This window comes from Ensifer adhaerens (assembly GCF_002007205.1).
Taxonomy (GTDB): Bacteria; Pseudomonadota; Alphaproteobacteria; order Rhizobiales; family Rhizobiaceae; genus Ensifer; species Ensifer adhaerens_D.
Genome location: NZ_LAZS01000014.1, coordinates 57,672 through 113,247, shown reverse-complemented (window position 1 = coordinate 113,247; position 55,576 = coordinate 57,672). Strand labels below are relative to the sequence as shown.

The window sequence follows — 55,576 nt, the reverse complement described above, 5'->3', positions numbered from 1 at the left end:
TCCACGCTTCCGGCGGCCTGCCGGACCGGGCGCGCGATCTCGCCCACACCATTCCCGTCCAGCGACCCGGCTCTGCCGAGGAGGTTGCTGACGCGGTTCTCTATCTCCTGTCGGATAAGGCGACTTATGTGACGGGGGCAATTCTCAATGTCAGCGGCGGACGGTAACCGTCCTGAAGGAAGGATATACTAATGGCTTATGATCTCATCGTTATCGGCAGCGGCCCCGGCGGCTATGTCTGCGCCATCAAGGCGGCTCAGCTCGGCCTGAAGGTGGCCGTCGTCGAGAAGCGCGCCACCTATGGCGGCACCTGCCTCAACATCGGCTGCATCCCGTCGAAGGCGCTGCTGCATGCTTCCGAGGTGTTCCATCAGGTCGCCCACGGTGTTGACGCGCTCGGCGTCGAAGTCGCGGCGCCGAAGCTGAACCTCGAAAAGATGATGGCCCACAAGGACGCGACGGTTAAGGCCAACGTCGACGGCGTTTCGTTCCTGTTCAAGAAGAACAAGATCGACGGCATCCAGGGCACCGGCAAGGTGCTCGGCCAGGGCAAGGTCTCCGTCACCAACGACAAGGGCGAGGAACAGATCCTCGAAACCAAGAACATCGTGATCGCCACCGGCTCCGACGTCGCCGGCATCCCGGGCGTTCAGGTCGATATCGACGAGAAGGTGATCATCTCGTCGACGGGCGGCATCGCGCTCGAAAAGGTTCCGGCCAACATGATCGTCGTCGGCGGCGGTGTCATCGGCCTCGAGCTCGGCTCGGTCTGGGCGCGCCTCGGCGCCAAGGTGACGGTCGTTGAATATCTCGACACGATCCTCGGCGGCATGGACGGCGAAGTCGCCAAGCAGTTCCAGCGCATGCTCGCCAAGCAGAACATGGACTTCAAGCTCGGCGCCAAGGTGACCGGTGTGGTCAAGGACGGCAAGGGTGCCAAGGTGACCTTCGAGCCGGTCAAGGGCGGTGACGCCCAGACGCTCGATGCCGACGTGGTGCTGATCGCCACTGGCCGCCGGCCCTACACCGACGGCCTCGGTCTGGACAAGGCCGGCGTCGTCATGGACCAGCGCGGCCGGGTCGAGATCGATCATCACTACCAGACGAGCGTTGCCGGCATCTACGCGATCGGCGACGTCGTGCGTGGCCCGATGCTCGCCCACAAGGCCGAGGACGAAGGTGTCGCCGTTGCGGAAATCCTCGCCGGCCAGGCCGGTCACGTGAACTACGACGTGATCCCGAGCGTGGTCTACACCCAGCCGGAAGTCGCCTCCGTCGGCAAGACCGAGGAAGAGCTGAAGGCTGCGGGCGTTGCCTACAAGGTCGGCAAGTTCCCATTCACCGCCAACGGCCGTGCGCGCGCCATGCTCGCCACCGACGGTTTCGTCAAGATCCTCGCCGACAAGGAAACGGACCGGGTGCTCGGCGGCCATATCGTCGGCTTCGGTGCCGGCGAGATGATCCACGAGATCGCCGTGCTGATGGAATTCGGCGGTTCCTCGGAAGACCTGGGCCGCACCTGCCACGCGCACCCGACCATGTCGGAAGCGGTCAAGGAAGCAGCACTTTCGACCTTCTTCAAGCCGATCCATATGTAAGGATCCTGCAGGGGGCTGCGATCAAGCGGCCCCCCTGTTCCCGGCCGCGTTTCTTGCGCGCCGGCTGCCGATTGTGGCCATTACCACCTCGGCGGCGTCAGCGTCCGCTGACATTGCCGCCATCGGCATTTCTGGTCGCCAAGCGACCGTATCACTCCTCGGAAGCGGACCTGAGGGCGTGGAAACGCTCCTCGAACTCGCGCCTCAGGCTGCGCCGTGCCTCGGCAGCGCGCTGCCGGCGTTTGCGGTCGGCTGTGTCGGTGACAAGGGCCGGAACCGGGGTCGGGCTGCCGTCGGCATCGACGGCAACCATGGTGAAGTAGCAGGAATTGGTGTGGCGGCGCTCGCCGCTCCTGATGTTCTCGGCCTCGACCCGGATACCGATTTCCATCGAGGTGCGGCCGGCATTGTTGACAGCGGCGCGGAAGGTGACGAGCTCGCCGACATGGATCGGCTGGCGGAAGGTGACCTGGTCGACCGAGAGCGTCACGGCATATTGCTGCGAGTAGCGCGAGGCGCAGGAGAACGCCACGCGGTCGAGAAGATTGAGCAGCGCGCCGCCGTGGACCTTGCCGCTGAAGTTCGCCATGTCCGGCGTCATCAGCACGACCATTTCGAGTTCGCGCGGGTCATGGCTGGTTTCCATCTTTATCTCCTCAGTGGATGCGATTGCGGCGTCTGACCCGAGTTATGCGGGCTTGCTGCCGTGAAGGGAAGGGTGGTCTTGCTGGCGGGAGGCGTCAGGTGTGACGATTGGCCCGGGGGCTGCGACAAGCGGCGGCCTGTGCAGCAGGGGAAAGGGGCGCAATCATGCTTCATCACGCATGATGCGTCAGGAGGAACCATGAAACCGAGAGCCGTGGCCGCGTCCTTGCCGAACCGGCATCTTCCAAATGCCGACTGGGCGGATCGCTTCGAGCTCGCCCTCGACGGCAAGGGAATGACCGCTGCGCAAGCCGCGGAGCTGTCGCTGGGCCGTTCGCCCCGCTGGGTCCGCGACCTGCTGCGTCTGCGCAACCGCGCCGTCTCGCTTATTGGCCTGAAGTCCGCGGCGCCGAAGCCGGGGCGTCTTGGGTTGGTGGGCGCGTTCCCGGTGCTGTCGAGGACCGACGACGAGGTGGTGCTGGGGTTCGACGACAAACATCTCGATTTTCGCATCGTCGTCGATGTCAGGGCAGGATCCGCGGTCAACCAGATCGTCGGCGTCACGACGCTGATCCGCCGCCACAACACGCTGGGGCGCATCTACCTGGCGGCAGTGATGCCGTTTCACAAGATGATCGTGCCGACGCTTCTTGAAGGTGTGGGCCGGCCGGGTTTCTAACTGCTCGTCGCCGTCCGCACGCTGTTTTTCAACCCGGATAGCAGCACGTCCAGATTGTCGACCGCCTTGCCAAGTCGCGGCTGAGGATCATCCGCCTCGGCAATCCAGAGCGCCGCATCGGCAAGCGCGCCATTGATCATCCGCGCCAAGGTCTCGGCATCCGCTTGCCGCACGATGCCCGCGGCCATCATCGCCGAGAGCTTGGCGGCAAGCGAAGCGAGGCATTGGCGTCTGCTCGGCTCCAGCACGCTTGCTCCGAGAAATGCCGGCGCATCCTTCAATACGATCTGCCGGATCTCCGGTTCGAGCGCCATCTCCAGATAGAGCCTGCAGCGTCGCACGAAACCATCCCATGGGTGCGGCGTTTCGGAGGCGGCGTCGAGCCGTGCATCCATCTCGCCGTCCAGGGTCTCCACGACCGCACGCAGCAGCCCCTTCTTGTCGCCGAAATGATGGTAGAGCGCGCCGCGCGTGAGGCCGGCCGACGCGGTGAAATCGTCCATGGAGGTCTCGGCGTAGCCGTTGCGGCTGAAGGCATCCCTCGCGGCGGCAATCAGCTTGCCCCGCGTTTCGGCAATCATGTCGCTGCGCGCGCGCCTCGTCATTTGCAATTCCTTCCGCATACGTTTCGTATATTAATTGACATGCGAAGCGTATGTCAATATCACTCCCATACGCGGCGTATGCGAATGACGCGACGCTCAGGCATGTATTACAGGAGTTTTCATGGCCAATCCCTATGCACAGATCTTCGCCGCAAGAGGCACGGTCGGCTTTGCCCTGGCGGGACTGGTGTCGCGCCTGCCGCTGTCGATGATGGGCATTGGCATCATCACCATGCTGGCCCAGTCGCGCGGCAGTTACGGACTTGCCGGCGGCGTCGCTGCCGCCTTCACGCTTGCCTCAGCGCTTCTGGCGCCACAGGTATCGCGGCTCGTCGATCGGTTCGGCCAAAGCCGCGTCCTGCCGGTTGCCGCCGCGCTCAGCGCTCTCGGCACGTCTGCGCTCCTCATCTCGACCCATTGGCAGGCGCCGGACTGGACGCTTTTCGTCTTTGCAATCCTTGCTGGGTGCACGCCGAGCATGTCGGCGATGACCCGGGCGCGCTGGACAGAACTCTATCGGGGTCGCCCCGAACTCAAGACCGCCTTCTCGCTCGAATCGGTCTTCGACGAGATCTGCTTCATCGTCGGACCGCCGATCGCCGTCGGCCTCAGTGTCGGCCTGTTTCCCGAAGCCGGACCGCTGGCGGCCGCCCTCTGCCTCGCCGTCGGCGTCACCGCCTTCGTGTTGCAGAAGGGCACCGAGCCGCCCGTCAAACCGGCAGAAACGATCGCGCCGGGGTCGGTTCTTCGCTACCCCACGCTGCGCGTGCTGATCGTGGCGCTTGCCGGCATGGGCATCATCGTCGGCACGATCGACGTGGTCAGCGTCGCCTTTGCGGAAGCCGAGGGACGACCGGCGGCTGCAAGCCTGGTGCTTTCGCTCTATGCGCTCGGTTCCTGCATCGCCGGCCTGGCGTTCGGCGCGGTCAGGGTCGGCCTGCCGCTGCCGAAGCTGTTCCTGATCGGTGCGGGCATGACGGCCGCCAGCACTTTGCCGCTGCTGTTTGCCGGCGGCATCGGCAGTCTGGCGGTCATGATGTTCATATCGGGCGTATTCTTCGCGCCGACGATGATCGTTGCCTTGAGCATCGGCGAAACCGCCGTGCCGCCGTCGAAACTGACGGAGGGACTGACCTGGCTGACGACCGGCCTCGGGATCGGGGTTGCTGCGGGTGCTGCGGTGTCAGGGGGCGTGGTCGCGCGCTTCGGCGTGTCTGCCGGCTTCACCATCGCGCTGGCCGCCGGTGCCTTGATCCTTGGCGCTGCGTTCTGGGGCTATCGCCGCCTGTCGCGGATTGAGGGTGATGATGACATCGCAAGTGCGTCCGAGGTCGTTTCGCGCGCAGGTGCGCAAAGCTGAGAAGGGACGGCGTTCCGGAGGGCACCCGCGGGCTGCCGGTCTCGTCAGTTGGCGCGCGTGACTGTGAAGCCCTGGGCGCGCAGCAGCTCGAGCAGGCCTTCCTTGCCGGGCAGGTGCAGCGCGCCGACGGCCATGAAGGCGCCGCCGTCCTTCAGGATCGGCGCGGCGCGCGTCGCCATGGTCTTGTTGCGATCGACAATGATGCGCTGCTCGAAATCGGCATAGCCGAAATCCTCGGCACTCTTGTCCGACACGGCTTTCATCATCGGCATGATCATGCCGGTGTCGCCGGCGAGGTAGAGATCGGTCATCGTCGCGAAGACGTCGTCGATCGTCTTGCCGAGCGCCAGCGTCTCGATGAGCGCGCGCAGATGCAGCTCGGTCGGCAGCGAGTCCATGGCGGCGAGTTGCTCGACCAGCGTTTCCAGGCCCTTCAGCGTCTTGCCCTGACTGACGGCATCCTCGGCGATCTTCTTGTCGAGGAAGGAGGCGCCCGCCGCCTTGCGGGTCATTTCGCAGGCGGGAAGCGCGACGAAGCTCGCGATCATCCAGGGCTTCATGCGGGAAACCAGCGTCAGCGGAATGCCGCGTGCCTTGAGGCCCGCTTCGAGCTGTTCGCGCTCGCCCGGCTTCAGGAAGTCGGCGATCGTTTTGTTGTCCGGAAGCATGGTGAGATCGGGTCGCATCAGGATCGCGGCGGCCGACTTCTTCTCGTCGATGATCTCGTCCGATTCGACGATGACGGTCGAGGCTGCCTCGAAGGCGGCGGGCGCCTCAAGCGGCAGGGCCAGCACACGCGGATCGGTGACGTGCATCGTGCCGAGCAGCCAGGACGGCGGGACACCGTCCTTCTCGATCTTCCAGAAGATGCCCTTGCTGTTCGGGACGGCAGCGGCTTCCGCTTCGAGCGCGGCCAGTTTCGTCGGGTCGGATTTTGCAAGCGCGGTCAGAACATTCGCGCCACCACATTCGACCTCCGTGGCATCGGCCTTAGAAACGAAGACGAGAGCGACGACGAGGCAGGCGGCGAGCAGGACATGCAGCAGGGCGACCAGCCAGAGAGCGCCGTCGGCGAGCCGCACAAGCAGGTGTCGCGGCAGGTTTCGCTCAGGTCTCGCAAAGGCGGTCATCGTTTTCCTCGACAGTCGCATGGTCAATGGTCGACCCTAGGCCCGGGCCGGTCACGGCTTCCTTAACGGGCATGGTTAATCCACCTCTCCGCCGAAAATCAGGCGCGCGGATGGGCACGGTCGTAGATCTCCAGAAGCCGGGCCGAATCGACGCCGGTATAGACCTGGGTGGTCGACAGGCTGGCATGGCCGAGCAGTTCCTGAATGGTCCTGAGATCGCCGCCGCCGGCAAGCAGATGGGTGGCGAAGGAATGGCGCAAGGCGTGCGGCGTCGCGGTCTCGGGCAGGCCGAGCGCGCCGCGCAGCTTCTGCATCTCGCGCTGGATGATCGCCGGCTGCAGCTTGGCGCCGCGCGCACCGCGAAACAATGGCTCGTCTGCCGTGGGATGATAGGGGCAGAGCTTGAGGTAGGTGGCGACGGCCTGACGTGCGGCCTCGATCAGCGGCACGATGCGGGTCTTGTCGCCCTTGCCGATGATGCGCAGCGACGATGGCGCGCCGGCAAATTCCGACGGCGTGAGGCCGAGCGCTTCGGAAATGCGCAGGCCGCAGCCATAGAGCAGGGTCAGCACCGCTGCGTTGCGTGCGGCGATCCAGGGTTCCTCGGCAAGCTGCGCCTCCGATGTTACCACATTCAGCGCGTCGCGGTCTGTGAGCGGCTTCGGTAGCGATTTCGGTTGCTTGGGCGAACGCACCGCAGCCGCACCGGCCGCATTGGCAAGGCCGTTGCGTTCGAGGTAGCGCAGGAAGGAGCGAAGCCCGGCGAGCCCGCGGCCGAGCGTGCGCGCGCCGGCACCGCCCTTGCGACGCTGGGCAAGGAAGCCGCGCAGATCCGCCGGCCTCAGCGTCCGGATATCGGAAAGCCGCGGCGGCCCGGCGAGATGGCCGGTGAGAAACGTCAGGAACTGTCGCGTGTCGCGCTCATAGGCCTCGACGGTGTTGTCGGAGAGACGGCGCTCCCGCATGAGCCCGTCCAGCCAGCGCTGGCGCTCGGCGAGTAGCTCCGGATGGCCGATGACGAGAAGCTCGTTCATTGTCGCTTTCCATTGATGGTCCGCCCGCGACAATGCCCTGACGCATCTTATGTTTTTGCTAATGCACCCTTGGAATTTGTCATCCTTCGATCATATAGAATTGCGATGGTCAGCCGCAAACAAACGGATCGGACTATGGCGGGACGGGATTCGGTGAACGGGATCGCGCATTTTGCTGAAGTAATCGCCCTGGTTTCCCAGGGGCAGCCCGGCCACATCGTCGACACCCTGATCGCAGAGCGCGGGCAGCGGATCGTCAAGAGCCCGCTATGGCCGTTGATGCGACCTTTTCTCTATGCATTGCTGAACTATCGCAAGGCGCACGAGTTCGCCGATGCGGTCGGGAACATGCCTGGTTTCCAGGCCTTCGAGCATCTGAGTTCGCTGCTCTCGCTGGAGGTGCGCGTCGACCGGGCCGAGCGCATACCGCAGAAGGGCGGCTTCCTGCTCGTCAGCAACCACCCGACCGGTATTGCCGACGGCATCGCCGTCTTCGACCTTCTGAAGTCGCGGCGACCGGACATGATGTTCTTCGCCAATCGCGATGCCATTCGCGTCAACCCGCGTTTCGTCGAAATGGTCATTCCGGTCGAATGGCGCGAGGAACACAAGAGCAAGCTGAAGGCGCGCGAGACGCTGCAGGTCACCAACCGGGCGATCGGCGAGGGCAAGGCGACGGTGCTCTTCCCCTCCGGCCGCATCGCCTATTGGGCGGATGGCTGCCTCAACGAGCGGCCGTGGAAGACGTCGGCGGTGGGCTTTGCGCGCAAATACGGCTTGCCGATCCTGCCTGTGCATATGAGCGCCCGAAATTCCGGCCTGTTCTACTGGTTCGCCAAGTGGTCGACCGAGCTGCGCGACATGACCGTGTTCCACGAGCTGCTGAACAAGAAGGGCGACCTCTTCGACTTCCGTATCGGCAATCTGATCCCGCCGGAGGCGCTGGACGGTGAGGCTGGCGAGGTGACGAAGGCGCTGGAAAGGCACACGGTCTTCGATCTGGCGATCGATGCCGACGCGGCGTTCCAGCCCAAACTGCAGGTAGCAGCAGCGCTCTAGCACATGCCGCGCCATCCCGGCCGGGCTTCACGCCGGATGGCGGATCGGCTAGGTCTTGCACCATGCAGCTTCAATCCATGTTCGCCGAAAACTACCGTTCGTTGAAGTCGATCCGCATGGATCTGACCGGGGTCAACCTGTTCATCGGTGAGAACGGCGTCGGCAAGTCCAATCTCTACCGCGCGCTTCAGCTGGTGCAATCGGCAACGCGCGGCACGCTTGCGCGCGAGATTGCCGAGGAGGGCGGCATGTCCTCGGCGCTCTGGAGCGGCCGCCGACGCGCCGACAAGCCGGTGCGCATCCGGCTGGAAACCGAGCTTCTGGACGAAGAACGCGCGATCACCTTCCGTTACCGCATCGAGGCTGGACTGCGCCCACCTCCGCCTGCCGCCGGGTTCGCCTACGAGCCACAGGTCAAGGAAGAGGAGCTGACGGTCGAAACCGGCCGCCGGCCGGTGACCATGATGAAGCGCTCCGGGCCCGGCATCTTCGTGCGCGGCGAACGCGGACGGATGGAGGACTATCCGGAGCAGGCGCTGACATCAGAAACGGCGATCTCGCTGCTCGGTGATGCCGGTCACTATCCGGAGGTCGGCACCTTCCGCCGCGCCGTCGATCAGTGGCGGTTCTTCCACGGCTTCCGCACCGACCGCGAATCGCCCCTGCGGCTGCCTTGTCTCGCCGTCACCGCCCCGATGCTGGATGAGACAGGCGTCAACATGGCGGCGGTTTTTGCCACTCTCCGGCACACGCGCGAGGACACGGTCGATCTCGACCGGGCCATCGCCGATGCGTTCGGCGGCGCTTACCTCGATGTTCCCGAACCTGGCCAGTTCGCCGAATTTTCGCTGGTCTTTCCGGATTTTCCCAGCCGGCCGTTTTCGCCGCGCGAGCTTTCCGACGGGCAGATGCGTTTCCTGGCGCTGGCGGCGGCGTTGCTGTCCTACCGCCGTCCCCGCTTCATCGCGCTCAACGAGCCGGAGACCAGCCTGCACCCGGACATGCTGCCGGCGCTTGCCGACATGATCGCCAGCGCGTCGCGCGAAAGCCAGATCTGGATCGTCACCCATTCGGAGCGGCTGGCGCAGGAAGTGCGTCAACGCTCGGGCATTCGTCCGCGGCGAGTGATCCGCAAGGACAGCGCCACCTGGATCGACGGCATGCGGCTGACAGGGCTGATGGACGATGACGAGTAGGCAACAAAAAAGCCCGGCGCGGTGGCCGGGCTCTTTCTGAACTTTCCTGAAAGTATCAGGCGATCTTCTGGCCGGTCTTGGCCCAGTCGGCCAGGAACAGTTCCAGGCCCTTGTCGGTCAGCGGGTGCTTGACCAGCGCCTTCAGGGTTGCCGGCGGTGCAGTGACGACGTCGGCGCCGATGAGGGCGGCTTCCTTGACGTGGTTGACCGTGCGGATCGAGGCGGCGAGGATCTCGGTCTCGTAGCCGTAGTTGTCGAAGATGTGGCGAATTTCGCGGATCAGGTCCATGCCGTCAAACGCGATGTCGTCGAGGCGGCCGACGAAGGGCGAAACGAAGGTCGCGCCGGCCTTGGCGGCGAGCAGCGCCTGGTTGGCCGAGAAGCACAGCGTTACGTTGGTCTGGTGACCGTCCGAGGTCAGTGCCTTGCAGGCCTTGAGGCCGTCGAGCGTCAGCGGCAGCTTGATGCAGATGTTGTCGGCGATCTTCGAGAGAACGGCCGCTTCCTTCATCATCTCGGCATATTCGGTCGCGGTCACTTCAGCCGAAACCGGGCCCTCGACGATGCCGCAGATTTCCTTGGTGACTTCCGTGATGTCGCGGCCCGACTTCAGGATCAGCGACGGGTTGGTGGTGACGCCATCGAGAAGGCCGAGATCGTTCAGCTCGCGGATTTCCTTGACGTCGGCGGTATCAACGAAAAATTTCATGGGGTCACTCCCTTGGGGCACGATTGCCGTTCGGGCGCATATCTACCGGGGAGGAATTCCGTTGGCAGAGATCGCGCGCGTTGAAACTCTGGTGGAACCGTGACAAACCCTGCGGCCTGCAAGGCTGCGGTTCGCAGCGCAGTTTTCTTTAACCGAAACACGTGGCAAGGTCACGGCAAAATGACTCGCGATTCAACCGATTTATTCGGCGATTTGCTCGGGCCTGTTTCGGCCCGTCGCGTCGTGCCGGTCCTGGTGCCCATGCCGGCACCGAAAGCCTATTCCTATGCGGTTCCCGACACGATGGCGGTCGAGCCGGGTTCGATCGTGCAGGTGCCGCTCGGGCCCCGTCTCGTCGTCGGCGTGGTCTGGGATGGCGAGGATGACGGGACGGTCGATGCCAAGAAACTCAAATCGATCGAGAAGGTATTCGACTGCCCACCGCTGACGCGCGACATGCGTACCTTTCTCGATTGGGTGTCGACCTATACGGTCACGCCACCGGGGCTGGTCGCGCGGATGGCGCTTCGCGCCCCCGCGGCCTTTGATCCGGAGCCTATGGTCGAGGCGCTGCGCCTCACCGAGATGCGGCCGGAGCGCATGACGGCGGCGCGCGAGCGCGTGATTGCCGCTGCCGGCGACGGCTTCTCCTGGACACGCTCGGGGCTTGCGCATGCGGCGGGCACCTCGTCGAGCGTGATCGACGGGCTGACGCAGCAGGGTGTGTTTGAAACTGTCTTCATGGCACCGCCGCCGGTCGTCGCCTTGCCCGATCCCGATTTTGTCGCGCCCCGGCTCGAAGGTCCGCAGAAGGATGCGGCAGCCGATCTGCTGGCGGCGGTCGAAGCGGGCGGCTTTTCTGTATCACTGATCGACGGCATCACCGGCTCGGGCAAGACCGAGGTCTATTTCGAGGCGATCGCCGCGACGCTGCGCGCCGGCAAGCAGGTGCTGATCCTGCTTCCCGAAATCGCGCTGACGTCGAGTTTTCTCGAGCGCTTTCAGGATCGCTTCGGCTCGAAACCGGCCGAGTGGCACTCGGACCTCGCGCCGCGCACCCGCGAAAAGGTCTGGCGTCAGGTGACGACGGGAACGGTGCGGGTCGTTGCCGGTGCGCGCTCGGCGCTGTTTCTGCCGTTCGAGGAACTGGGCCTGATCATCGTCGATGAAGAACATGATCCGGCCTACAAGCAGGAAGACCGGGTCTTCTACAATGCACGCGACATGGCCGTCGTGCGCGGCCGTATCACCGGCTTTCCCGTCGTGCTCGTGTCGGCGACGCCGTCGGTCGAAAGCCGGGTCAATGGCGAAGTCGGCCGCTACAAGCCGATCCACCTGCCGACCCGTTTTGGTGATGCGGCGCTGCCGCGGCTCGGCGTGGTCGACATGCGCCAGCATCCGCCGGCACGCGGCGGCTTTCTGTCGCCGGTGCTCTTGAACCAGGTCGGCAAGGCTGTCGAGCGCGGTGAACAAGCGCTGCTCTTCCTCAACCGACGCGGTTACGCGCCCCTGACGCTCTGCCGCGTCTGCGGTCACCGCTTCCAGTGCCCGGATTGTTCCAGCTGGCTCGTCGAACATCGCTTCCGCGGGCAGATCCAGTGCCACCATTGCGGCTATTCCGAGCGCACGCCGGAGGCTTGCCCCGAGTGCGGCACGCTGGACCATCTCGTTGCCTGCGGTCCCGGGGTCGAGCGCATCGCCGAGGAGGTGGAACGGCATTTCCCCGAGGCGCGCACCATCGTGCTGTCTTCCGACCTGATGGGCGTCAAGCGTCTGCGGCTGGAACTCGACGCCATTGCCCGCGGCGAGGCCGACATCGTCATCGGCACGCAGCTCGTCGCCAAGGGGCACAATTTTCCGCTGATGACGCTGGTCGGCATCGTCGATGCCGACCTTGGCCTTGCCAATGGCGATCCGCGCGCGGCGGAGAGGACCTTCCAGCTGCTCTCGCAAGTAACGGGGCGTGCGGGGCGAACGGGCCTCAAGAGCCTCGGCCTCCTGCAGACCTACCAGCCTCAGCATCCGGTGATGCAGGCGATCGTTTCCGGCGATGCGGATGCGTTTTACGACCGCGAGATCGCCGAGCGCGAGAAGGCGCTGCTGCCGCCCTTCGGCCGCCTTGCCTCGCTGATCGTTTCGGCCGACACGCGCCAGGATGCCGAGGGCCACGCGCGGGGTTTGCGCATGGCAGCGCCCCGCACGGACGGCATCTCGATCCTCGGCCCAGCAGAAGCCCCGTTGGCACTGGTGCGCGGGAGGCACCGCTTCCGGCTGCTGGTGCATGGCCGGCGCAACAGCGACATGCAGGCCTTCGTCAAGGCGATGATCGCTGCCGGCCCGAAGGAACGCGGCTCGATCAGCGTCCAGCTCGACATCGATCCCCAAAGCTTCCTGTAATTCAAGTTTCCTGTGATCGTTGCATTGAAGAGCCCGCGGGCGATTCACAACCGGGGCGACATGCGCTAGAGGTCAGGGACGCATCGCTTCGGCCGAAGACGGGGCGGAGTGACAACGGGCGCATCGGCGGGACGAGGCATGGAGTTCTACATTCCGACGGAAACCGGCGAGTTCCTCGCCTTCTGCGCGGCGGCGGCAGCGGTGCTGATCGGCGTCGTCATGCTGTTTGCCCCGCGGCTGACCTTTCGCGCAGCCGGCATCGGCATTGCGGAGGGGCGGCGCGGTGGTTTTGCCGAGGCGCGCTCGACCATGGGCGGCATGCATGTCGGCCTCGGGCTTGCCGCCATCCTGCTGGCGCAGCCGATGGTGTATCTTGCTGTCGGTGCCGCCTTTGCGCTTGCCGCCTTCGGTCGAATTCTCTCCATGATGAGCGACAACGGCGCAACGCTCTACAACTGGACGGCGCTCCTCGTGCAGGCCGCACTCGCCATCCTTCCGCTCGCCTATGTCTTCGGCATGATCTGATCGCCGATCTCGCGTTTTCGCGATTCACATCCTCGGAAACCGATTTACGGCAAAATTCGGCCAAAGGTGGCCGACTTATGCCGCATTCCTGCCCTTCGCGTGTTGCGAGTCCAAACATCCTATGCTAGACGAACCGCGAATTGCGGGGGAAGTGGGTCGCCAGGCCTCGATATCCTGCAAATTATTGCAGCAAATTCAAGATCTTAAGTTGACGGCCCACCGCCAGCACGGTTCTTGGATGAAATTGAGAGAAGCTTGTGCCCGTGGCAGACACATCCCAGCTTATTTCCGGTGTTGCAGAAAGATATGCGTCCTCGCTTTTTGAGCTCGCGCTCGGCGCCAATTCCGTCGAGGCAGTGGGTGCGGATCTTAACCGCGTCCAGGCTCTGATCGACGGCAGCGACGACCTGAAGCGGCTGATCGTAAGCCCCGTCTTTTCTGCAGACGACCAGTTCAAGGCCATTTCGGCAGTTTCCGAAAAGGCTGGCATCTCCGGGCTCGTCGGTAACTTCCTCAAGGTTGTTGCGCGCAATCGCCGCCTCTTCGCGCTGCCGGGCATGATCAAGGCGTTTCGCCTGATCGCCGCGCGCCACCGGGGTGAAATCACTGCCGACGTAACGTCGGCCCATGCGCTCACAGCGGCGCAGCAAAACGAATTGAAGGCGACGCTCAAGGGCGTCACCGGCAAAGACGTGGCGGTCAGCGTCACCGTCGACCCGTCTATTCTTGGAGGTCTGATCGTCAAGGTCGGGTCCCGCCAGATTGACACTTCCCTTCGCACCAAACTCTCTACCCTTAAGCTTGCACTGAAAGAGGTCGGCTGATGGATATCCGCGCCGCGGAAATTTCCGCAATTCTCAAAGATCAGATCAAAAATTTCGGCCAGGAAGCAGAAGTCTCCGAAGTCGGTCAGGTGCTTTCCGTCGGTGACGGTATTGCCCGCGTCTACGGTCTCGACAATGTTCAGGCAGGCGAAATGGTCGAATTCCCGGGTGGAATTCGTGGCATGGCGCTGAACCTCGAAGCCGACAACGTCGGTGTCGTTATCTTCGGTTCGGACCGTGACATCAAGGAAGGCGACACCGTCAAGCGGACTGGCGCCATCGTGGACGTCCCGGTTGGTCCGGAACTGCTTGGCCGCGTCGTCGACGCGCTCGGCAACCCGATCGACGGCAAGGGCCCGATCAACGCCAAGCAGCGCTCGCGCGTCGACGTCAAGGCTCCGGGCATCATTCCGCGCAAGTCGGTGCATGAGCCGATGTCGACCGGCCTCAAGGCCATCGACGCCCTCATCCCGGTCGGCCGCGGCCAGCGCGAGCTCGTCATCGGCGACCGCCAGACCGGCAAGACCGCGATCATCCTCGACACGATCCTCAACCAGAAGGCCATTCACGACAATGGTCCGGAAGGTGACAAGCTGTATTGCGTCTACGTCGCAATCGGCCAGAAGCGTTCGACGGTTGCCCAGTTCGTGAAGGTTCTGGAAGAGCGTGGCGCTCTGCAGTACTCGATCATCGTTGCTGCGACGGCTTCCGACCCGGCTCCGATGCAGTATCTCGCACCGTTCGCCGGTTGCGCGATGGGCGAATACTTCCGTGACAACGGCAAGCACGCTCTCATCGGCTACGACGACCTGTCGAAGCAGGCCGTTTCCTACCGTCAGATGTCGCTGCTGCTGCGCCGCCCGCCGGGCCGCGAAGCTTACCCGGGCGACGTTTTCTACCTGCACTCCCGTCTGCTCGAGCGCGCTGCAAAGCTGAACGACGACATGGGCGCTGGCTCGCTGACGGCTCTGCCGGTCATCGAAACGCAGGGCAACGACGTTTCGGCGTTCATTCCGACCAACGTGATCTCGATCACCGACGGCCAGATCTTCCTTGAAACCGACCTGTTCTACCAGGGCATCCGTCCGGCCGTTAACGTCGGTCTGTCGGTTTCGCGCGTCGGTTCCGCCGCGCAGATCAAGGCGATGAAGCAGGTTGCCGGCTCGATCAAGGGCGAACTCGCCCAGTATCGCGAAATGGCCGCCTTCGCTCAGTTCGGTTCGGACCTCGACGCCGCTACGCAGCGCCTGCTGAACCGCGGTGCCCGCCTGACCGAACTCCTGAAGCAGCCGCAGTTCTCGCCGCTGAAGACGGAAGAGCAGGTCGCTGTCATCTTCGCAGGCGTCAACGGTTACCTCGACAAGCTGCCGGTCAACCAGGTCGGCAAGTTCGAGCAGGGCCTGCTTTCGTACATGCGTTCGGAAGGCAAGGACATCCTGGAAACCATCCGCAAGGACAAGGCGATCTCCGACGACGTCAAGGGCAAGCTGAAGGCTGCAATCGACAGCTTCGCCAAGTCTTTCGCCTGAGCGGATTTCATTTAGGACGGATAACGGATGCCTTCACTTAAGGATCTGAAGAACCGGATCGCCTCCGTCAAGGCGACGCAGAAGATCACCAAGGCGATGAAAATGGTCGCCGCGGCGAAGCTTCGGCGTGCGCAGGAGGCGGCCGAGGCCGCCCGGCCTTACTCGCAGCGCATGGCTGCCGTTCTCGCCAATATCGCCCAGGCGGTTGGCGCGGACGACAGCGCGCCTGCTCTGATGACCGGAACCGGCAAGGACGATACGCACCTTCTGGTCGTCTGCACGGCTGAACGCGGCCTTTGCGGCGGCTTCAACTCGCAGATCGCCCGTCACGCCCGCGACCACGTTCGCAAGCTGCTTGCAGCCGGCAAGACGGTCAAGATCATCTGCGTCGGCAAGAAGGGCTTCGATATTCTGCGCCGCGAATACGCGTCGCTGATCATCGATCGTGTCGACCTGCGTGAGGTCAAGAAGATCGGCTTTGAAAACGCCGACCAGATTGGCCACAAGGTCATCGCGCTCTTTGAAAAGGGCGAGTTCGATGTCTGCACGCTGTTCTATTCTGAGTTCAAGTCCGTTATCGCCCAGATTCCGACGGCTCAGCAACTGATCCCCGCTTCGGCCGGCCCGGTCGCAGCGGAAGCATCGGATGCTTCGGCCGTCTACGAGTATGAGCCGGACGCGGGCGCGATCCTCACCGATCTCATTCCGCGCAACATTTCCGTGCAGATCTTCCGGGCCCTGCTCGAGAACGTCGCCGGCGAAATGGGCGCGAAGATGAGCGCGATGGATAATGCGACGCGCAATGCTGGTGACATGATCAACAAGCTGACGCTGAACTACAACCGTCAGCGCCAGGCTCAGATCACCAAGGAACTCATTGAAATCATCTCGGGCGCGGAAGCGCTCTAAGGTTACGGAAAGAGGGTAAGGATTATGGCTAAGGCAGCTACCCCGAAAGAAACCGCAGCGGAGAAGAAGCCCGCTGCACCGAGGAAGGCAGCTTCCGCCAAGACCGCAGCTGTTGCCGCAACCGGCGCTGTCGGTCGCGTAACGCAGGTCATCGGCGCCGTCGTCGACGTCGCGTTCGAAGAAGGCCAGCTTCCGCAGATCCTGAACGCGCTGGAGACCGACAACAACGGTAACCGCCTCGTTCTCGAAGTCGCGCAGCACCTCGGCGAAAACTCCGTCCGCACGATCGCCATGGACTCGACCGAAGGTCTCGTCCGCGGCCAGTCGGTCACCGACACCGGCGCACCGATCACGGTTCCGGTCGGCGACGAAACGCTCGGCCGCATCATGAACGTCATCGGCGAGCCGGTTGACGAAGCGGGCCCGCTCGTCACCTCCGGCAGGCGCGCCATCCACCAGGAAGCGCCGTCCTACGTCGAGCAGTCGACGGAAGCGCAGATCCTCGTCACCGGCATCAAGGTCGTCGACCTTCTCGCTCCTTACGCAAAGGGCGGCAAGATCGGCCTCTTCGGCGGCGCAGGCGTCGGCAAGACCGTTCTCATCATGGAACTGATCAACAACGTCGCCAAGGCGCACGGTGGTTACTCGGTGTTCGCAGGCGTGGGTGAACGTACCCGCGAAGGCAACGACCTCTACCACGAAATGATCGAGTCCGGCGTTAACAAGCACGGCGGCGGCGAAGGCTCCAAGGCTGCGCTCGTTTACGGCCAGATGAACGAACCGCCGGGCGCCCGCGCTCGCGTCGCTCTGACCGGTCTGACGATCGCTGAAGACTTCCGCGACAAGGGCCAGGACGTTCTGTTCTTCGTCGACAACATCTTCCGCTTCACCCAGGCAGGTTCCGAAGTGTCGGCTCTGCTCGGCCGTATTCCTTCGGCCGTGGGTTACCAGCCGACGCTGGCGACCGACATGGGTCAGATGCAGGAACGCATCACCACCACGACCAAGGGCTCGATCACCTCGGTTCAGGCCATCTACGTTCCGGCCGACGACTTGACCGACCCGGCGCCGGCAACCTCGTTCGCCCACCTGGACGCAACGACCGTTCTGTCGCGCTCGATCGCCGAAAAGGGTATCTACCCGGCCGTTGACCCGCTCGACTCGACCTCGCGCATGCTCGACCCGATGATCGTCGGCGAAGAGCACTACGAAGTGTCGCGTAAGGTCCAGACGACCCTGCAGCGCTACAAGGCTCTCCAGGACATCATCGCCATCCTCGGCATGGACGAACTGTCTGAAGAAGACAAGCTGGCCGTTGCCCGCGCTCGTAAGATCGAACGCTTCCTGTCGCAGCCGTTCTTCGTCGCCGAAGTCTTCACCGGTTCGCCGGGCAAGCTCGTCGCACTCGAAGACACGATCAAGGGCTTCAAGGGCCTGGTCAACGGCGAGTACGACCACCTGCCGGAAGCTGCCTTCTACATGGTCGGCTCGATCGAAGAAGCGGTGGAAAAGGCCAAGAAGCTGGCTGCAGAAGCCGCTTGATTTGACTGTTAAGCCTCGGCGCCCTGGCGCCGAGGCTTTCGTCCTGCCTTCGATAATGGCAGGGAAGACATGCACAGCCGCCTTTTTGGGTGGCGCGCCCACAAGAAGTGAATGGTCATGGCCGATTTCAACTTTGAGCTTGTTTCCCCCGAGCGCCTGCTCCTCTCCGAAAAGGTGACGGAAGTCGTCATTCCGGCGACCGAGGGCGAGATGACCGTGATGGCCAATCACGCGCCGACGATGACGACGATCAAGCCTGGCGTGGTCTCGGTGAAGACGGCCGATGGCAAGACGGAGCGCTTCGTGGTGTTCGGCGGTTTCGCCGATATCCTGCCGACCGGCTGCACGCTGCTTGCCGAATCCGCCGTCCATGTCGATGAACTCGACCGCACGGTGCTCGAGAACCGCATCGACGCGGTTCGTGCCGAGCTGGAAGGAGCCGGCGACGAGAAGAAGACCCGTCTGGAGCAGTTCGTCGCCGAACTGACGAAGCTCGGCGAGATCGTGATCCCGGCCTGAAAGGGACACCCGGAAGGGTGAAGCGAATGAGAAAGCCCCGCCTTCGAGCGGGGTTTTTTGTTGCCTGTTTCGCCTGATCTTGTAACCAATAGCAGCCGGACCGGCCGTTTTGGCCATTCTTCGTCACGGCTACTGTATTGAGCCCGCATCGTTCAGCCCAGGAAGAGAGACCGCTGGCATGACGTCGAAGATTGTTCCTGTCATCATGGCCGGTGGAAAAGGCACCCGGCTGTGGCCGCTCTCGCGCTCCGCTGCGCCGAAGCAGTTCCTGCAGATCCTCTCCGAACACTCGCTGTTCCAGCAGACGCTCGAACGGGTGAGCGACCCGGCGCGATACGAGCCGGCCATCGTCGTCACCAACAGCGACTTCCGCTTCATCGTCGCCGAGCAGGCGCGTGCGCTCCAGGCTCATCTCGGTGAGATCCTGCTGGAGCCGGTGGCGCGCAATACCGCACCGGCTCTCGCCGCTGCCGCGTTTGCGGTCCTTAGCCGCTACGGCGAAGGGGCGATCATGCAGGTGCTCGCCTCCGATCACGAGATCGATGCCGGCGCCATCTACCGGGATTGCATTCTAAGGGCGCATGCCGCCGCCGTGCGGGGAGAGCTGGTGACGTTCGGCATCACGCCAACCGAGCCGGCTACCGGCTACGGCTACATCGAGTGCGGCGACGAACTGGCCGAAGGTACGAACCGGGTGGCGCGCTTCGTCGAGAAGCCGGATCGCGCCAAGGCCGCGGCGATGATCGCTTCCGGGCGCTACCTCTGGAATTCCGGTCTGTTCATGCTGCCGGTGACGCCCTTTCTCGACGAGTTGAAGCGTTTCACGCCGCAGGTGTGGGAGGCCGCGCAGAGCGCCGTGGAAAGCGCTTACAAGGATTTGGACTTCACCCGCCTTCATGGGGAGAGCTTTGCGGCCGCGCCCGATATCTCGGTCGACTACGCCGTGTTCGAAAAGACCGAGCGCGCTGCCGTCGTTCCGTCTTCCTTCCTGTGGTCCGATCTCGGAAGCTGGGACGCGGTCTGGAAGACAGGCCGCAAGGATGCCGACGGCAATGTCGTCACGGACAGGGCGACGGTATCGAACACCCGCAATTCGCTGGTTCTGTCGCGCGACATTCACCTGGCCGTCCAGGGGCTTGAGGATGTGGCCGTCATCGCCGGGGAGGACGCCGTCTATGTCGGGCGGCTGGACGACAGCCAGAGCGTCGGCAACATCGTCAAGGTTCTCGCCCGCTCGCCGCAAACCGCGGCGCTGACGGAAGTGCACCCGACCTCCTACCGTCCCTGGGGCGCCGTTGCAGCGCTTTCCGACGGCGAGCGCTTCTCGGTCAAGCGGTTGCGCGTGATGCCCGGCAAGAAGATCTCCTTGCAGAGGCATCACCATCGCGCCGAGCACTGGATCGTCGTGCGCGGTACGGCGGAGATCACGATGGGTGAAGAGACGCGGCTCCTGCACGAGAACGAGTCGGTGTTCATTCCGCTGGGCATGGTGCACCGGCTGCACAATCCCGGCAAGATTCCGCTGGAGCTGATCGAGGTGCAGACCGGGTCCTATCTCGGGGACGACGACACCGTCCGCATCGAGGACGAATTCGGCCGCAACTGAAGCGCGTCCTGCCCTGTCATATCATCAAACGAAAAATGCCCGGGCTGAACCCGGGCATTGAAGTCGGCGCATCAGGACTGATTGGCTCAGCCGGCGACGCGCTCGCTCTCGCCCTTCTGGGCGTAGTAGTGACCGAAGCGGTTTGCGAGGAAGGTGTCGAGGCCGATGTCTTCCTGGCGAACGAAGCCCTTCGAGGCGATCTTGCCTTCGGCGAGCAGATCGAGCACGGCGCAGATGCTGCCGGCCGTGGTGATCTGGATGCCGCTCTGCATGCGACCGGCAACGACGCCGCTATAGACCTTGTTGGCGTAGGTTTCCTGGATCAGACGACCGTCACGGAAGCCCGAAACGGTGACGAAGATCACCACGACGTCCTGGGTGGTGGTCGGCAGCGAATTTTCGAAGATGTCCTTGAGGACTTCGCGGCGATGACGCAGGCCGAGGTCGTTCAACAGCGCCTTCATGATCGCGGCATGGCCCGGATAGCGGATCGTCTTGTAGTTCAGCGTACGGACCTTGCCCTTCAGCGTTTCGCAGAGCGTGCCGAGGCCGCCGGACGTGTTGAAGGCTTCGTAGGTGACGCCGTCGAGCGAGAATTCTTCACGCTCTTCCATGGCCGGAACTTCGATCAGATTGTTCTCAACGATCGCCTCGCAGGGCTCGATGTACTCGTTGATGACGCCGTCGGTGCTCCAGGTGAGGTTGTAGTTCAGAGCGTTCGACGGGTACTGCGGCAGGGCGCCGACGCGCATGCGCACGCTTTCGAGCGTCTGGAAGCGGCTGGCGAGGTCGTTGGCGACGATCGAGATGAAGCCCGGTGCGAGGCCGCACTGCGGAATGAAGGCGGTGTTCGCCTTGGCGGCGATCGCCTTGACCTGGCGGGTGGATTCGACGTCTTCGGTGAGGTCGAGGTAGTGGATGCCGGCTTCAGCAGCGGCTTCGGCGATTGCCACCGTCAGGTGGAACGGAGCGGCGCTGAGGACCGCGAACTTGCCGGTAAGAAGGGCGACGAGCGCCTTCTTGTCGCCGATGTCGACGGTTGCCGTCGTGATCGCGGCATGCTTCTCGATCTGCTCCAGCTGCTCGGCGCTGCGGTCGGCGACGCAGACGCTGTAGTCGCCGGTGTGGGCGAGCATGCGAGCGATGGTGGAGCCGATCTTGCCTGCTCCGATGACGACGATATTCTTCATTCTTTCCCCCAGGGCATGAGAACTGTTTCTGCCCATATTGTCGGCGCGGGGGCTGTTGATTTGAAGCTGTGATATGACTAAATCGCCTATCGAAACTCGGCAGATTGCCCAATCGGATCGACGAAATGCAGATCACGGACAAGGATCGCGAGCTTCTCGCCATCTTAAGCGAAAACGCCCGCATGCCGACGGCGACGATCGCGCGCAGGCTTGGCCTGTCGCGCACGACGGTGCAGGCTCGCATCGAGCGGCTGGAGCGCGAGGGCATCATTGCAGGCTATGGCGTGCGGCTATCCGAGAGCTACGAGAAGGGACTGGTGAAAGCGCATGTGCTGATCACCATTGCGCCGCGGGCGCTTCCCCGCGTGACGCCGGAGCTGAGCGCGATCCGAGAGATCCAGACGCTGCATTCGGTCAGCGGCAGCTTCGACCTGATCGCCGTGGTCGCGGCGACCTCAATCAGTGAACTCGATCTCCTGATCGATCGGATCGGCGAAATCGACGGCGTCGACCGGACGCTGTCGTCGATCATTCTCTCGACCCGGATCGACCGCTAAAGCAGGTCGCGCAAAAGCGCGTAGCGGTTTTGTGACAACGACCTGCAAAGGATCAAAAACCAAAAGCGCAAGGAGCAAATCTGAAAGATCGCGACGCGCTTTAGGCCGTCCTTCGGCTTAAGTGATATGCGGAGGCGGTCGTCAGGGCGCGTTGCCGGAAGGCACGGATGCTTCCTTGCCGCTGCCCATTCCGTCCGGCACCTGCGCCGGAGCGTTCCAGGCACTCGGTCCCCGAACGAAACTGCGCAGGCTGCCATCGCCATAGGCGAGCCACTTGCTTCGGTCGAAATATTGTTCGGCAATGCTCTTCGGGCGGGCGCGGGCGGGCTGGTTGGCGAGGAAATTGTAGCGCTGCGTCTCCTCGTCGGATTCGCGCTTGAGCTGGATGCGGCTGCCGAAATGCTTGAGGTCGAATTCCTTCAGAGCCTGGATCTGAAGCGTGACGCTGGCCCCGTCCGCCCAGCGCACGTGGTCAAGGAACACGGACGCGGCGCGTGCCGCCGCCGTCGTCACGGCCTGGCTGTCTTCCCGGCGTTCGATGTTGAGCTTGACGCGGAACGATGAGATCTCTTCCTCGCCGCTGCCCTTGACGAAGATGAAGATCGACGACGGCTTGTCCTCGCCCGGCCGCGGATAGGAAACGAGCGACGAGCATTCCCATTGGGCCCGCTCGCCGGCACTCGATTTCCATTCAAGCTCGCGGAAGCCGGCTTCGCGCAATTCGTCGCAAAGTGCCTTGGGGTCGCTGCGGATGACACGCAGGAACTGCTGCTCGGGTGTCTGCAGATCCTGGAAGGTCCAGGCGGGCAGGGCGATGCGCGGCGGTTGGCGCCTTGCCGCCCTCGGAATCTCCTGCTCAGCAGGTTTCGCCCTTTCGAGAAAGGTCGTCGGAAGGCCGAAGGCCAGCAGAACCTTCCTGAGATTGCGCTGTTCATTGGCGAGCAGGGCGGTCGCGAGAATGGCCGTGGCGATCAACAGCAACACCACGAGGAAAAAGCGCAGACCCGTGCGGCGGGGCTTTGTGGCCGGCGTCTTGCCCTTGGTCGTGCTCATGCCGCCTCGCCCGCCCGGTGACGGGCGATGAGTTGCGGAGCCTCCAGCGAAGGGCGATCGGTCTGCCGGGTTTCCATGATCTCAGGCTAGCAAGATGTCCAAGCCTTCTTCATCCTCGAAATCGGCCGCGGCGGCAATATGCAACCGCCGATAACGGCGCGGCGACTGCATCACGGCACAACGCGCCGGTGAAAGGCGCCCGGCGTGAACTGAAAAGTTGAAATCCGGGGGCGAATGCATAGGTTTGGGCGACAGAGATTGAAACGGGACGCACGTTCGCCATGACAGAGCCGACATCCGCAGCTCCTTCGATCGACGTTGCGCTCGTGCGGCGGCTGCTCGCGGCGCAGTTTCCCGAATGGTCCGATCTCGACGTGCGGCCGATCGAGCCCGGCGGCTGGGACAACAGGACGTTTCGTCTCGGCGACCGGATGACCGTCCGGTTGCCGAGCGCCGAGCGCTACGTTCTGCAGGTGGAGAAGGAACATCGCTGGCTGCCGCTGCTCGCACCGCATCTGCCGCTGCCTATCCCGATGCCCCTCCGCAAGGGCGTTCCGGGCGAAGGATTTCCCTGGCCCTGGTCGGTCTATCGCTTTCTTCCAGGGGAAACCCTGGCAGTCGAGCTGGTCGACGATGTCAGGCAGATGGCGAGGGAGCTGACGCGGTTTCTGCGTGCGCTGATGCAAGCGGATGCCACCGGTGGACCACTGCCCGGCGATCATAACTTCCACCGCGGCGGCCCACCCGCCTTTTACGATGAGCAGACGCGTCAGGCGCTGAAACTGCTTGCGGGCGACGTCGATACGACGGCGGCAGGAGAGGTCTGGGAGGCCGCGCTTGCCGCGCCGTTCGCAGGCGCCCCCGTCTGGTTTCACGGTGATATCGCCTGGGGTAACCTGCTGGTTAAGAACGGCAGCCTGAGCGGCGTCATCGACTTCGGCACTTCCGGCGTCGGCGATCCGGCCTGCGATCTGGCGATCACCTGGACGTTTTTCCAGGGTGAAAGCCGCGAGGTCTTCCGCGACGGCATGGCTCTCGACGGCGGCACCTGGGCGCGGGGCCGCGGCTGGACCCTCTGGAAGGCGCTGATCGTTCTTGCCGGCATGACCGGCGCGCCGGCCAGCGAAAAGGCGAAGCAGCGCGCGGTGATCGACGAGGTGCTTGCGGATCATCGCCGCTACGGCTGAGGCTGGTTGCGCCCGGCCAGGCGCCGACTTGACCCCAGCGCAAATTGCCTCTAGGTCAGGCGCACGCGGGACGACCCGCGTCGGTGTTTCGCCTGGGGACGGCCCCATTATCTCGAACGAGATATGGAGCCGATCGCATCATGCAGCCCCGAAGCCCGCGGCCCGTCCGCGTGACCCTTTCCTCCGTAGAGCAGCCGATCACCCCGCCGGAAGCCAGTGCTTCGTGGAACGATCTCGGCCGCCGATCGCTTTCCCAACATACTGACGCGCTGGTGGCCGCCTGCACGCGCCGCCGACGTTTCGTCACCAACGCACGAGGTTGACGATGGCCGGACCCATCGAACAATTTGAGATCAAGTCGCTGTTTCCGATTGCCGAAGTCGGCGGCCACCAGATCAGCTTTACCAACTCGGCCGCCTACATGGTGCTGACGATCGCGGTTGCCAGCCTGTTCCTCATCCTGTCGACGCGGAGCCGCGGCCTCGTGCCGAACAGGGCGCAGTCGGCGGCCGAAATCCTCTACGAGTTTGCGGCGAAGACACTGCGCGACAATGCCGGCGAGAAGGGCATGCGTTTCTTTCCGCTGGTCTTCTCGCTGTTCATGTTCATCCTCACCGCCAACCTGATCGGCATGTTCCCCTATGCCTTCACGGTGACGAGCCACATCGCGGTCACCTTCGCGCTCGCGATGCTGGTGTTCCTGACGGTCACGCTCTACGGCCTCTACCGGCACGGCCTCGGCTTCCTGCGGCTGTTCATGCCGTCGGGCGTGCCGTTGATCCTGGCGCCGATCATCATCCCGATCGAGGTCGTCTCCTACCTGTCGCGTCCGGTCAGCCACTCGGTTCGTCTGTTCGCGGTCATGCTCGCCGGTCATATCACGCTCAAGGTTTTCGCGGGCTTCGTCGTGGGGCTTAGCGGTTTCGGCGCGCTCGGGATCCTGGCGGCGGTCATGCCCCTGCTGATGACGGTCGCGTTGACCGGGCTCGAACTGCTGATGGCACTGATCCAAGCTTACATCTTTACCATGCTGACCTGCATGTATCTCAACGACGCGCTCCATCCGAGCCACTGAGAACAAGTGAAAGAGGCTCCCTGCAAGGGGAGCCTCTTTCTCATTCGACCGCCGTGCGTCGCGCTTCGTTGCGATAGGTCCGCCAGGACGACCAGGCGAAGGCCATCAGGAACATCGCGGTCATCAGGAGCACGATGGTCGGCGCCGGCGCGCTGTCGATGAAGAAGGACAGATAGACGCCGGTGAAGGACGCCGTCATCGCGACCAGAACCGCGACGATGAGCATGGAGCCCATGGTCCGGGTGATCAGGAAGGCGATGGCACCGGGCGCGATCAGCATGGCGATGGCAAGGATAAGCCCCACGGCCTTCAGTGCGCCGACGATCGTCAGCGACAGGATCGCCAGCAGCCCGTAATGCAGCCAGTTGACCGGCAGGCCGACCGCTTTCGCCTGGGCCGGATCGAAGGCGTGCAGCAGGAAATCCCGCCACTTGACGGCGAGGATGCCGGCGGCGACCAGCGCGATCACGCCTGTCTCGACGATGTCGCCCCAGCCGATGCCGAGCATGTCGCCGAAGAGGATATGGTCGAGGTGCACGTCGCTCTGGATCTTGGTGTAGAGCACCAGGCCGAAGCCGAACATGCCGGAGAACACCACCCCCATGACCGTATCCTGCTTGATGCGGCTGTTCTCCTTGAGGTAGCCGGTCAGAAGCGCGCAGGACATGCCGGCGGCAAAAGCGCCGACGGCAAGCGGCAGGCCGACGATGTAGGAGATCACGATGCCGGGAAAGACGGCGTGCGAGATCGCATCGCCCATCAGCGACCAGCCCTTCAGCACCAGGAAGCAGGAAAGCATCGCGGTCGGGATCGCCACAAGCACCGAGATCAAGAGCGCGTTGCGCATGAACTCGAATTCGAAGACGGCAAGCATCATGTCGAGCGAGATCATCGGCTGGCATCCGCCGGCTCGGCGCCACGCCGGCGCGCGGCAAGCAGCCCGTGTTTCGGGGCGAAGACGAAGGCCGTCAGGAAGATCAGCGTCTGCAGCACGATGATGATGCCGCCGGTGGCGCCGTCGAGGAAGTAGCTGAAATAGGCGCCGAAGAAGCTCGTCAGTGTGCCGATGGCGACGCTGATCAGGATCAGCCGCGGGAAGCGGTCCGTCAGCAGGTAGGCGGTGGCGCCCGGCGTCACCACCATGGCGATGACGAGGAAGGCGCCGACGGTCTGAAGGGCTGCGACGGTGCAGGCCGAAAGCAGCGTGAAGAACAGCACCTTCAGGAAGGTCGTCGGAATGCCGATCGAGCGCGCATGGCTTTCGTCGAAGAAGGTCACCATCAGGTCCTTCCACTTGGCGGTCAGGATGACCAGCGAGACGACGCCGATGATCGCCAGTTGCAGCGTGTCGGCCGGCGTGATCGCCAGGATGTTGCCGAGCACGATCGTCTGGATGTTCACCGATGTCGGCGACAACGAGACCATGAAGAGGCCGAGGCCGAAGAAGGAGGTGAAGATCAGGCCGATGATCGTGTCTTCCTTGAGCCTCGTGCGCTGGTTGAGGAACAGCATGGCGCCGGCGGCAAGCGCACCGGAAAAGAAGGCGCCGAGCGAAAAGGGTAGTCCGAGCATGTAGGCGCCGGCGACGCCGGGCACGATCGAGTGCGAGAGCGCGTCGCCGATCAGCGACCAGCCCTTGAGCATCAGGTAGGACGAGAGAAAGGCGCAGACGGCGCCGACCAGCGCGCTCACCCACATGGCGTTCAGCATGTAGCCATAGGTGAAGGGTTCGTAGAGAGTGGCGATCATTTGCCGTTCGGCTCCCCGTTGGTCTCGGGTTTAGCCGGTTGCGCCACCATGCGGTCCTTGTCGCCATACATGACGAGCGGGCGCTCGTCGTCGGTGATGACGGCCAACTGCCGCGGGTCCGCGTCGTCGTGCAGGCTGTCGCCGCCGAGCACGAAGTGCCGGAGCACGCCACCGAAGGCGAGCTCGAGGTTTTCGCGGGTAAAGGTGGTTTCGGTCGGGCCGTAGGCAAGCACCGTGTTCTTCAGAAGCACGGTGCGGTCGCAGAACTCAGGCACGCTGCCAAGGTTGTGGGTCGATACCAGCATGACCCGGCCCTCGTCGCGAAGGCCGATCAAAAGCCGAATGATCGCGTCCTCGGTCTTGACGTCGACACCGGTAAAGGGTTCGTCGAGCAGGATGACCTTGCCGTCCTGGGCAAGCGCGCGCGCCAGGAACACGCGCTTCTTCTGGCCACCCGAGAGTTCGCCGATCTGGCGCTTGCGGTAGTCGCTCATGCCAACGCGGGCAAGGGCTGCCGTGACCGCCTCGTGGTCGGCCTTCTTCGGGATGCGCAGCATGTTCATGTGGCCATAGCGGCCCATCATGACGACGTCCTCGACGAGCACCGGGAAGTTCCAGTCGACTTCTTCTGCCTGCGGCACATAGGCGACGAGGTTTTTCTTCAGCGCTTCCGGCACCGTGCGCCCGAGGATCGAGATCTCGCCGCGCGACAGGCGGGCAAAGCCCATGATCGCCTTGAAGAGCGTCGACTTGCCGCTGCCGTTGACGCCAACGAGCGCGGTGATCGTGCCGGTCGGGATCTCGAAGGTGGCATCGCGCAAGGCACGTAGCCCGTTGCGGTAGGTGACGGTGGCACCCGTGACGCGGATGCCGTTTCCTTGTTCGCCGGAGGCCGGAGCGGCGCCCGAGCGGGTCTTCACCTGAAGGTTCATTGCGCAAGGCCCTTGGCGATGGTTTCCGATGTGACGCGCAGCAGGTCGATATAGGTCGGAACCGGACCGTCCGCTTCGCTCAGGGAATCAACGTAGAGCACACCGCCGTATTTTGCACCGGTCTCGCGCGCCACCTGCTCGGCCGGATCGGGAGAAATCGTGCTTTCGGAGAAGACCACCGGAATATTGTTGGCCCGGACGGCGTCGATCACCTTGCGGACCTGCTGCGGGGTGCCCTGCTGGTCGGCATTGATCGGCCAGAGATAGAGCTCCTTCATCCCGAAATCACGGATGAGGTAGCTGAAGGCGCCTTCGCTCGAAACCAGCCAGCGCTTGTCCTCGGGGATCTTGGCAATCTCGGTGCGGATCGGCGCGATGGTCGCCTCGATCTTCTTTTTGTAAGCCGCGGCATTGGCCTTGTAGGTCTCGGCATTATCAGGGTCGTACTTCACGAAGGCGTCGCGGATGTTGTCGACATAGATGAGTGCTGCCGAGGGCGACATCCAGGCGTGCGGGTTGGGCTTGCCCGTATAAGGCCCTTCGGCGATCCCCATGGGTTCTACACCGGTCGAAACGACGACGCCTGGAACGTCGTCGAGGTTCTGGAAGAATTTTTCGAACCAGAGTTCGAGGTTGAGGCCGTTCCAGAGGATCAGCTTGGCGTCATGCGCCTTCAGGATATCGCGCGGTGTCGGCTGGTAGTTGTGGATCTCGGCACCCGGCTTGGTGATCGATTCGACGATGGCAGCGTCACCCGCGACGTTCTTTGCCATGTCGGCAATGACCGTGAAGGTGGTCACTGCCTTGAACTTTTCCTGCGCAAAGCCGGCGCTGGGCGAAAGCGCGATGGCTGCCAGGGTAACTGCTGCTGCCAGGATCGCGCGCCTCGTCTGATCGATCATTCTCTACTCCCAGATGTTGATGTTCACAGGAGTAGGCGAATGATTTGCATAAGTCAATGCAAATGAGAAGCATTCGCAACTAGCTATTTTCAAACTGGACGCCCTTGGCTAGTGTACGACCATGAAACAGCACAAGAATCGTGTCGAAGAACTGGAAGGCGTCTTGAGGGACGGAGGCGTGCGCGTGACGCGCCAGCGCTCTGCGATCCTGAAGATTCTCGCGACCGCCGAAGACCACCCGGATGCGAGCGAGCTGCACCGGCGCGCCAAGGAAATCGACGCCACCGTCTCGCTTTCGACCGTCTACAGGACGTTGTCGGCGCTCGAACAGCAGGGCGTCGTGCATCGCCACGCCTTCGAAAGCGCCACCGCCCGTTTCGAGACCGCCGACGCGCCGCACCACGATCACCTGATCGACATCGATACCGGTGCCGTGATCGAGTTCCGCTCCGACAAGATCGAGCAGCTGCAAGCGGAGATTGCCGCCGAGCTCGGCTATGATCTGGTCCGCCACCGGCTCGAACTCTACTGCCGCAAGCGCAAGGACTAATCGGGTCGTTGCAACGATAGCCGCAACGGGCGCGCTTGCCTTCTTTATCCAAAGCTTCCCATCTGCACGCGCGTCAGCTGCGCTCGACGGCGGCTGACGCACGTCGCCGCGCCGGCATGGTCATGGCCGCGACGCCGACGATGACGCAGCCAAGGCCGATCCAGGCGGTGTCCGACAGTCTTTCGCCGAGGAAGAGCGCGCCGATGGCAACGCCGATCGGAACGCGCAGATAGGCCTGGGCCGTGGCACCGACCGAACCCAGCGTCTGGATCAGCCGGAAGTAGATGGCGAAGGCAAGTGCCGTCGAGAAGACCGCAAGGCCGACAAGCGCCAGCAACGACTCCGCCGACGGCGCCAGCGTCCAGGGCCTGTCGACGACGAGGCTCACCGGGAGCAGCAGGGCTGCGCCCGCGATCAGCGATCCGGCGGCAGGCATCATCGGGTCCAGCCCCTTGAAGCTGCGGCCGAAGATGGCAGCACCCGCGTAGCAGACGGTGGCAAACACCACGGCGAGCTGCGGCAGCAACTGTTCGCCCAGGCCGCCAAAGGCTTCCATGCCGATGATCAGGCTGATGCCGGTCATGCCGGCGATGACGCCGACGAGCTTGCGCACCGTGACCGCTTCGTGGCGAGTAATCAGTGCTGTCATCAGGAAGGCGAAGATCGGCGTCGTCGCATTGAGGATCGAGGCGATGCCGGCATCGATCGTCTGCTCGGCCCAGGCAATCAGCGTGAAGGGCACGACGCTGTTGAGGCAGGCCTGGAACAGGAAACGCCGCCAGGTTGCGCCGTCACGCGGCAGGCTGAGGCCGCGCCAGCGCAGGACCGCAAGCAGAAGCGTACCGGCGATCAGGGTGCGGGCTGCGATCAGCGTGACCGGCGGAATGGTTTCGATGCCGATCTTGATGAAGGTGTAGGACGCGCCCCAGAGCGTCGCCAGCGCAAGAAGCAGCAAGAGTTCGAGGGAAAGGTTGGTCTTGGCCATCGGGATCGCATCCTTCGTCGTCATTGGTGCCACCGTTCTAGCGTGACGCTTACGGCGGATGCTTCGTTGGCGGTCGAAGTATCGGGACCTGAAAAAGCGAAACCCCGACTTTCATGGGAAGCCGGGGTTTCGTGATTGCGGGTGGCTCAATGGCTGTCGGCGAGCTTGGCGGCGTTGACGCTGGCCGTGCTTTCGAAGCTGAGGCCATTGAAGAAGGCGTTGAGCACGACGGCCGAGATCGAGGCGAGCACGATGCCGGACTCGATGATCGGGTGGATCGCATGCGGCAGCCACATCAGGAAGTTCGGCGCGATCAGCGGGATCAGGCCGAAGCCGATGGAGACGGCGACCACGAACAGGTTGTTGCGCGACGACTTGAAATCGACCGTCGACAAGATGCGCACACCTGTTGCCGCGACCATGCCGAACATCACCAGGCCCGCGCCGCCGAGCACGAAGGTCGGCACCGCCTCGACCAGCGCGCCCATCTTCGGGATCAGGCCGAGCGCGATCATGATCACGCCGCCCATCACGCAGACGTACCGGCTCTTGACGCCGGTGACGCCGACAAGGCCGACATTCTGCGAGAAGCTCGTATAGGGGAAGGTGTTGAACAAGCCGCCGATCATGGTGCCGAGGCCATCGACCCTGAGGCCGGCCGTCAACTGCTGCCGCGAGACTTCGCGATTGGTGATTTCGCCGAGCGCCAGGAACATGCCTGTCGATTCGATCATGACGACGATCATGACCAGCGACATCGTGGCGATCAGCACCGGATCGAAGATTGGCATGCCGAAGCGCAGCGGCGTGACCACGGCAAACCAGCCGGCGTCGGCCACCCGGTCGAAATGCATCATCCCGAGGGCGGCGGCAACGACGCAGCCGACGACGACGCCGGTCAGCACCGCTATGTTGCTGATCAATCCCCGGCCGAAGCGGGCGATCACGAGAATGGAGAGGAGCACGAAGCCGGCAAGTGCAATGTGGCTGGGCTCGGCATAGATCGGGTTCGGGACACTGGCGCCGAGCACCAGGCCATCCGGCACCGCAGGGCCGCCGGCGGCTGCGGCTTTCTTGAGCCCCGCCAGCCATTCCGCATGGGTCGGGTCGACGAGTTTCGGCGCGGTCGGGCCGAAGGGGTTGCCGAAGATCCAGTTCACGCCGACGCGCATCAGCGACACGCCGATGACGAGGATGATCGTGCCGGTGACGACAGGCGGGAAGAACCTGAGCAGCCGGCCCATGACCGGCGCCAGCAGAAGCGCCACGAGGCCGGCGCCGATGATGGCGCCGAAGATCATGCGCGCGCCTTCCTGACCGGGCGTCATGGCTGCCATCGAAACCATCGGGCCGACGGACGCGAAAGTGACGCCCATCATGACCGGGAGCCGGATGCCGATGCTGCGGCCGAGGCCGAGTGACTGGATGATGGTGACGAGGCCGCAAACGAAGAGATCGGCGGAAATCAGGAAAGCGACGTCCTCGGGGCTGAGCTGCAAGGCGCGGCCGACGATCAGGGGCACTGCGACGGCGCCGCCATACATGACAAGGACATGCTGTAACCCGAGGGTCGCAAGCCTGCCCACGGGCAGCCTCTCGTCCACCGGGTGTATGCTGGAAACGTCGCTCATGGTTCCTCCTCCCATTGCATCGACCAGTCCGGCTCCCCCGTCCTCCAACAGGGAAACTCCATCTTCGGTTGTCGAGACAGAATGTCGCAAGTGTCGCTGGAGCGAAAACACTTTCCGGATTTCGGGGGAAATTGTCGAGGGGAGAGCAGGGCGGGATAGTTCGGAGATGGTCGCCGAACGGCTTCCACCGGGACAATCGCCGTCGCACAGGTCAAGGCCCGCCGGCGGACTGACCGATCCTAGTAACGATGCAACGTTGCTGCAATGCGCAACGACGATGGTTCACCGCGTCGGCGCGAAGGCTCCGGCGCGGTTGGTTTGGGATCATGTCGATGAAATCTTGCAGTTTGGCCCTTTCTTCCTGGTGCCGTGTGCTTCTCGTACTGCTGGTCGTTCTCTGGCCGGCGGTCGCCGGGGCGAACGGCGTCAGTTTCCCCGGGCAATGGCGGCAGGTGGCCTCCGGCACCGATGATTGCGAGCGCTGCTGGGTCGAGATCAGACGGAACGGTCCCGTCCTGAAGGTGACGGGCAGGGACGGATGGTTCGCCGTGACCCATCTCGGGCGCGTCGGCGGCGGTTCGACCGCCGAGGGCATCGGCCGCTGGAACGAGGACGGCGTTAGCCGCTATCGCGGCAAGCCCTTCGACATCCGCATCACGATTGTCGACGAGCATCTCTACATGGATATGAGCGTGCGCATGGATGACGGCTCGACGCAGGCGATCAGGGCAGTCTTTGACAAGCGCCGATGGGAGAAATCCGCGCGCCGCGCGATGGTGAAATCGTAGAGTCTTGTTCCCTGTCAGCCCGCGCCCGAACCCGTCACCCCATGTGCCGGGAATAGATTGGCAGCCATGAAATCGACGAAGACCCGCAGTTTCGGCGAGAGATGCCGGCTGGACGGCCACAGGATCCGGTAGGTGCCGCAGCGACGCAGCTGGTTTTCGAGAACCGCCACAAGCGTTCCCTCGCGCATTTGCCGCCTGATGGTGAAATCCGGAAGGCAGGCGATGCCGAGCCCTTCCTCGGCCATGTGGATCAGCGGCTCCAGCGCATTCGAGACGGCCGTCACCGGCAGATCGACGCTTGCCGCTGAGCCGTCCTCCATCAAGGGCCAGGGCTCCAGCTTGCCTGTCGAGGGAAAGCGATGGTGCAGGCAGTGATGCTGTTCGAGATCGCGCGGCGCCGTGGGCGTGCCATGTTTCTCGAAATAGGCGGGCGAGGCGACGAGATAGGGGTGAAAGGTGCCGATCTGGCGCGTCATCAGACGGGAATCGCCGAGATCGCCGCTGCGGATCACCGCATCGAAACCCTCCTCGATGACGTCGACCATGCGGTCGGAGAAGTCGAGATCGATCTCGACCTCCGGATAGGCACGCATGAAGGCCGTCAGCGTCGGCATCAGCAGCATTCCGGCCATCGGCAGGCTGACGCGCAGCTTGCCGCGCGGCGCCTCCTGGCTCTGCACCAGCTCTGCCTCGGCCGCTTCGACCTCGCAGAAAATCCGCCGGCAGCGTTCGAGAAACAGCGTGCCTTCCGGCGTCAGCGTGACGCTGCGCGTGCTGCGATGAAAGAGGCGAACGCTCAAGCGTTCCTCAAGGCGGGCAATCGCCTTGCCGACGGCGGAAGGGGAGACGCCGAGCTGGGTCGCGGCCTCGGTAAAACTGCGCGCCTCCGCCGCCTGCACGAATGCGTTGAGTGCGCCAAGGCTATCCATTCGTCCTCCTCGCCCGTCATGCGGGATTGCGGATATTTCTGTCCGATATCTTTGGAGCTGTAGCGCATTTTTCTGTGATTGGAAGCTCGCCATAGTCCGCCTGCCCGACAAACCGCGCTTGTGACGCGCGCAAACATCGTCGGCGAAAGAAGGAGAAAACATGCAGCAGGCACTTCTGGCCGGTTTCCGCAGCGATCCCGAACCCACCGTCTTCATCGTCAATGTCATCCACGCCCACGAGGGCAAGCAGGAAGAGGCGTTTCGCCTGATCCAGGACGTGGTCAACTATGTGGCCGAGCGCAAGGAGGGCTTTCTCTGGAGCAATCTCTCCAAGAGCACCGACGGCAAGACGGTCGTCAACATCGAAGCGATAGCAGGCGAAGGAAACGTCGAGGAATTTTTCAGCGACCCGGTGTTTCTGAAAAAATTCCGGGCGCTGCAGACGGTGTCGACCCATGAGTTCCACACCTATCGCGTCGACGATCTGATCTTGCCCAAGCGCGCTGCGTCTGCGGCGTCGGCATAGGAGATTCGCCGCCCGCATGCGCCGGCGGCGAACGCCCCCACCAGTCTCCAACCCGCCAACGCCAGCCGGGTGCGCTCGGCGCGCCGTCCTGAAAGACAGGTCCCATGCAATCCACCAACTATGTGTCTCCGGCCGCAGGGCAGGCCGCGGCGTCCACTGCCGTTCCCGAGGCCAGGCTTCCGCTTTCGGCGCTGCTTGCGCTTGCGACCGCCGGATTCATCACCATCCTGACGGAAGCGCTGCCGGCAGGCCTGCTACCGCAGATCAGCACCGACCTCGGCGTCTCGCCATCGCTTGCCGGTCAGATGGTGACGATCTATGCGATCGGTTCGCTCATAGCCGCCATCCCGCTCGTGGCGCTGACGCGCACCTGGCGCCGGCGGCCGCTGCTGATCGCGGCCATCTCCGGTTTTGCCGTGGTCAACACAATCACCGCGCTGTCAAACGATTACACTCTGACGATGGCGGCACGCTTGCTTGCCGGAGTCTTTGCCGGCCTGCTCTGGGCGCTTGCTGCCGGCTATGCCGGCCGCCTGGTGGCGCCGCAGTTGCAGGGACGAGCGATCGCCATTGCCATGCTCGGCGCGCCGGTGGCGCTGTCGATCGGCATTCCCGCCGGAACGATGCTTGGCGCCATGACCGGCTGGCGCATGATCTTCGGCCTCCTCAGTGTCATCACGGTGCTGCTCGTCGGCTGGATCCTTTTGGCGGTGCCGGACTTCCCGGGGCAGCGCACCGGGCGGCGGTTGCCACTTTCATCGGTGTTGCGCCTGCCCGGGATCAGGCCGGTGCTGATCGTGATGTTCGCCGTCGTTCTCGGCCACAACGTCCTCTACACCTACATCGTGCCGTATCTGAAGCCATCAGGCCTGGATCTGGAAGCCGACCGGGTGCTGCTTGTGTTCGGCGTCGCCTCGCTGGCGGTCATCCCCATCATCGGGGCACTCGTCGACCGGCACCTGCGCCTCCTGGTGCTTGCGACGACGGCACTGTTTGCAGCGGCATCGCTGCTGCTTGCGGTCTTCAGCGGGCAGCCGGCGGCGGTCTATCTCGGCGTCGTTGGCTGGGGGCTCGCCTTCGGTGGAGCGCCGACATTGTTTCAGACCGCTTCTGCAAAGGCTGCCGGCGCGGAGGCCGATGCGGCGCAGTCGATGATCGTCACCGGTTGGAATGCGGCGATGGCCGGCGGCGGATTGGCGGGTGGGCTGTTGCTCGACGGCGTCGGCGCGGCCGCTCTTCCCGTCGTACTGGTGGCGATCCTGGTTCCGGCCCTGGTCGTGGCGGGGTTCGGACGGCAGGGCTTTCCGCGCTCGCCTCGGTGACTTGAGTCGAGGCAACGAAAAACCGGGGCCGTTGTCGACCCCGGTGCCGCATCTCCTGATAGAGAAAGGCCGCCCGGTTCGGGCGGCCATCCTTGTTACTTCTGCCAGCTCTTGACCAGATCGTCGTAGTTGACGGTCTGCGGCTTTTCCTTCTCGTTCTCGATCTTCAGCTGCGGAGCGAGGTTGCCCTTGGAAACGGCGTCCTTGTTCCAGAATTCGAGATCGTGCTCTTCGGCGAGCTTCGGACCGATGTCGCCCTGGACGCCCGAACGCTCGAGACGGGAGAGAACCTTCTCCTGCTCGGCGCACAGCGAGTCCATGGCTTCCTGAGCGGTCTTGGCACCCGAGGATGCGTCGCCGATCGCCTGCCACCAAAGCTGAGCCAGCTTCGGATAGTCAGGAACGTTCGTGCCGGTCGGCGACCACTGCAGGCGGGCCGGCGAACGGTAGAACTCGATCAGACCGCCGAGCTTCGGAGCGCGGTCCGTGAAGCTCTTGTGGTCGAGCGTCGACTGGCGGATGAAGGTGAGGCCGACATGGCTCTTCTTCACGTCGACGGTCTTCGAGGTGACGAACTGCGCGTAGAGCCAGGCGGCCTTGGCGCGGTCGTCAGGGGTCGACTTCAAAAGCGTCCAGGAACCGGCGTCCTGGTAACCGAGCTTCATGCCGTCCTTCCAGTAGACGCCGTGCGGGCTCGGAGCAAAACGCCACTTCGGCGAGCCGTCCTCGTTGACGACGGGCAGGCCCGGCTTGACGAAGTCGGCGGTGAACGCCGTGTAGGTGAACATCTGCTGGGCGATTTCACCCTGCGACGGAACCGGGCCGGATTCCGAGAAGGTCATGCCCTGGGCGGCTGCCGGTGCATAGGCCTTCATCCAGTCCAGGTACTTCTGGATCGAGTAGACGGCAGCCGGGCCGTTGGTGTCGCCGCCACGGGCAACGCACGAGCCGACCGGACGCGAGTTCTCGTCGACCTTGATGCCCCACTCGTCGACCGGCTTGCCGTTCGGGATGCCCTTGTCGCCGTTGCCGGCCATCGACAGCCAGGCGTCGGTGAAGCGCCAGCCGAGCGACGGGTCCTTCTTGCCGTAGTCCATGTGGCCATAGACCTTCTTGCCATCGACTTCGCGGCCGGTGAAGAACTCGGCGATATCTTCGTAAGCGGACCAATTGACCGGAACGCCGAGGTCGTAGCCGTACTTCGCCTTGAAGTCCGCCTTGTTCTTCTCGTCGCTAAACCAGTCGTAGCGGAACCAATAGAGGTTCGCGAACTGCTGGTCGGGAAGCTGGTAGAGCTTGCCGTCCGGCGCGGTCGTGAAGGACTTGCCGATGAAGTCGTCGATGTCGAGGTTCGGGTTGGTGACGTCCTTGCCTTCATTGGCCATGAAGTCGGTCAGGCTGCGGGCCTGCTGGTAGCGCCAATGGGTGCCGATCAGGTCGCTATCGTTGATATAGGCGTCATAGACGTTTTCGCCCGACTGCATCTGCGTCTGCAGCTTTTCGACGACGTCGCCTTCGCCGATCAGGTCGTGGGTGATCTTGATGCCGGTGATGTCGGAGAACGCCTTGGCGAGCGTCTTCGATTCGTATTCATGCGTGGTGATCGTTTCGGAAACGACCTTGATTTCCATGCCGGCAAAGGGCTTGGCCGCATCGACGAACCACTGCATTTCGGCTTCCTGCGCCGCGCGGTCGAGCGAGGACATGTCGCCGATCTCACTGTCGAGGAATGTCTTAGCCTCGTCCATGCCGGCAAAAGCGGTGCCGGTGAAAGCCAGCAGCATAGCTGCCGTCGTAGTCAAAAGATGCCGTCGCATAATTCCCTCCCTTAGGTTTGCGAATGCGGTTCTTTAGCTTTCGAGGGGTCGCTGGTTTAGCGGCCCCTCAAATCGGTTCGTTCGCCTCAGACGTAGCGGAAGACGCCGACGGCATAGACCAGGGAGAGCGCGAGCGCCCACCACAGGTTCTGCCCGCCGACGAAGCCGAGCCATGCGAGGTGAATGAAGGCGCTTCCGAGCAGCGACACGAACAGGCGATCGCCCCGTGTCGTCTCGAAGCGCAGGATGCCGACGCGCGGGTTGCCACCGGGCGAGGCATATTCCCAGACTGCCATCATCGACAGCAGCGCGAAGATCGTCAGGAAGAACATGGCCGACGGAAACGACCAGGCCATCCAGCCGCCGGCGATGAGCGGCGCGAACCAGTCGCGCGCCCCGTCCTTGATCGGCAGCATGCTGACGAGAAGGCCAGCTATGGTGGCGTAGACGAGAAGAACGGCGGCGAAAGGCAGCTGCCAGCGGGCCTTGCGAATGGGTTGAGCGGTCATCATACCCTCCCCAGGGCAAAGCCCTTGGCGATGTAGTTGCGAACGAAATAGATCACCAGCGCGCCCGGGATGATGGTGAGCACGCCGGCGGCGGCCAGCACACCCCAGTCGAGGCCGGAAGCGGAAACGGTACGGGTCATGGTTGCGGCGATCGGCTTGGCGTCCGTGGTCGTCAGCGTGCGGGCAAGCAAGAGTTCGACCCAGGAGAACATGAAGCAGAAGAAGGCGGCGACACCGATGCCGGACGCGATCAGCGGCATGAAGATCTTCACGAAGAAGCGCGGGAACGAGTAACCGTCGATATAGGCGGTTTCGTCGATTTCCTTCGGCACGCCCGACATGAAGCCTTCCAGGATCCAGACCGCGAGCGGCACGTTGAACAGGCAGTGCGCCAGCGCCACGGCGATGTGCGTGTCGATCAGGCCGAAGGCCGAATAGAGCTGGAAGAAGGGCAGCGCGAAGACCGCCGGCGGCGCCATGCGGTTGGTGAGCAGCCAGAAGAACAGGTGCTTGTCGCCGAGGAAGCGGTAGCGCGAGAAGGCATAGGCTGCCGGCAAGGCTGCCGCGACCGAGATCACCGTGTTCATGACCACGTAGATGATCGAGTTGATGTAGCCGTTGTACCAGGAGGGATCGGTGAAGATCACCTCGTAGTTCCTGAGCGTCGGATTGACCGGCCAGAGCGAGAAGGTGCTGAGGATCTCGCTCGTCTCCTTGAAGCTCATGTTGACGAGCCAGTAGATCGGCAGGAGCAGGAAGACGATGTAGATCGTCGGCACCAGCCAGGAGAGGCGTTCGGTAAGCGGTTGTTTTTGCATGTTGGTTCTCCTCCCGCCTTTGTCAGCCCTGCGCGTCGCTCGTGGTCATCACGGTGTAGAAGATCCACGAGAGCAGCAGGATGATGAGGAAGTAGATGATCGATAGCGCTGCCGCCGGACCGAGGTCGAACTGGCCGATGGCCGTCTTGACGAGGTCGATGGACAGGAAGGTGGTGGAGTTGCCCGGGCCGCCGCCGGTGACGACGAAGGGCTCGGTGTAGATCATGAAGCTATCCATGAAGCGCAGCAGGAAGGCGATCAGGAGCACGCGCTTCATCTTCGGAAGCTGGATGTAGCGGAACACCGACCAGCGCGAGGCGCCGTCGATCTTGGCGGCCTGGTAGTAGGCGTCCGGGATCGAGACGAGGCCGGCATAGCAGAGCAGCACGACGAGGCTCGTCCAGTGCCAGACGTCCATGACGATCAGCGTCACCCAGGCAGCGACCGGGTTCTGCACGTAGTTGTAGTTGATGCCCATCGCTTCGAGCGTGCGGCCGAGCAGACCGATATCGACGCGGCCGAAGACCTGCCAGATGGTGCCGACGACGTTCCACGGAATGAGCAGCGGCAGCGCCATCAGGACCAGGCAGACCGGCACGCCGAGACCCTTCTTCGGCATGTTGAGCGCGATGATGATGCCGAGTGGGATCTCGATGGCCAGAATGATCGCCGAGAAGATCAGGTTGCGGGTGAGCGCATCCCAGAAGCGGTCGGACGACAACACCTCAACATACCAGTCGGTGCCGGCCCAGAAGAACTGGTTGTTGCCGAAGGTGTCCTGGACCGAATAGTTGACGACGGTCATCAGCGGAATGACGGCCGAGAAGGCGACCAGTACCAGGACCGGCAGCACCATGAACCAGGCCTTGTTGTTCCAGGTTTTCTCCATGGTCAGGCCTCCTCGCCGACGCGCCAGGAATCGGCGTAGATGTTGATGGCTTTGGGGTCGAAGCGGACGCGCGGCTCGGCGGGGATCTCGCCGTCCTCGTCGACGATGATCGAGATCGGCTGGTCGGCGAAACGGGCGCGTACGATCTTGTGGCGGCCGATATCCTCGACCTTGGTGATTGCGACCGGCATGCCTTCGCGGCCGAGCGAGACGAATTCCGGGCGAATGCCGAGTTCGGTCTTGGCGCCGGGCTTGACCGTGGGCTGGAAGTTCAGCGCCACATGTTCGCCGCCGACGGTCGCGGTGTTGCCGTCAAGCTTGACCGGCAGCACGTTCATGCCCGGCGAGCCGATGAAGTAGCCGACGAAGGTGTGGCGCGGGCGCTCGAAGAGTTCGGCCGGGGTGCCGATCTGCACGATCTGGCCGTCATACATGACGACGACCTTGTCGGCGAAGGTGAGCGCCTCGGTCTGGTCGTGGGTGACGTAGACCATGGTGAAGCCGAACTGCTTGTGCAGCCGCTTGATCTGCGAGCGCAGCACCCACTTCATTTCCGGATCGATGACGGTCAGCGGCTCGTCGAACAGGATGGCGCTGACGTCGTTGCGCACGAGGCCGCGGCCGAGCGAGATCTTCTGCTTCTGGTCGGCGGTGAGGCCCCGGGCGGTCTTCTTCGCCCAGCCGCCGAGACCGATCATCTCGATCGTCTCCTTGACGCGGCGGTCGACCTCGGCCTCCGGCACATGCCGGTTGCGCAAGGGGAAGGCCAGATTGTCGTAGACGGTCATCGTGTCGTAGATCACCGGGAACTGGAACACTTGGGCGATGTTGCGTTCCTGGGTCGACAGGTTCGTCACGTCCTTGCCGTCGAAGAGGATCTGCCCTTCGGACGGGTTGATCAGGCCCGAGATGATGTTGAGCAAGGTGGTCTTGCCGCAGCCGGAGGGGCCGAGCAGCGCATAGGCGCCGCCGTCGTTCCACTCGTGATGCACTTCCTTCAGCGCGTAGTCGTTCTCGGACTTCGGCTTGGCGCCATAGGCGTGGCGGATATGGTTCAGATTGATGCGTGCCATGTTTTCCTCCCAGCGCCTCCTTTAGGCCGCGCCGCCGATGGCGCGTCCGTCCGGCCCGAAGGCCATGAGATGGCGGGTATCGACGAAGACCTCGAGGGTTGCGTCCGGTTCGATGTCGTGAATGCCCGGCGCCAGCATGACCCAGCGTGCATTGGCGAAACCCACGTGGATGAAGCTCTCGGATCCGGCGATCTCAGAGATCGCCGTCTTCACGGTGAGGGCGTCCGCGCTACCCTGCGGGCGGTCGAACGAAATGTGGTGCGGCTGGAAGGCGACGGTGCAGGGACCGTCGCCAATGCCAGCCAGATGCGAAGGCACCGTCAGCACCGGCTTGCCGTCGAGCGTGAAGGTCGCGCCTGATTTGACCAGTTCGATGCAGTTCAGCGGCGGATCGGCGAAGGTCCGCGCCGTGATCAGGTCGACCGGGCGGCGATAGACGTCGATCGTCCTGTCGAACTGGGTGATGCGGCCCTGGCTCAGGGCTGCGGTATTGCCGCCGAGCAACAGCGCTTCCGAAGGCTCGGTCGTCGCATAGACGAAGATGGCGCCGGAGGCGGCGAAGATCTTCGGCAATTCCTCGCGCAGCTCCTCGCGCAGCTTGTAGTCGAGATTGGCGAGCGGTTCGTCGAGCAGCACGAGATCGGCGTTTTTGACGATGGCGCGGGCAAGTGCGGTGCGCTGCTGCTGGCCGCCCGAAAGGCTCAACGGCGTGCGGTCGAGATAGGGCGTCAGCTTCAAGAGCTCGGCGGCCTTGCGCACTTCGCGGTCGATGGTGGCGGTGTCGGCGCCGCTGATGCGCATCGGCGAGGCGATGTTCTCGTAAACGGTCATCGCCGGGTAGTTGATAAACTGCTGGTAGACCATGGCGACCGAGCGCTTCTGCACCGGCTGGCCGGTGACGTCGATGCCGTCGAAGATCAGCGAGCCGGAGGCCGGCTTGTCGAGACCGGCCATCAGCCGCATCAGCGACGTCTTGCCGGACAGGGTCGGGCCGAGCAGTACGTTGAGCGACCCCCTCTCCAGCACCAGGTCGGTCGGGTAGATATGCGTCTCCCCGCCCACGACCTTGGATATCTTCTTCATTTCAAGCATTGAATTCTCCACCCAGCCCTAAGGCAGTCCCGAGCGTTCTCACCCCAGCGCGGAAACGCTCTCTTGTCGTCTTTCGCATTTCCTGACGCAGACCGGCTGCGCGGTTTGGTCGGAAATGCGCATGAATGCGAGCGTTTCAGGCGGCTGCGTTGGCCGCGCCTCGCATGTATTCCTCCAGTGCCGATGCCTCGCCGGGCGTCAGCTTCAATCCCAGTTTCGTGCGCCGCCACAGCACGTCCTCGGCGTGCCGCGCCCATTCCTGCATGATCAGCCACCTGACCTCGGCCTCGTAGAGATCCGCGCCGAAGTGGCGGCCAAGTGCGGCTTCGTTCGTTGCCGAACCCAGAATGGCCGCGGCGCGGGTGCCGTAAAGGCGCACGAGGCGACGGGCATGCTTGGGCGTCAGGAAGGGGTATTGCTTCTGCAGTCTCGCGACTTCGTTGGCGTAGCCCTCGGTCGGAAAATCGCCGCCAGGCAGCTTGGACCCTGCCGTCCACTTCGAGCCTTTGACGCCGATCGCCTCGCCGATCTTTTCAAGCGCGGATTCGCCAAGGCGGCGGTAGGTCGTGAGCTTGCCGCCGAAGACGTTGAGAAGCGGGGCTGCACCCTTGTCGCCCTCGACGCGCAGCACGTAGTCGCGGGTCGCTTCCTGCGCCTTGCTGGCGCCGTCGTCATAGAGCGGGCGCACGGCCGAATAGGTCCAGACGATGTCGTCCTTTGTCACCGGCTCGAGGAAGTATTCGCTTGCTGCCTTGCAGAGATAGTCGACCTCGGCATCGCTGATGTGCACATCGGCCGGATTGCCCTTGTAGTCGCGATCGGTGGTGCCGATCAGCGTGAAGTCTTCTTCGTAAGGGATGGCGAACATGATGCGGCCATCCGGATTCTGGAAGAAATAGGCGCGCGGGTCGTCGAACTTCTTCTTCACGACGATATGGCTGCCCTGCACGAGGCGGACATTGTGCACGTCGTTCTTGCCGAGCGCACCCGAGAGCACCGCATCGACCCAGGGGCCGGCGGCATTGATGAGCATGCGCGCCTGCAACGTCTTGCGTTCGCCGTTTTCCTGGTTTTCGGTCTCGACGATCCAGACGGCGCCGTTACGCCGTGCCGAGACGACACGAGTGCGGGCCATGATGACGGCGCCGCGATCGGCGGCGTCACGGGCATTGAGCACAACCAGGCGGGCATCGTTGACCCAGCCGTCGGAATATTCGAACGCCTTGTTGAACAGGCGCTTCAGCGGCTTGCCGGCGGGATCGCGGTTCATGTCCAGCGTCGCCGTTGCCGGCAGCAGCTTGCGGCCGCCGATATGGTCGTAAAGGAAAAGGCCGAGGCGAATGAGCCAGGCCGGGCGCAGGCCGCCCTTGTGAAAGGGCAGCACGAAGCGCATCGGCCAGATGACGTGCGGCGCCATGGCCCAGAGCACTTCGCGCTCCATCAGTGCTTCGCGCACGAGGCGGAATTCGTAATGCTCGAGATAGCGCAGTCCGCCGTGGATGAGCTTGGTGGAGCCGGAGGACGTGCCGGAGGCGAAATCGTTCATTTCGGCCAAGGCGACCGAGTACCCACGGCCGACCGCGTCGCGCGCGATGCCGCATCCGTTGATGCCGCCGCCGATGACGAAGACGTCGTAGATTGCCTGCTCTGACACTGCTGTTTCCCCTCCACATTTCGCGATGCACAAATTGATGCGTCAGCGAAAGTGAAATCAGTTAAAACGAAAACATATCGAATGTCAAACGAATGCTCCCCGAATCTTTAGGGGTAGCTAAACCTCCTGTCTCAGGCGTCGGTTTCGATCAGCCGAACATCCTGTTCGGCACAGATTTTCCTGACGTTTTCGAGCGTGCAGCGATCGGTGATGAAGGTCTGGACCTGGGAGATATGGCCGATGCGAACAGGCGCGGTTCTTTCGAACTTGGTCGAGTCGGAAACCAGGATGACATGTCGTGCATTGGCGATGATTGCCTGCGCGACTTTCACTTCGCGGAAGTCGAAATCGAGAAGCGCGCCGTCATGGTCGATGGCCGAGGCGCCGATGACCGCGAAGTCGACCTTGAACTGCTTGATGAAGTCGACGGCGGCCTCACCGACGATGCCGCCATCCGAGCCACGCACGACGCCGCCCGTTATCACCACCTCGATCGACGGGAAGACGCGCAAGCGGTTGGCGACGTTGATGTTGTTGGTGATGACCATCAGTTCCTTGTGGTCGAGCAGGGCCTCGCCCACCGCTTCGGTGGTGGTACCGATGTTGATGAACAGCGAGGCGTTGTCGGGGATGAGCTCGGCAGCCGCCTTGCCGATTGCCTGTTTCTCCGGTGCGGCGATCTGGCGGCGGGCATCGTATTTGACGTTTTCCTTGCCGCTCGGAAAGATCGCGCCGCCGTGGATGCGGTTCAAAACCTTGGCGTCGCAGAGGTCGTTCAGGTCCTTTCGGATCGTTTGCGGCGTGACGGAAAAGCGTTGCGCCAGTTCCTCGACCAGCACCCGTCCTTCGCTTTTTGCCAGCTCCAGGATCTCCGCCTGCCGACCCGTCAGATACATTTCATCCTCCCCATTTTCGTTTTGGTTCATAATATGCAAAAACGAAAGCCGTGCAATTTCAGAATCGGCGTTTGTGATGAAATCGCTTTCGCAATGAGGCGAGGGTATCGGTGCGCGTTGCATTCGTTTCGCCGATAGGCGACTTTGCTTGAGGAATGAAGAGGGAAAAGACATGTTTCATCCGGCCTTGTTCAAGGGCATGACTGTTGTCGTCACCGGTGCCGGCCGCGGCATCGGGCTGGAGGTCGCCCGGCAGTTTCTGGATTGCGGCGCGCATGTGCTCGTTCATGCCGGGCGATCGATCGGCGATCTACCCGATTTCCTCGAAACGGCGGCAACGGAAGGCCGGGCGCATGTGGTCACGGCCGACTTCCTGGCGCCCGGTGGTGTCGAGGGGCTGGCCGAGGTGATCAGAGGCCAGTTCGACAGCGTCGATATCCTCATCAACAACGCCGGCACCATGGTCGGTCGCTTTCCCGCGGCGGAACTCACCGACGAGCAATACCAGACCGTCGTGCAGCTGAACCAGACCGCCGTCGTCGAGATGACCCGGGCGATGCTGCCGTTGCTGCGCAAGGGGACGCATCCGGCCATCGTCAACACCGTGTCGATCTCGGCGGTTACCGGCGGCAGCGCCGGCTCGTCGATCTATTCGGCGACCAAGGCCTTCGTTGCCACCTATTCCAAGGCACTGGCGCGCGAGCTCGCGCCCGAGGGTATCCGGGTCAATTGTGTCTCGCCCGGCACCATCACCACCGAGTTTCACGAGCGTTATTCGTCGCCGGAAAAACTGGAGGCGACCCGCAAGACCATTCCGCTCGGCCGCCTCGGCACGGCGGAAGATTGTGCGCCGGCCTATCTCTTCCTCGCCTCGCATGCGCTGTCCGGCTATATCACTGGCCAGGTGCTGGAGGTGAATGGCGGGCAGCTGATCGCGTGAACATGTGTTTGTTTCGGCGCTTGCCCCTCATCCGCCTGCCGGCACCTTCTCCCCGCCTGCGGGGAGAAGGAAGGCTGCGGCACCCGCTCGCGTTCCCCACTCCATTCGGCGTCATGAAGGGGCGAGCTCGCGAAGCGCCGCGTCCCCTCGCCCCGCAAGCGGGGAGAGGGTTAGGGTGAGGGGCAGAGCCACGGTAACTGAAGGCCGGACATGATCGACAAGCTGGAAATGTTCCTCGTTCTCGCGCGCGAGCGGCACTTCGGCCGCGCGGCGGAGGAATGCGGGGTGACGCAGCCGACGCTCTCGGCTGCCATCCGCCAGCTCGAGGACCAGCTCGGCGTCATGCTCGTCAGCCGCGGTTCGCGCTTCCAGGGGCTGACGCCGGAGGGGCAGCGCGTGCTCGAATGGGCGCGCCGCATCGTCGGCGATACCCGCACGATGCGCGAGGAGATGCGGGCGGCGCGCAAGGGGCTTTCCGGCCATATCCGGCTCGCTGCGGTGCCGACGACGCTCGCCATGGTGCCGATGATCACCGCACCGTTCCAGGAAAAGCATCCTGACGTCACCTTCTCGGTGCTGTCGACGACATCGGTGCAGATCCTGGCGCTGCTGGAAAACCTCGAGATCGATGCCGGGTTGACCTATCTGGAGAATGAGCCGCTCGGCCGGGTGACCAGCGTTCCCCTCCAGGTCGAGCGCTATCATCTGGTGACCGCGGCCGGAACACCGCTTTCGGAGCGGGAAAGCGTGACGTGGAAAGAGGTTAGCGACGTTCGGCTTTGTCTATTGACGGCTGACATGCAGAACCGCCGCATCATCAACCAGCATTTTTCCGAGGCCGGCGCCGTCGCCAAGCCGACGCTCGAATCGAACTCGATGATCGTGCTTTTTTCGCATGTTCGCACCGGCCGCTGGGCGAGCATCATGCCATTCAACGTCGCGAAATCATTCGGTTTTCACGAAGATATCCGGATGATCCCGATCGTCGATCCGGATGCCCGCCACACCGTCGGCCTGGTTGCGACGCATCGTGAGCCGTTTACGCCGCTCGTCTCCGCTTTGCTGCACGAGGCACGCATTCTCGGCGAGCGAAATCAGGTTCAATAGATTTTTTCTATCGATCGACGGAACAGCCTTATTGACCCCCAGGGCCATAAGCGCGAAGCTTTTTTGATCATGGCCGGAGACCGCCGAGGAACGGCCCTTGCCAGAAGTGAAATGTCGGCTGGGCCGGTCGCCCATTTTGGGTCTTGCCATTCCAGCCACGAGCCGGGAGGGCTCCCGTTGAATATCCATCAGCCGCGTGCCGATATCGCGGATACCACGCTTGCCATCGTCGAGGCGCTGAAGGGGCTCGAAGGGCCACTCCTGCCGATCCTGCACGAACTGCAGGAAGAATTCGGCTACGTGCCGCAGGAGTGCCTGCCGGTCATTGCGCGCGAACTCAACCTGTCGCGTGCCGAAGTCTATGGTGTCATGACCTTCTACCATGACTTCCGCGAGCATCCGGCCGGGCGCCATGTGCTGAAGCTCTGTCGCGCCGAAGCCTGTCAGTCGATGGGCGGCGACCAGCTTGCCGAACGCGCGAAGCGGCTGCTCGGCATCGATTTTCACCAGACGACTCCGGACGGTGCGGTGACGCTCGAGCCGGTCTACTGTCTCGGGCTCTGTTCCTGCGCACCCTCCGCCATGCTCGACGGAGAGGTGCATGCCCGGGTCGACGCCACCGAGCTTGAGGCTCTCGTTCAGGAGGCGCGGCGATGACGGTGAAGATCTATATCCCGCGCGACGCGGCGGCGATTGCGCTCGGCGCCGAGAAGGTCGCCAAGGCGATGGCCGAAGCCATTGGCGCACGCGGCCTTGACGTCGTGATCGTGCGCAATGGTTCGCGCGGCATGCACTGGCTGGAGCCGCTGGTCGAGGTGGAAACGGCCGAAGGCCGTGTCGCCTATGGCCCGGTCAAGGCGCGCGATGTCACCTCGCTGCTTGACGCCGGCCTGCTGGAGGGTGGCGATCATGCGCTCTGTCTCGGCAAGACCGAGGAGATCCCCTTCCTCAAGCAGCAGACGCGGCTGACCTTTGCCCGCTGCGGCATCATCGACCCGCTGTCGCTCGACGACTACCAGGCGCATGGCGGACTAACCGGCCTGCGCCATGCCATCGCCATGGCGCCGGAAGCGATCGTCGCGCAGGTGACTGAAAGCGGCCTTCGCGGCCGCGGCGGCGCCGGGTTCCCGACCGGCATCAAGTGGAAGACGGTTCTCGAAGCGGCGGGCGAGCGAAAGTACATCGTCTGCAACGCCGACGAGGGTGACAGCGGCACCTTTGCCGACCGGATGATCATGGAGGGCGATCCCTTCGTGCTGATCGAGGGCATGGCAATCGCCGGCATCGCGACTGGCGCCACCAAGGGCTTCATCTATACCCGCTCCGAGTATCCGCATGCGATCGCGGCGATGGCCGAAGCGATCGAGATCGCCCGCAAGGCCGGCGTGCTCGGGCCTTCGGTGCTCGGCTCCGGTCGGGCGTTCGACATGGAGGTGCGCGAGGGTGCCGGTGCCTATGTCTGCGGCGAGGAAACGGCGCTCCTGAACAGCCTCGAAGGCAAGCGCGGCATCGTTCGCGCCAAGCCGCCGCTGCCGGCGCACAAGGGCCTGTTCGACTGTCCGACCGTGATCAACAACGTGATCTCGCTCGCCTCCGTCCCCATCATCATGGACAAGGGCGCCGCTTTCTATCGCGACTTCGGCATGGGCCGGTCGCGCGGCACGATCCCGATCCAGATCGCCGGCAACGTCAAGCATGCCGGCCTCTACGAAACCGCCTTCGGCCTCGCGCTCGGCGAGATCATCGACCACATCGGCGGCGGCACGGCGAGCGGCCGGCCGGTCAAGGCCGTTCAGGTCGGCGGTCCGCTCGGCGCCTATTTCCCGCGCGCCCTGTTCGATACGCCGTTCGACTATGAGGCGTTCGCCGCGCGAGACGGCCTCATCGGCCACGCCGGCATCGTCGTCTTTGACGACACCGTCGACATGCTGCACCAGGCCCGTTTCGCAATGGAATTCTGCGCGGTCGAAAGCTGCGGCAAGTGCACGCCCTGCCGCATCGGTTCGACCCGCGGCGTCGAAGTTGCCGACAAGATCGCGGCGGGCATCGAGCCGGAGAAGAACCGCGAACTGCTTGCCGATCTCTGCAACACGATGAAGTTCGGTTCGCTCTGCGCGCTGGGCGGCTTCACGCCCTATCCCGTCATGAGCGCCATGACCCATTTCCCGGACGATTTTAAGCCGGTCCCGGTGGTGGAGGCTGCGGAATGATGGTGGCGACGGAATTCACCCCCCTCTGCCCTGCCGGGCATCTCCCCCACAAGGGGGGAGAATACATGCGGCTCGCTTCGAACGCTCAGGCGTCTGATGCGCTTGCCCGAGCGATCCCTTTGGAAAGAGCGGCCAGCCAAGGATCGATCTCCCCCCTTGTGGGGGAGATGGCCGGCAGGCCTGAGGGGGGTGACCTCGCCCCCTTGAACGAAATTTCTCAGGAGGCCTGATCATGTCTCTCATTCATGAAATCGACTACGGCACTCCTGCTTCGAAGTCCGAAACGCTGGTGACGCTCACGATCGACGGGCGCGAGGTCACGGTGCCTGAGGGCACCTCGATCATGCGGGCGGCAATGGATGCCGGCATCGAGGTGCCGAAGCTCTGCGCCTCCGACATGATGGATGCTTTCGGTTCCTGCCGGCTCTGTCTCGTCGAGATCAAGGGACGCGCCGGCATGCCGGCCTCCTGCACGACGCCGGTTGCCGCCGGCATCGAGGTCTCGACCCAGACGCCACGGCTGAAGGACGTGCGCCGCGGCGTGATGGAGCTCTATATCTCCGACCATCCGCTCGACTGTCTGACCTGCGCTGCCAATGGCGATTGCGAGCTGCAGGACATGGCCGGCGCCGTGGGCTTGCGCGACGTGCGCTACGGCTATGATGGCGAGAACCACGTCACGGCCCGCAACAATGGCGGGATCAACGCCAAGTGGATGCCGAAGGACGAGTCCAATCCCTATTTCACCTATGATCCGGCCAAATGCATCGTCTGCTCGCGCTGTGTGCGCGCCTGCGAGGAAGTGCAGGGCACCTTCGCGCTGACGATCGGCGGCCGCGGTTTCGACAGCCGCGTTTCGGCCGGCATGGCGGAAGACTTCATGTCGTCGGAATGCGTCTCCTGCGGCGCCTGCGTCCAGGCCTGCCCGACGGCGACGCTCATCGAAAAATCGGTGATCGAGATCGGCCAGCCCGAACATTCCGAAGTGACGACCTGCGCCTATTGCGGCGTCGGCTGCTCGTTCAAGGCGGAGATGCGCGGTGAGGAACTGGTGCGCATGGTGCCGTGGAAGGACGGCCAGGCGAACCGCGGCCATTCCTGCGTCAAGGGCCGCTTTGCCTATGGCTATTCCAACCACAAGGACCGCATCCTCAACCCGATGGTCCGCGAGAAGATCTCCGATCCCTGGCGCGAGGTCACCTGGGAGGAGGCCTATGCGCATGTGGCCTCGGAATTCCGGCGGATCCAGTATCAGTACGGCCGCGATTCCGTCGGCGGCATCACCTCGTCGCGCTGCACCAACGAAGAGACCTATCTGGTGCAGAAGCTGGTGCGCGCCGGCTTCGGCAACAACAATGTCGACACCTGCGCCCGCGTCTGCCACTCGCCGACCGGCTACGGCCTCGGCCAGGCCTTCGGCACGTCTGCCGGCACGCAGAACTTCGACAGCGTCGAATTCACCGATGTCGCCGTCATTATCGGCGCCAACCCGACCGACGGCCATCCGGTCTTCGGTTCGCGGTTGAAGAAGCGCCTGCGCGAGGGCGCCAAGCTCATCGTCATCGATCCGCGCCGCACCGACATCGTGCGCTCGCCGCATGTGGAGGCCGCCTATCACCTGCCGCTGCAGCCCGGCACCAATGTCGCGATCCTGACTTCGATCGCGCATGTGATCGTTACCGAAGGGCTCGCCAACGAAGCCTTCATCCGCGAGCGCTGCGACTGGTCGGAATACGAGGACTGGGCGAGCTTCGTCGCCGAGCCCTATCACAGCCCGGAGGCGACCGAAGCCTATACCGGCGTGCCGGCAGATCTGGTGCGTGGTGCCGCAAGGCTCTATGCCACCGGCGGCAACGGCGCGATCTATTATGGCCTCGGAGTTACCGAGCACAGCCAGGGATCGACGACCGTCATGGCGATCGCCAACCTCGCCATGGTCACCGGCAATATCGGCCGGCCGGGCGTCGGCGTGAACCCGTTGCGCGGCCAGAACAACGTGCAGGGCTCCTGCGACATGGGCTCGTTCCCGCACGAGCTGCCGGGCTACCGCCACATCTCCGACGACGCGACGCGCGAAACCTTCGAGAAGCTCTGGGGCGTCGAAATCTCCAACGAGCCGGGCCTGCGCATCCCCAACATGCTCGATGCCGCTGTCGACGGCACCTTCAAGGCCCTCTATATCCAGGGCGAGGACATCCTGCAGTCCGACCCGGATACCAAGCACGTGGCTGCCGGCCTCGCCGCGATGGAATGCGTCGTCGTGCACGACCTCTTCCTCAACGAGACCGCGAACTATGCCCATGTCTTCCTGCCGGGCTCGACGTTCCTCGAAAAGGACGGCACCTTCACCAATGCCGAGCGCCGCATCAACCGGGTGCGCAAGGTGATGACGCCGAAAAACGGCTATGCCGACTGGGAGGTCACGCAGAAACTCGCCCAGGCCATGGGCCTCAACTGGAACTACCGCCACCCCTCCGAGATCATGGACGAGATCGCCGCGACGACGCCGAGCTTCGCACTCGTGTCCTACGACTATCTCGACAAGATGGGCTCGGTGCAGTGGCCCTGCAACGAGAAGCATCCCGAGGGTTCGCCGATCATGCATGTCGACGGCTTCGTGCGCGGCAAGGGCAAGTTCATCCGCACCGAATATGTCGCGACCGACGAACGGACCGGCCCGCGCTTCCCGCTGTTGCTGACCACCGGCCGCATCCTCAGCCAGTACAATGTCGGCGCCCAGACGCGGCGCACTGACAACGTCGTCTGGCATGCGGAAGACAGGCTGGAGATCCATCCGCACGACGCCGAGCAGCGCGGCATCCGCGACGGCGACTGGATCCGGCTTGCGAGCCGCGCCGGCGAAACGACGCTTCGCTCGCTGATCACCGATCGCGTCGCGCCGGGCGTCGTCTACACCACCTTCCATCACCCGACGACGCAGGCGAACGTCATCACGACAGACTTTTCCGACTGGGCGACCAACTGCCCGGAATACAAGGTGACCGCGGTGCAGGTGATGCCGTCCAACGGTCCGTCGGACTGGCAGGTGGACTATGACGAGCAGGCCCGCCAGTCGCGCCGGATTTCCGGCAAGCTGGAGGCGGCGGAGTAACGTCCCATGGCGTTTTGTGCCTTGAGCTTACCCCCCTCTGGCCTGCCGGCCATCTCCCCCACAAGGGGGGAGATTCGCTGGGCTCGCCCGCTTGCGTCTCGTTTGGCCCTGCGTTCGACGCCAGATCATCTCCGCGATGTTGGAGCACGTGATAAGCGCAGACGGTTCCCGCTCGTGATCTCCCCCCTTGTGGGGGAGATGCCCGGCAGGGCAGAGGGGGGTGAGCCACTCTCAACACAGCGAGGGGGCGCCCAACGCCTAGCGGCGCGATGACCACCTTCAAGATATCAAAGACCGTCCCCGAGACGGCTCGCCGCAACGGCGCGCTTCGGGACGGCTCGCGCGCGGTGCCGGAGGAAACGCCGGTTGCGTTTTCTTATGGCGGCTCGACCCATGCGGTGATGATGGCGACGCCCGGTGATCTCGAGGATTTTGCCGTCGGCTTCAGCCTGACCGAGGGCATCATCACCGATCCCGACCAGATCGAATCGGTCGAGATCGTCTCGGAAACAATCGCAGGCAATCTCGGCATCGACCTGCAGATCGTGCTTCAGGACGAAGAAAACGACATGCTGCGCCAGCGCCGGCGGCACATGGCGGGCCCTGTCGGCTGTGGGCTCTGCGGCATCGAATCGATCGAGCAGGCGGTACGGCCGACGCCGGACGTTTCCGGCTCGAAGCTGACTCTTTCTGAAGAGGACGTGGTCTCGGCCGTGGCGCTGCTCAACGGCCAGCAGCCGCTGCATTTCGAAACGCGCGCCGTGCACGGCGCCGCCTTCTACGTGCCGGGTCGCGGCCTGATCGCGGTGCGCGAGGATGTCGGCCGTCACAATGCGCTCGACAAGCTGGTGGGGGCCGCTGCGCGCGCCGGCTTCAGGGGAAGCGCCGGCGCCGTCGTCGTCACCAGCCGCGTGTCCGTCGAAATGGTGCAGAAGACGGCTGTCGTCGGCAGCCCCGTGATCATTGCCATTTCGGCGCCGACGGCGCTTGCCATCCGCACGGCGCAAGCCGCGGGCATGACGCTGATCGCGCTGGTGCGCGGCGACGAATTCGAGATTTTCACCCATGCCGAACGCATCAAGTCCGGAGCTGCCGTCGATGTCGCATGACAACACCAACGCCAAGCTGATCTATATGGCGAACCAGATCGCCACCTTCTTCAAGAGCCAGCCCGAGAGCGAGGCGGCGCAGGGCGTCGCCGCCCATATCAACAAATACTGGGAGCCGCGTATGCGGCGCAAACTGTTCGAGCATATCGACAAGGGCGGCGAAGGGCTGACGCCGCTGGTGCTGGAGGCGGCCGCAAAAATCAAACGTCCGGAAGCGGCCTAGTCTGCTTTCCTCATCAGCCAGAGCTTCCGCGCGCTCATCGGCAGCGCGTTTTCTTGCGCCGGCACTCCCCTGAAAAGATTTAAGGGAAGGCGGCTACCGGTCGCCGCCTTCCCCATTCCCGAGCGCGGGGTGCAGGGATGTGCGCTCAGAAATTCTGCCAGCCGTCCGTGGCCGGTGCCGCGGCAAGGCTCGTTCGTTGGCCGCTGCGCATGGCGCGGGCGGTCGTGTGCAGGCGTGACGGCGGCGTGCGATCGTCAAGGTGGCGGCCCGCGTCGATGAGCTGGGCCTGTTCGCCGTAGCGGAACTGGCGGAGCAGTTCGTGCAGGGCTTCCGCCTCGCGGGCCATGGCGTGGCTTGCGGCCGTGCTTTCCTCGACCATGGCGGCGTTCTGCTGGGTCGCCTGGTCCATCGAGTTGACCGCCTGGTTGATCTCCTTGAGGCCTGTCGATTGTTCCCGTGCGGCTTCGACGATCGCCGAGACGTTGGCGTTGATTTCCTGGACCTGGACGAGGATTTCCTCGAGCGCCGCCCCGGTCTGGCCGACTAGCGACACGCCGTTCTTGACGTGTTCGGTCGATGTGCCGATCAGCGCCTTGATATCCTTGGCGGCACTGGCGGAGCGTTGCGCCAGTTCGCGCACTTCCTGGGCGACGACGGCGAAGCCCTTGCCCGCTTCGCCCGCCCGCGCCGCCTCGACACCGGCGTTCAGCGCCAGGAGGTTGGTCTGGAAGGCGATGTCGTCGATGACGCCGATGATGTTGGAGATTTCGCGGGACGACTGTTCGATCTGGTCCATGGCGTCGATGGCGCTCTTGACCACCTTGCCCGAGCGTTCGGCGCCGGTCTTGGTCTTGGCGACCAGGCCGCCGGCCTCCTCGGCGCGGCGGCTGGAGTCCGATACGGTCGTGGTGATCTCGTCGAGCGCTGCGGCGGTCTCTTCCACGGAGGCCGCCTGCTGTTCCGTGCGCTTCGACAGGTCGTCGGCGGCGGCTCGGATTTCACGGGCGCCGGAGGCGATCGCGCTGGCATTGTCGCCGACGGTCCGCATCGCGTCGCGCAGCTTGGCGCTCGCGCCGTTGAAGTCGATGCGCACCGCTTCCATGCTCGGCACGAAGGGCGTGTCGAGATTTCGCGTCAGGTCGCCCTCGGCGAGCGCCCTCAGGCCGGCACCGAGGCTGTTGATGGCGCTCATGCGCTCGCTGACGTCGGTCGCGAACTTGACGACCTTGTAGACCCTGCCGCTGAAATCGCGGATCGGGTTATAGGCCGCCTGGATCCAGATCTCCTTGCCGCCCTTGCCGTAGCGCACGAACTCGTTGGAGAAGAATTCGCCGGCCGCCAGACGTTTCCAGAAGTCGGCATATTCGGCAGTGAGCGCGTAGTTCGGTTCGCAGAACATGCTGTGATGCTTGCCCTGGATTTCCTGGAGGCTGTAGCCGAGGGCCGCGCAGAAATTTTCGTTCGCGGTCAGGATCTCGCCCGATGGCGTGAACTCGATCATCGCCTGCGAGCGGGAGATCGCGTCGAGCTTGCCGGCATCTTCCGTCGCCCTTGCCTTGGCGGCGGTAATGTCACTGGCGAACTTGACCACCTTGTAAGGCTTGCCGTTGCGAAAGACTGGGTTGTAGCTCGCCTGGATCCAGATTTCGCGGCCGCCCTTGGCAACGCGCTTGTAGGCATTGGCATCGAATTCGCCGCGGCCGAGCCGGGCCCAGAAGTCGCGGTACTCCTGCGTCTGGGCGTAATCGGCGGAGCAGAACATGCGGTGATGCTGGCCGACGATTTCCTGGAGGCTGTAGCCGATTGCGGCGCAGAAGTTCTCATTGGCGGTGAGGATATTGCCGGTCAGGTCGAACTGGATGATGGCCTGCGACTTCGAAAGCGCGGCGATGATCTGGTTCGCGTCTGCAATTTTTCCGAGAGCGAACATAATAACCCTCTGATCTCGTTTGATTGGCTCAAGCCGGGGCTTCGTGCCTCATTTGACAGGGCTTGCGGGGCCAGAGCGGCGCAACTCCCGGACTAGGACAAATACCGGCATCCCGAATAATGTCTGGTCGTCCTGCGCTGGCCCAATCCGGTCAGCGCTTTCGTGCTTCGTGAAGGAGTTCGAACTACCGGGCTTCATGCCCAAGGCGCCGTGTTGATGCAATCTAGGTTAGTGGTAGGATTATTAAGCGGGTGTTAAAATAGCAACTATCAAATTTCAGTTGTAAAAACTCATAGATCCCAATTTTAGTTGAATTAGTCACTCCTGTTTTTCCAAATTATTGCTCGGCAAGTGGGCTTTTAACCAATAAAAAAGCCGCCCCACGCATGTGGGGCGGCCTTAATGGTCGTTTGTACTTGGCGTCAGGCCGCGAGTTCTTCGACTTCGCGCTCCTTGAACATGCGCGCAAGATTGAGGAAGCAGATCATGCCGGTCTCATTGGCGATGATGCCTTCGGCGAAGCTCTTGTCGAAGGAGGCCGTCACTTCCGGCACCGGCTGCACCTGGCTGCCCTGGACCGTGAGAATGTCGGAGACGCGGTCGACGACGAGGCCGATGACCATGTTGTGCACCTCGGCGACGACGATGGCGCTGCGCTCGTTGGCGGTCGTCGATTTCATGCCGAGCTTGTGGGCGAGGTCGATGATCGGGATCACCGTGCCGCGCAGGTTCATGACGCCGATCACTTCCGGCGGCGAATGCGGGATGGGCGTCGAGGGCGCCCAGCCGCGGATTTCGCGGATCGTCGTCGTCTTGACGCAGAATTCCTGATCGTGGAGGCGGAACGCAATGATTTCCAGCGTCTCGCCGTCGAACCCGGCCGTCCTGAGTGTGCTTGTCATCGAAGTTCCTTCCAGCTTTCCGGTCGACGCCCTATGGGCGCGACACCGCCAAA

At 63.5% G+C, this 55,576-nt stretch carries 52 protein-coding genes (1 of these 52 running past the window's edge); 28 read left to right on the top strand and 24 right to left on the bottom strand.

Annotated features, from left to right (window positions below):
• Both XB14_RS30745 and lpdA read left to right on the top strand, forming a co-directional pair.
• Positions 1-167, top strand: partial view of an SDR family oxidoreductase gene (locus XB14_RS30745; protein ID WP_077968079.1) — the final stretch only. The gene continues 586 nt to the left of window position 1, outside the view; the window shows 167 of its 753 coding nt (coding positions 587-753); its start codon lies beyond the left edge, outside the window; its stop codon occupies positions 165-167.
• A gap of 24 nt (positions 168-191) precedes the next feature.
• Positions 192-1,598, top strand: a complete 1,407-nt coding sequence (lpdA, locus tag XB14_RS30740; RefSeq protein WP_077968077.1) for a dihydrolipoyl dehydrogenase — start codon at positions 192-194, stop codon at positions 1,596-1,598.
• Positions 1,599-1,749: 151 nt separating this feature from the next.
• Here the strand turns inward: lpdA and XB14_RS30735 are convergent, their stop codons facing one another.
• Positions 1,750-2,244: an acyl-CoA thioesterase gene (locus XB14_RS30735; RefSeq protein WP_077968067.1), complete on the bottom strand. Its 495-nt coding sequence runs from the start codon at positions 2,242-2,244 to the stop codon at positions 1,750-1,752.
• A gap of 198 nt (positions 2,245-2,442) precedes the next feature.
• On the opposite strand from XB14_RS30735, the gene XB14_RS30730 reads away from it, so the two are divergent.
• The gene (locus XB14_RS30730; protein WP_077968058.1) at positions 2,443-2,922 is read left to right on the top strand and encodes a DUF2867 domain-containing protein; all 480 of its coding nucleotides are present in this window, start codon (positions 2,443-2,445) and stop codon (positions 2,920-2,922) included.
• Here the strand turns inward: XB14_RS30730 and XB14_RS30725 are convergent.
• Positions 2,919-3,527, bottom strand: a complete 609-nt coding sequence (locus XB14_RS30725) for a TetR/AcrR family transcriptional regulator (RefSeq protein ID WP_077968056.1) — start codon at positions 3,525-3,527, stop codon at positions 2,919-2,921. The two genes, XB14_RS30730 and XB14_RS30725, sit on opposite strands and share 4 nt — an antisense overlap.
• Before the next feature lie 121 nt (positions 3,528-3,648).
• On the opposite strand from XB14_RS30725, the gene XB14_RS30720 reads away from it, so the two are divergent.
• Positions 3,649-4,887 (top strand): MFS transporter, encoded by a 1,239-nt coding sequence (locus XB14_RS30720; RefSeq protein ID WP_077968054.1) that lies wholly within the window; start codon positions 3,649-3,651, stop codon positions 4,885-4,887.
• 44 nt (positions 4,888-4,931) lie between these two features.
• Here XB14_RS30720 and XB14_RS30715 read toward each other — a convergent pair whose 3' ends face one another.
• Both XB14_RS30715 and XB14_RS30710 read right to left on the bottom strand, forming a co-directional pair.
• Positions 4,932-6,017 carry a TraB/GumN family protein gene (locus tag XB14_RS30715; protein ID WP_077968046.1) on the bottom strand — a complete coding sequence of 362 codons (1,086 nt, stop codon included), beginning with the start codon at positions 6,015-6,017 and terminating at the stop codon, positions 4,932-4,934.
• A 98-nt stretch (positions 6,018-6,115) separates the two neighbouring features.
• Positions 6,116-7,051 (bottom strand): tyrosine recombinase XerC, encoded by a 936-nt coding sequence (locus tag XB14_RS30710; RefSeq protein ID WP_077968044.1) that lies wholly within the window; start codon positions 7,049-7,051, stop codon positions 6,116-6,118.
• A gap of 135 nt (positions 7,052-7,186) precedes the next feature.
• Between XB14_RS30710 and XB14_RS30705 the strand changes: the two genes are divergently transcribed.
• Both XB14_RS30705 and XB14_RS30700 read left to right on the top strand, forming a co-directional pair.
• Complete coding sequence (locus tag XB14_RS30705) at positions 7,187-8,110, top strand: GNAT family N-acetyltransferase (protein ID WP_077968042.1); 924 nt, start codon at positions 7,187-7,189, stop codon at positions 8,108-8,110.
• Positions 8,111-8,172: 62 nt separating this feature from the next.
• Positions 8,173-9,306: an AAA family ATPase gene (locus XB14_RS30700; RefSeq protein ID WP_077968041.1), complete on the top strand. Its 1,134-nt coding sequence runs from the start codon at positions 8,173-8,175 to the stop codon at positions 9,304-9,306.
• Between the two features lie 55 nt (positions 9,307-9,361).
• On the opposite strand, the gene fsa is transcribed toward XB14_RS30700, so the two are convergent.
• Positions 9,362-10,015, bottom strand: coding sequence for a fructose-6-phosphate aldolase (gene fsa / locus XB14_RS30695; RefSeq protein WP_077968040.1), 654 nt, complete (start codon positions 10,013-10,015; stop codon positions 9,362-9,364).
• A 180-nt stretch (positions 10,016-10,195) separates the two neighbouring features.
• Here fsa and XB14_RS30690 point away from each other — a divergent pair, with 180 nt between their 5' ends.
• From XB14_RS30690 to XB14_RS30655, 8 genes are all read left to right on the top strand, one after another.
• Complete coding sequence (locus tag XB14_RS30690) at positions 10,196-12,412, top strand: primosomal protein N' (RefSeq protein ID WP_077968038.1); 2,217 nt, start codon at positions 10,196-10,198, stop codon at positions 12,410-12,412.
• Between the two features lie 138 nt (positions 12,413-12,550).
• On the top strand, positions 12,551-12,937 hold the full coding sequence (locus XB14_RS30685; protein ID WP_077968036.1) for a DUF4345 domain-containing protein: 387 nt from the start codon (positions 12,551-12,553) through the stop codon (positions 12,935-12,937).
• A gap of 257 nt (positions 12,938-13,194) precedes the next feature.
• Positions 13,195-13,761, top strand: a complete 567-nt coding sequence (locus tag XB14_RS30680) for a F0F1 ATP synthase subunit delta (RefSeq protein ID WP_077968034.1) — start codon at positions 13,195-13,197, stop codon at positions 13,759-13,761.
• On the top strand, positions 13,761-15,290 hold the full coding sequence (gene atpA, locus XB14_RS30675) for a F0F1 ATP synthase subunit alpha (protein WP_034802507.1): 1,530 nt from the start codon (positions 13,761-13,763) through the stop codon (positions 15,288-15,290). The genes XB14_RS30680 and atpA overlap by 1 nt, the downstream gene beginning before the upstream one ends.
• A 27-nt stretch (positions 15,291-15,317) precedes the next feature.
• Entirely contained in the window at positions 15,318-16,199 is an 882-nt protein-coding gene (locus XB14_RS30670) for a F0F1 ATP synthase subunit gamma (protein WP_077968033.1), read from the top strand.
• A 24-nt stretch (positions 16,200-16,223) separates the two neighbouring features.
• The gene (atpD, locus tag XB14_RS30665; RefSeq protein ID WP_077968031.1) at positions 16,224-17,741 is read left to right on the top strand and encodes a F0F1 ATP synthase subunit beta; all 1,518 of its coding nucleotides are present in this window, start codon (positions 16,224-16,226) and stop codon (positions 17,739-17,741) included.
• A 117-nt stretch (positions 17,742-17,858) separates the two neighbouring features.
• A complete protein-coding gene (locus tag XB14_RS30660) occupies positions 17,859-18,260 on the top strand; it encodes a F0F1 ATP synthase subunit epsilon (RefSeq protein WP_077968678.1) in 402 nt (133 codons plus the stop codon).
• 178 nt (positions 18,261-18,438) lie between these two features.
• Positions 18,439-19,866, top strand: a complete 1,428-nt coding sequence (locus XB14_RS30655; RefSeq protein ID WP_077968029.1) for a mannose-1-phosphate guanylyltransferase/mannose-6-phosphate isomerase — start codon at positions 18,439-18,441, stop codon at positions 19,864-19,866.
• An 86-nt stretch (positions 19,867-19,952) separates the two neighbouring features.
• On the opposite strand, the gene XB14_RS30650 is transcribed toward XB14_RS30655, so the two are convergent.
• Positions 19,953-21,056 carry a saccharopine dehydrogenase family protein gene (locus tag XB14_RS30650; RefSeq protein WP_077968027.1) on the bottom strand — a complete coding sequence of 368 codons (1,104 nt, stop codon included), beginning with the start codon at positions 21,054-21,056 and terminating at the stop codon, positions 19,953-19,955.
• Between the two features lie 125 nt (positions 21,057-21,181).
• On the opposite strand from XB14_RS30650, the gene XB14_RS30645 reads away from it, so the two are divergent.
• Positions 21,182-21,613 (top strand): Lrp/AsnC family transcriptional regulator, encoded by a 432-nt coding sequence (locus XB14_RS30645; protein ID WP_065774053.1) that lies wholly within the window; start codon positions 21,182-21,184, stop codon positions 21,611-21,613.
• A gap of 141 nt (positions 21,614-21,754) precedes the next feature.
• On the opposite strand, the gene XB14_RS30640 is transcribed toward XB14_RS30645, so the two are convergent.
• Positions 21,755-22,666 (bottom strand): DUF6030 family protein, encoded by a 912-nt coding sequence (locus XB14_RS30640; RefSeq protein ID WP_077968025.1) that lies wholly within the window; start codon positions 22,664-22,666, stop codon positions 21,755-21,757.
• A 281-nt stretch (positions 22,667-22,947) separates the two neighbouring features.
• On the opposite strand from XB14_RS30640, the gene XB14_RS30635 reads away from it, so the two are divergent.
• Both XB14_RS30635 and XB14_RS30630 read left to right on the top strand, forming a co-directional pair.
• Positions 22,948-23,853 carry an aminoglycoside phosphotransferase family protein gene (locus tag XB14_RS30635; protein ID WP_077968024.1) on the top strand — a complete coding sequence of 302 codons (906 nt, stop codon included), beginning with the start codon at positions 22,948-22,950 and terminating at the stop codon, positions 23,851-23,853.
• A gap of 325 nt (positions 23,854-24,178) precedes the next feature.
• The gene (locus tag XB14_RS30630; RefSeq protein WP_077968022.1) at positions 24,179-24,928 is read left to right on the top strand and encodes a F0F1 ATP synthase subunit A; all 750 of its coding nucleotides are present in this window, start codon (positions 24,179-24,181) and stop codon (positions 24,926-24,928) included.
• Between the two features lie 40 nt (positions 24,929-24,968).
• Here the strand turns inward: XB14_RS30630 and XB14_RS30625 are convergent, their stop codons facing one another.
• From XB14_RS30625 to XB14_RS30610, 4 genes are read right to left on the bottom strand one after another with little or no spacing between them, the layout of a single operon-like run.
• Positions 24,969-25,820, bottom strand: a complete 852-nt coding sequence (locus XB14_RS30625; protein ID WP_077968017.1) for a metal ABC transporter permease — start codon at positions 25,818-25,820, stop codon at positions 24,969-24,971.
• Entirely contained in the window at positions 25,817-26,677 is an 861-nt protein-coding gene (locus tag XB14_RS30620; RefSeq protein ID WP_077968015.1) for a metal ABC transporter permease, read from the bottom strand. The genes XB14_RS30625 and XB14_RS30620 overlap by 4 nt, the downstream gene beginning before the upstream one ends.
• Positions 26,674-27,609: a manganese/iron ABC transporter ATP-binding protein gene (locus XB14_RS30615; protein ID WP_077968013.1), complete on the bottom strand. Its 936-nt coding sequence runs from the start codon at positions 27,607-27,609 to the stop codon at positions 26,674-26,676. Before XB14_RS30615 ends, XB14_RS30620 begins: the two co-directional genes overlap by 4 nt.
• Positions 27,606-28,511, bottom strand: a complete 906-nt coding sequence (locus XB14_RS30610; RefSeq protein WP_077968011.1) for a metal ABC transporter substrate-binding protein — start codon at positions 28,509-28,511, stop codon at positions 27,606-27,608. Before XB14_RS30610 ends, XB14_RS30615 begins: the two co-directional genes overlap by 4 nt.
• Before the next feature lie 121 nt (positions 28,512-28,632).
• Here XB14_RS30610 and XB14_RS30605 point away from each other — a divergent pair, with 121 nt between their 5' ends.
• Positions 28,633-29,061, top strand: coding sequence for a Fur family transcriptional regulator (locus XB14_RS30605; RefSeq protein ID WP_077968009.1), 429 nt, complete (start codon positions 28,633-28,635; stop codon positions 29,059-29,061).
• A gap of 73 nt (positions 29,062-29,134) precedes the next feature.
• On the opposite strand, the gene XB14_RS30600 is transcribed toward XB14_RS30605, so the two are convergent.
• On the bottom strand, positions 29,135-30,070 hold the full coding sequence (locus tag XB14_RS30600) for a DMT family transporter (RefSeq protein WP_419178650.1): 936 nt from the start codon (positions 30,068-30,070) through the stop codon (positions 29,135-29,137).
• 122 nt (positions 30,071-30,192) lie between these two features.
• Positions 30,193-31,677 (bottom strand): nucleobase:cation symporter-2 family protein, encoded by a 1,485-nt coding sequence (locus XB14_RS30595; protein WP_077968007.1) that lies wholly within the window; start codon positions 31,675-31,677, stop codon positions 30,193-30,195.
• A 332-nt stretch (positions 31,678-32,009) separates the two neighbouring features.
• On the opposite strand from XB14_RS30595, the gene XB14_RS30590 reads away from it, so the two are divergent.
• The gene (locus tag XB14_RS30590; protein WP_143348623.1) at positions 32,010-32,465 is read left to right on the top strand and encodes a hypothetical protein; all 456 of its coding nucleotides are present in this window, start codon (positions 32,010-32,012) and stop codon (positions 32,463-32,465) included.
• Between the two features lie 14 nt (positions 32,466-32,479).
• On the opposite strand, the gene XB14_RS30585 is transcribed toward XB14_RS30590, so the two are convergent.
• Positions 32,480-33,394 (bottom strand): LysR family transcriptional regulator, encoded by a 915-nt coding sequence (locus XB14_RS30585; RefSeq protein WP_077968003.1) that lies wholly within the window; start codon positions 33,392-33,394, stop codon positions 32,480-32,482.
• A 160-nt stretch (positions 33,395-33,554) separates the two neighbouring features.
• Between XB14_RS30585 and XB14_RS30580 the strand changes: the two genes are divergently transcribed.
• Together XB14_RS30580 and XB14_RS30575 are read left to right on the top strand one after the other, a co-directional pair.
• Positions 33,555-33,920, top strand: a complete 366-nt coding sequence (locus tag XB14_RS30580; RefSeq protein ID WP_077968001.1) for an antibiotic biosynthesis monooxygenase — start codon at positions 33,555-33,557, stop codon at positions 33,918-33,920.
• 104 nt (positions 33,921-34,024) lie between these two features.
• The gene (locus tag XB14_RS30575) at positions 34,025-35,242 is read left to right on the top strand and encodes an MFS transporter (protein ID WP_077967986.1); all 1,218 of its coding nucleotides are present in this window, start codon (positions 34,025-34,027) and stop codon (positions 35,240-35,242) included.
• Between the two features lie 95 nt (positions 35,243-35,337).
• On the opposite strand, the gene XB14_RS30570 is transcribed toward XB14_RS30575, so the two are convergent.
• The 8 genes from XB14_RS30570 to XB14_RS30535 all read right to left on the bottom strand — a co-directional run bounded on the left by XB14_RS30570 (position 35,338) and on the right by XB14_RS30535 (position 43,990).
• Positions 35,338-37,059 (bottom strand): ABC transporter substrate-binding protein, encoded by a 1,722-nt coding sequence (locus XB14_RS30570; RefSeq protein WP_077967984.1) that lies wholly within the window; start codon positions 37,057-37,059, stop codon positions 35,338-35,340.
• Positions 37,060-37,145: 86 nt separating this feature from the next.
• Positions 37,146-37,568 (bottom strand): DUF2160 domain-containing protein, encoded by a 423-nt coding sequence (locus XB14_RS30565; protein WP_077967982.1) that lies wholly within the window; start codon positions 37,566-37,568, stop codon positions 37,146-37,148.
• Complete coding sequence (locus XB14_RS30560; protein WP_077967981.1) at positions 37,568-38,386, bottom strand: carbohydrate ABC transporter permease; 819 nt, start codon at positions 38,384-38,386, stop codon at positions 37,568-37,570. The genes XB14_RS30565 and XB14_RS30560 overlap by 1 nt, the downstream gene beginning before the upstream one ends.
• Before the next feature lie 22 nt (positions 38,387-38,408).
• Entirely contained in the window at positions 38,409-39,275 is an 867-nt protein-coding gene (locus tag XB14_RS30555; protein ID WP_077967979.1) for a carbohydrate ABC transporter permease, read from the bottom strand.
• A 2-nt stretch (positions 39,276-39,277) separates the two neighbouring features.
• The gene (locus XB14_RS30550; RefSeq protein ID WP_077967977.1) at positions 39,278-40,348 is read right to left on the bottom strand and encodes an ABC transporter ATP-binding protein; all 1,071 of its coding nucleotides are present in this window, start codon (positions 40,346-40,348) and stop codon (positions 39,278-39,280) included.
• A 21-nt stretch (positions 40,349-40,369) separates the two neighbouring features.
• Positions 40,370-41,440: an ABC transporter ATP-binding protein gene (locus XB14_RS30545; RefSeq protein ID WP_077967975.1), complete on the bottom strand. Its 1,071-nt coding sequence runs from the start codon at positions 41,438-41,440 to the stop codon at positions 40,370-40,372.
• 136 nt (positions 41,441-41,576) lie between these two features.
• On the bottom strand, positions 41,577-43,094 hold the full coding sequence (glpD, locus tag XB14_RS30540; protein ID WP_077967973.1) for a glycerol-3-phosphate dehydrogenase: 1,518 nt from the start codon (positions 43,092-43,094) through the stop codon (positions 41,577-41,579).
• A gap of 131 nt (positions 43,095-43,225) precedes the next feature.
• A complete protein-coding gene (locus XB14_RS30535; protein ID WP_077967971.1) occupies positions 43,226-43,990 on the bottom strand; it encodes a DeoR/GlpR family DNA-binding transcription regulator in 765 nt (254 codons plus the stop codon).
• A gap of 172 nt (positions 43,991-44,162) precedes the next feature.
• Here XB14_RS30535 and XB14_RS30530 point away from each other — a divergent pair, with 172 nt between their 5' ends.
• The 7 genes from XB14_RS30530 (at position 44,163) to XB14_RS30495 (ending at position 52,691) form a co-directional block, all read left to right on the top strand.
• Entirely contained in the window at positions 44,163-44,930 is a 768-nt protein-coding gene (locus XB14_RS30530) for an SDR family NAD(P)-dependent oxidoreductase (protein WP_077967969.1), read from the top strand.
• Between the two features lie 210 nt (positions 44,931-45,140).
• Positions 45,141-46,037 carry a LysR family transcriptional regulator gene (locus XB14_RS30525; protein ID WP_077967967.1) on the top strand — a complete coding sequence of 299 codons (897 nt, stop codon included), beginning with the start codon at positions 45,141-45,143 and terminating at the stop codon, positions 46,035-46,037.
• A gap of 177 nt (positions 46,038-46,214) precedes the next feature.
• Positions 46,215-46,694, top strand: coding sequence for a formate dehydrogenase subunit gamma (locus XB14_RS30520; RefSeq protein ID WP_077967965.1), 480 nt, complete (start codon positions 46,215-46,217; stop codon positions 46,692-46,694).
• Entirely contained in the window at positions 46,691-48,247 is a 1,557-nt protein-coding gene (locus XB14_RS30515; protein WP_077967959.1) for a formate dehydrogenase beta subunit, read from the top strand. The genes XB14_RS30520 and XB14_RS30515 overlap by 4 nt, the downstream gene beginning before the upstream one ends.
• 232 nt (positions 48,248-48,479) lie before the next feature.
• Positions 48,480-51,359: a formate dehydrogenase subunit alpha gene (gene fdhF / locus XB14_RS30505; RefSeq protein ID WP_077967957.1), complete on the top strand. Its 2,880-nt coding sequence runs from the start codon at positions 48,480-48,482 to the stop codon at positions 51,357-51,359.
• 269 nt (positions 51,360-51,628) lie between these two features.
• Complete coding sequence (gene fdhD / locus XB14_RS30500) at positions 51,629-52,468, top strand: formate dehydrogenase accessory sulfurtransferase FdhD (protein WP_077967954.1); 840 nt, start codon at positions 51,629-51,631, stop codon at positions 52,466-52,468.
• Positions 52,458-52,691: a formate dehydrogenase subunit delta gene (locus XB14_RS30495; protein WP_077967952.1), complete on the top strand. Its 234-nt coding sequence runs from the start codon at positions 52,458-52,460 to the stop codon at positions 52,689-52,691. Before fdhD ends, XB14_RS30495 begins: the two co-directional genes overlap by 11 nt.
• 145 nt (positions 52,692-52,836) lie before the next feature.
• On the opposite strand, the gene XB14_RS30490 is transcribed toward XB14_RS30495, so the two are convergent.
• Together XB14_RS30490 and XB14_RS30485 are read right to left on the bottom strand one after the other, a co-directional pair.
• Positions 52,837-54,621 (bottom strand): methyl-accepting chemotaxis protein, encoded by a 1,785-nt coding sequence (locus tag XB14_RS30490; RefSeq protein ID WP_077967950.1) that lies wholly within the window; start codon positions 54,619-54,621, stop codon positions 52,837-52,839.
• A 422-nt stretch (positions 54,622-55,043) separates the two neighbouring features.
• Entirely contained in the window at positions 55,044-55,523 is a 480-nt protein-coding gene (locus tag XB14_RS30485) for a chemotaxis protein CheW (RefSeq protein ID WP_034803080.1), read from the bottom strand.
• Positions 55,524-55,576 lie beyond the last annotated feature (53 nt).

What these genes read in the sequence shown, in the direction of transcription:
- XB14_RS30550 (WP_077967977.1), bottom strand. Translation starts at nt 40,348, where the DNA reads ATGGCACGCATCAATCTGAACCATATCCGCCACGCCTATGGCGCCAAG.
- fsa (WP_077968040.1), bottom strand. Translation starts at nt 10,015, where the DNA reads ATGAAATTTTTCGTTGATACCGCCGACGTCAAGGAAATCCGCGAGCTG.
- XB14_RS30610 (WP_077968011.1), bottom strand. Translation starts at nt 28,511, where the DNA reads ATGATCGATCAGACGAGGCGCGCGATCCTGGCAGCAGCAGTTACCCTG.
- atpD (WP_077968031.1), top strand. Translation starts at nt 16,224, where the DNA reads ATGGCTAAGGCAGCTACCCCGAAAGAAACCGCAGCGGAGAAGAAGCCC.
- XB14_RS30685 (WP_077968036.1), top strand. Translation starts at nt 12,551, where the DNA reads ATGGAGTTCTACATTCCGACGGAAACCGGCGAGTTCCTCGCCTTCTGC.
- XB14_RS30700 (WP_077968041.1), top strand. Translation starts at nt 8,173, where the DNA reads ATGCAGCTTCAATCCATGTTCGCCGAAAACTACCGTTCGTTGAAGTCG.
- XB14_RS30545 (WP_077967975.1), bottom strand. Translation starts at nt 41,440, where the DNA reads ATGCTTGAAATGAAGAAGATATCCAAGGTCGTGGGCGGGGAGACGCAT.
- XB14_RS30555 (WP_077967979.1), bottom strand. Translation starts at nt 39,275, where the DNA reads ATGGAGAAAACCTGGAACAACAAGGCCTGGTTCATGGTGCTGCCGGTC.
- XB14_RS30670 (WP_077968033.1), top strand. Translation starts at nt 15,318, where the DNA reads ATGCCTTCACTTAAGGATCTGAAGAACCGGATCGCCTCCGTCAAGGCG.
- XB14_RS30595 (WP_077968007.1), bottom strand. Translation starts at nt 31,677, where the DNA reads ATGAGCGACGTTTCCAGCATACACCCGGTGGACGAGAGGCTGCCCGTG.
- XB14_RS30570 (WP_077967984.1), bottom strand. Translation starts at nt 37,059, where the DNA reads ATGCGACGGCATCTTTTGACTACGACGGCAGCTATGCTGCTGGCTTTC.
- XB14_RS30720 (WP_077968054.1), top strand. Translation starts at nt 3,649, where the DNA reads ATGGCCAATCCCTATGCACAGATCTTCGCCGCAAGAGGCACGGTCGGC.
- XB14_RS30615 (WP_077968013.1), bottom strand. Translation starts at nt 27,609, where the DNA reads ATGAACCTTCAGGTGAAGACCCGCTCGGGCGCCGCTCCGGCCTCCGGC.
- XB14_RS30725 (WP_077968056.1), bottom strand. Translation starts at nt 3,527, where the DNA reads ATGACGAGGCGCGCGCGCAGCGACATGATTGCCGAAACGCGGGGCAAG.
- XB14_RS30585 (WP_077968003.1), bottom strand. Translation starts at nt 33,394, where the DNA reads ATGGATAGCCTTGGCGCACTCAACGCATTCGTGCAGGCGGCGGAGGCG.
- XB14_RS30620 (WP_077968015.1), bottom strand. Translation starts at nt 26,677, where the DNA reads ATGATCGCCACTCTCTACGAACCCTTCACCTATGGCTACATGCTGAAC.
- XB14_RS30655 (WP_077968029.1), top strand. Translation starts at nt 18,439, where the DNA reads ATGACGTCGAAGATTGTTCCTGTCATCATGGCCGGTGGAAAAGGCACC.
- XB14_RS30630 (WP_077968022.1), top strand. Translation starts at nt 24,179, where the DNA reads ATGGCCGGACCCATCGAACAATTTGAGATCAAGTCGCTGTTTCCGATT.
- XB14_RS30590 (WP_143348623.1), top strand. Translation starts at nt 32,010, where the DNA reads ATGAAATCTTGCAGTTTGGCCCTTTCTTCCTGGTGCCGTGTGCTTCTC.
- fdhF (WP_077967957.1), top strand. Translation starts at nt 48,480, where the DNA reads ATGTCTCTCATTCATGAAATCGACTACGGCACTCCTGCTTCGAAGTCC.
- XB14_RS30560 (WP_077967981.1), bottom strand. Translation starts at nt 38,386, where the DNA reads ATGCAAAAACAACCGCTTACCGAACGCCTCTCCTGGCTGGTGCCGACG.
- XB14_RS30640 (WP_077968025.1), bottom strand. Translation starts at nt 22,666, where the DNA reads ATGAGCACGACCAAGGGCAAGACGCCGGCCACAAAGCCCCGCCGCACG.
- XB14_RS30690 (WP_077968038.1), top strand. Translation starts at nt 10,196, where the DNA reads ATGACTCGCGATTCAACCGATTTATTCGGCGATTTGCTCGGGCCTGTT.
- XB14_RS30650 (WP_077968027.1), bottom strand. Translation starts at nt 21,056, where the DNA reads ATGAAGAATATCGTCGTCATCGGAGCAGGCAAGATCGGCTCCACCATC.
- XB14_RS30565 (WP_077967982.1), bottom strand. Translation starts at nt 37,568, where the DNA reads ATGACCGCTCAACCCATTCGCAAGGCCCGCTGGCAGCTGCCTTTCGCC.
- XB14_RS30735 (WP_077968067.1), bottom strand. Translation starts at nt 2,244, where the DNA reads ATGGAAACCAGCCATGACCCGCGCGAACTCGAAATGGTCGTGCTGATG.
- XB14_RS30635 (WP_077968024.1), top strand. Translation starts at nt 22,948, where the DNA reads ATGACAGAGCCGACATCCGCAGCTCCTTCGATCGACGTTGCGCTCGTG.
- XB14_RS30645 (WP_065774053.1), top strand. Translation starts at nt 21,182, where the DNA reads ATGCAGATCACGGACAAGGATCGCGAGCTTCTCGCCATCTTAAGCGAA.
- fdhD (WP_077967954.1), top strand. Translation starts at nt 51,629, where the DNA reads ATGACCACCTTCAAGATATCAAAGACCGTCCCCGAGACGGCTCGCCGC.
- lpdA (WP_077968077.1), top strand. Translation starts at nt 192, where the DNA reads ATGGCTTATGATCTCATCGTTATCGGCAGCGGCCCCGGCGGCTATGTC.
- XB14_RS30625 (WP_077968017.1), bottom strand. Translation starts at nt 25,820, where the DNA reads ATGATCTCGCTCGACATGATGCTTGCCGTCTTCGAATTCGAGTTCATG.
- XB14_RS30730 (WP_077968058.1), top strand. Translation starts at nt 2,443, where the DNA reads ATGAAACCGAGAGCCGTGGCCGCGTCCTTGCCGAACCGGCATCTTCCA.
- XB14_RS30710 (WP_077968044.1), bottom strand. Translation starts at nt 7,051, where the DNA reads ATGAACGAGCTTCTCGTCATCGGCCATCCGGAGCTACTCGCCGAGCGC.
- atpA (WP_034802507.1), top strand. Translation starts at nt 13,761, where the DNA reads ATGGATATCCGCGCCGCGGAAATTTCCGCAATTCTCAAAGATCAGATC.
- XB14_RS30485 (WP_034803080.1), bottom strand. Translation starts at nt 55,523, where the DNA reads ATGACAAGCACACTCAGGACGGCCGGGTTCGACGGCGAGACGCTGGAA.
- XB14_RS30575 (WP_077967986.1), top strand. Translation starts at nt 34,025, where the DNA reads ATGCAATCCACCAACTATGTGTCTCCGGCCGCAGGGCAGGCCGCGGCG.
- XB14_RS30525 (WP_077967967.1), top strand. Translation starts at nt 45,141, where the DNA reads ATGATCGACAAGCTGGAAATGTTCCTCGTTCTCGCGCGCGAGCGGCAC.
- XB14_RS30600 (WP_419178650.1), bottom strand. Translation starts at nt 30,070, where the DNA reads ATGACGACGAAGGATGCGATCCCGATGGCCAAGACCAACCTTTCCCTC.
- XB14_RS30535 (WP_077967971.1), bottom strand. Translation starts at nt 43,990, where the DNA reads ATGTATCTGACGGGTCGGCAGGCGGAGATCCTGGAGCTGGCAAAAAGC.
- XB14_RS30515 (WP_077967959.1), top strand. Translation starts at nt 46,691, where the DNA reads ATGACGGTGAAGATCTATATCCCGCGCGACGCGGCGGCGATTGCGCTC.
- XB14_RS30490 (WP_077967950.1), bottom strand. Translation starts at nt 54,621, where the DNA reads ATGTTCGCTCTCGGAAAAATTGCAGACGCGAACCAGATCATCGCCGCG.
- XB14_RS30530 (WP_077967969.1), top strand. Translation starts at nt 44,163, where the DNA reads ATGTTTCATCCGGCCTTGTTCAAGGGCATGACTGTTGTCGTCACCGGT.
- XB14_RS30605 (WP_077968009.1), top strand. Translation starts at nt 28,633, where the DNA reads ATGAAACAGCACAAGAATCGTGTCGAAGAACTGGAAGGCGTCTTGAGG.
- XB14_RS30580 (WP_077968001.1), top strand. Translation starts at nt 33,555, where the DNA reads ATGCAGCAGGCACTTCTGGCCGGTTTCCGCAGCGATCCCGAACCCACC.
- XB14_RS30715 (WP_077968046.1), bottom strand. Translation starts at nt 6,017, where the DNA reads ATGACCGCCTTTGCGAGACCTGAGCGAAACCTGCCGCGACACCTGCTT.
- XB14_RS30660 (WP_077968678.1), top strand. Translation starts at nt 17,859, where the DNA reads ATGGCCGATTTCAACTTTGAGCTTGTTTCCCCCGAGCGCCTGCTCCTC.
- XB14_RS30705 (WP_077968042.1), top strand. Translation starts at nt 7,187, where the DNA reads ATGGCGGGACGGGATTCGGTGAACGGGATCGCGCATTTTGCTGAAGTA.
- XB14_RS30495 (WP_077967952.1), top strand. Translation starts at nt 52,458, where the DNA reads ATGTCGCATGACAACACCAACGCCAAGCTGATCTATATGGCGAACCAG.